The 54,999-nt window shown below is 61.0% G+C and carries 61 protein-coding genes and 3 tRNA genes (2 of these 64 running past the window's edge); 48 read left to right on the forward strand and 16 right to left on the reverse strand.

Features of this window, described 5'->3' with window-relative positions:
- A protein-coding gene (locus ACQRBR_RS10655) for a lipoprotein-releasing ABC transporter permease subunit (RefSeq protein ID WP_040369957.1) crosses the window boundary here: on the reverse strand, positions 1-62 show its 5' end (the start). Its footprint begins 1,165 nt before the window's first position; 62 of the gene's 1,227 nt are visible here — the first part of the coding sequence; it begins with the start codon at positions 60-62; its stop codon lies beyond the left edge, outside the window.
- Between the two features lie 12 nt (positions 63-74).
- The gene (lysS, locus tag ACQRBR_RS10660; RefSeq protein WP_370684895.1) at positions 75-1,586 is read right to left on the reverse strand and encodes a lysine--tRNA ligase; all 1,512 of its coding nucleotides are present in this window, start codon (positions 1,584-1,586) and stop codon (positions 75-77) included.
- Between the two features lie 293 nt (positions 1,587-1,879).
- Here lysS and ACQRBR_RS10665 point away from each other — a divergent pair, with 293 nt between their 5' ends.
- The 3 genes from ACQRBR_RS10665 to ACQRBR_RS10675 all read left to right on the forward strand — a co-directional run bounded on the left by ACQRBR_RS10665 (position 1,880) and on the right by ACQRBR_RS10675 (position 4,880).
- The gene (locus ACQRBR_RS10665) at positions 1,880-2,443 is read left to right on the forward strand and encodes a glycine cleavage system protein R (RefSeq protein WP_006008363.1); all 564 of its coding nucleotides are present in this window, start codon (positions 1,880-1,882) and stop codon (positions 2,441-2,443) included.
- Between the two features lie 59 nt (positions 2,444-2,502).
- Entirely contained in the window at positions 2,503-3,885 is a 1,383-nt protein-coding gene (locus ACQRBR_RS10670; protein ID WP_006008366.1) for a PFL family protein, read from the forward strand.
- Between the two features lie 296 nt (positions 3,886-4,181).
- Positions 4,182-4,880: a DNA-3-methyladenine glycosylase 2 family protein gene (locus ACQRBR_RS10675; protein ID WP_321030890.1), complete on the forward strand. Its 699-nt coding sequence runs from the start codon at positions 4,182-4,184 to the stop codon at positions 4,878-4,880.
- Positions 4,881-5,090: 210 nt separating this feature from the next.
- Here ACQRBR_RS10675 and ACQRBR_RS10680 read toward each other — a convergent pair whose 3' ends face one another.
- From ACQRBR_RS10680 to ACQRBR_RS10715, 8 genes are all read right to left on the reverse strand, one after another.
- Entirely contained in the window at positions 5,091-5,582 is a 492-nt protein-coding gene (locus ACQRBR_RS10680) for a GlcG/HbpS family heme-binding protein (protein WP_427812960.1), read from the reverse strand.
- Between the two features lie 213 nt (positions 5,583-5,795).
- Positions 5,796-6,575, reverse strand: a complete 780-nt coding sequence (locus ACQRBR_RS10685) for a sulfite exporter TauE/SafE family protein (protein ID WP_427812961.1) — start codon at positions 6,573-6,575, stop codon at positions 5,796-5,798.
- Position 6,576: 1 nt separating this feature from the next.
- Positions 6,577-6,924 carry a DMT family protein gene (locus ACQRBR_RS10690; protein WP_006008375.1) on the reverse strand — a complete coding sequence of 116 codons (348 nt, stop codon included), beginning with the start codon at positions 6,922-6,924 and terminating at the stop codon, positions 6,577-6,579.
- A gap of 61 nt (positions 6,925-6,985) precedes the next feature.
- A tRNA-Thr gene (locus ACQRBR_RS10695) sits at positions 6,986-7,061 on the reverse strand.
- A 64-nt stretch (positions 7,062-7,125) separates the two neighbouring features.
- Positions 7,126-7,201: transfer RNA gene (locus ACQRBR_RS10700), tRNA-Thr, on the reverse strand.
- Positions 7,202-7,836: 635 nt separating this feature from the next.
- Positions 7,837-8,385 carry a ribosome biogenesis factor YjgA gene (gene yjgA, locus ACQRBR_RS10705; RefSeq protein ID WP_204673915.1) on the reverse strand — a complete coding sequence of 183 codons (549 nt, stop codon included), beginning with the start codon at positions 8,383-8,385 and terminating at the stop codon, positions 7,837-7,839.
- A gap of 1 nt (position 8,386) precedes the next feature.
- On the reverse strand, positions 8,387-9,211 hold the full coding sequence (locus tag ACQRBR_RS10710; RefSeq protein WP_427812978.1) for a 4-hydroxybenzoate octaprenyltransferase: 825 nt from the start codon (positions 9,209-9,211) through the stop codon (positions 8,387-8,389).
- 111 nt (positions 9,212-9,322) lie between these two features.
- Positions 9,323-10,105: a MogA/MoaB family molybdenum cofactor biosynthesis protein gene (locus ACQRBR_RS10715; protein ID WP_321030834.1), complete on the reverse strand. Its 783-nt coding sequence runs from the start codon at positions 10,103-10,105 to the stop codon at positions 9,323-9,325.
- Between the two features lie 125 nt (positions 10,106-10,230).
- Between ACQRBR_RS10715 and queF the strand changes: the two genes are divergently transcribed.
- The 40 genes from queF (at position 10,231) to lon (ending at position 42,195) form a co-directional block, all read left to right on the forward strand.
- Entirely contained in the window at positions 10,231-10,734 is a 504-nt protein-coding gene (gene queF / locus ACQRBR_RS10720; RefSeq protein ID WP_427812962.1) for a preQ(1) synthase, read from the forward strand.
- Positions 10,735-10,789: 55 nt separating this feature from the next.
- On the forward strand, positions 10,790-12,055 hold the full coding sequence (locus ACQRBR_RS10725; RefSeq protein WP_427812963.1) for a hypothetical protein: 1,266 nt from the start codon (positions 10,790-10,792) through the stop codon (positions 12,053-12,055).
- Positions 12,056-12,215: 160 nt separating this feature from the next.
- A complete protein-coding gene (gene murJ, locus ACQRBR_RS10730) occupies positions 12,216-13,832 on the forward strand; it encodes a murein biosynthesis integral membrane protein MurJ (protein ID WP_427812964.1) in 1,617 nt (538 codons plus the stop codon).
- Positions 13,829-14,833, forward strand: coding sequence for a hypothetical protein (locus tag ACQRBR_RS10735; RefSeq protein WP_303878698.1), 1,005 nt, complete (start codon positions 13,829-13,831; stop codon positions 14,831-14,833). The genes murJ and ACQRBR_RS10735 overlap by 4 nt, the downstream gene beginning before the upstream one ends.
- A 1,110-nt stretch (positions 14,834-15,943) precedes the next feature.
- Positions 15,944-17,506, forward strand: a complete 1,563-nt coding sequence (ftsY, locus tag ACQRBR_RS10740; RefSeq protein ID WP_427812979.1) for a signal recognition particle-docking protein FtsY — start codon at positions 15,944-15,946, stop codon at positions 17,504-17,506.
- A gap of 1,005 nt (positions 17,507-18,511) precedes the next feature.
- Positions 18,512-18,829, forward strand: a complete 318-nt coding sequence (gene rpsJ / locus ACQRBR_RS10745; protein ID WP_006008400.1) for a 30S ribosomal protein S10 — start codon at positions 18,512-18,514, stop codon at positions 18,827-18,829.
- A gap of 12 nt (positions 18,830-18,841) precedes the next feature.
- Positions 18,842-19,471 (forward strand): 50S ribosomal protein L3, encoded by a 630-nt coding sequence (rplC, locus tag ACQRBR_RS10750; RefSeq protein WP_168935248.1) that lies wholly within the window; start codon positions 18,842-18,844, stop codon positions 19,469-19,471.
- 13 nt (positions 19,472-19,484) lie between these two features.
- Positions 19,485-20,108 (forward strand): 50S ribosomal protein L4, encoded by a 624-nt coding sequence (rplD, locus tag ACQRBR_RS10755; protein ID WP_006008404.1) that lies wholly within the window; start codon positions 19,485-19,487, stop codon positions 20,106-20,108.
- A 12-nt stretch (positions 20,109-20,120) separates the two neighbouring features.
- On the forward strand, positions 20,121-20,411 hold the full coding sequence (rplW, locus tag ACQRBR_RS10760; protein WP_006008406.1) for a 50S ribosomal protein L23: 291 nt from the start codon (positions 20,121-20,123) through the stop codon (positions 20,409-20,411).
- Between the two features lies 1 nt (position 20,412).
- Complete coding sequence (rplB, locus tag ACQRBR_RS10765; protein WP_006008408.1) at positions 20,413-21,243, forward strand: 50S ribosomal protein L2; 831 nt, start codon at positions 20,413-20,415, stop codon at positions 21,241-21,243.
- Positions 21,244-21,252: 9 nt separating this feature from the next.
- Positions 21,253-21,537: a 30S ribosomal protein S19 gene (rpsS, locus tag ACQRBR_RS10770; RefSeq protein ID WP_006008410.1), complete on the forward strand. Its 285-nt coding sequence runs from the start codon at positions 21,253-21,255 to the stop codon at positions 21,535-21,537.
- A 9-nt stretch (positions 21,538-21,546) separates the two neighbouring features.
- On the forward strand, positions 21,547-21,885 hold the full coding sequence (gene rplV / locus ACQRBR_RS10775) for a 50S ribosomal protein L22 (RefSeq protein ID WP_006008412.1): 339 nt from the start codon (positions 21,547-21,549) through the stop codon (positions 21,883-21,885).
- A gap of 3 nt (positions 21,886-21,888) precedes the next feature.
- On the forward strand, positions 21,889-22,530 hold the full coding sequence (gene rpsC, locus ACQRBR_RS10780; protein ID WP_006008414.1) for a 30S ribosomal protein S3: 642 nt from the start codon (positions 21,889-21,891) through the stop codon (positions 22,528-22,530).
- Positions 22,530-22,943: a 50S ribosomal protein L16 gene (gene rplP, locus ACQRBR_RS10785; RefSeq protein WP_006008417.1), complete on the forward strand. Its 414-nt coding sequence runs from the start codon at positions 22,530-22,532 to the stop codon at positions 22,941-22,943. The genes rpsC and rplP overlap by 1 nt, the downstream gene beginning before the upstream one ends.
- Positions 22,944-22,974: 31 nt before the next feature.
- On the forward strand, positions 22,975-23,163 hold the full coding sequence (gene rpmC / locus ACQRBR_RS10790) for a 50S ribosomal protein L29 (RefSeq protein WP_040369967.1): 189 nt from the start codon (positions 22,975-22,977) through the stop codon (positions 23,161-23,163).
- 12 nt (positions 23,164-23,175) lie between these two features.
- A complete protein-coding gene (rpsQ, locus tag ACQRBR_RS10795; RefSeq protein ID WP_006008421.1) occupies positions 23,176-23,439 on the forward strand; it encodes a 30S ribosomal protein S17 in 264 nt (87 codons plus the stop codon).
- Positions 23,440-23,448: 9 nt separating this feature from the next.
- A complete protein-coding gene (gene rplN, locus ACQRBR_RS10800) occupies positions 23,449-23,817 on the forward strand; it encodes a 50S ribosomal protein L14 (RefSeq protein ID WP_006008423.1) in 369 nt (122 codons plus the stop codon).
- Between the two features lie 9 nt (positions 23,818-23,826).
- Positions 23,827-24,159 carry a 50S ribosomal protein L24 gene (gene rplX / locus ACQRBR_RS10805; protein ID WP_040369827.1) on the forward strand — a complete coding sequence of 111 codons (333 nt, stop codon included), beginning with the start codon at positions 23,827-23,829 and terminating at the stop codon, positions 24,157-24,159.
- 9 nt (positions 24,160-24,168) lie between these two features.
- Entirely contained in the window at positions 24,169-24,708 is a 540-nt protein-coding gene (rplE, locus tag ACQRBR_RS10810) for a 50S ribosomal protein L5 (protein WP_006008426.1), read from the forward strand.
- Positions 24,709-24,718: 10 nt separating this feature from the next.
- The gene (locus tag ACQRBR_RS10815; RefSeq protein WP_006008429.1) at positions 24,719-24,904 is read left to right on the forward strand and encodes a type Z 30S ribosomal protein S14; all 186 of its coding nucleotides are present in this window, start codon (positions 24,719-24,721) and stop codon (positions 24,902-24,904) included.
- A 622-nt stretch (positions 24,905-25,526) separates the two neighbouring features.
- Positions 25,527-25,907, forward strand: coding sequence for a 30S ribosomal protein S8 (rpsH, locus tag ACQRBR_RS10820; protein WP_006008433.1), 381 nt, complete (start codon positions 25,527-25,529; stop codon positions 25,905-25,907).
- A gap of 9 nt (positions 25,908-25,916) precedes the next feature.
- Complete coding sequence (gene rplF / locus ACQRBR_RS10825) at positions 25,917-26,456, forward strand: 50S ribosomal protein L6 (RefSeq protein ID WP_303878697.1); 540 nt, start codon at positions 25,917-25,919, stop codon at positions 26,454-26,456.
- A 14-nt stretch (positions 26,457-26,470) separates the two neighbouring features.
- A complete protein-coding gene (gene rplR / locus ACQRBR_RS10830) occupies positions 26,471-26,830 on the forward strand; it encodes a 50S ribosomal protein L18 (protein WP_006008437.1) in 360 nt (119 codons plus the stop codon).
- A gap of 1 nt (position 26,831) precedes the next feature.
- Positions 26,832-27,344, forward strand: coding sequence for a 30S ribosomal protein S5 (gene rpsE / locus ACQRBR_RS10835; RefSeq protein WP_006008439.1), 513 nt, complete (start codon positions 26,832-26,834; stop codon positions 27,342-27,344).
- 3 nt (positions 27,345-27,347) lie between these two features.
- Positions 27,348-27,524 carry a 50S ribosomal protein L30 gene (gene rpmD / locus ACQRBR_RS10840; protein ID WP_072337311.1) on the forward strand — a complete coding sequence of 59 codons (177 nt, stop codon included), beginning with the start codon at positions 27,348-27,350 and terminating at the stop codon, positions 27,522-27,524.
- 27 nt (positions 27,525-27,551) lie between these two features.
- Positions 27,552-28,016: a 50S ribosomal protein L15 gene (gene rplO, locus ACQRBR_RS10845; RefSeq protein ID WP_303878696.1), complete on the forward strand. Its 465-nt coding sequence runs from the start codon at positions 27,552-27,554 to the stop codon at positions 28,014-28,016.
- Between the two features lie 119 nt (positions 28,017-28,135).
- A complete protein-coding gene (gene secY, locus ACQRBR_RS10850) occupies positions 28,136-29,449 on the forward strand; it encodes a preprotein translocase subunit SecY (protein WP_168935246.1) in 1,314 nt (437 codons plus the stop codon).
- 25 nt (positions 29,450-29,474) lie between these two features.
- Positions 29,475-30,269 (forward strand): type I methionyl aminopeptidase, encoded by a 795-nt coding sequence (gene map / locus ACQRBR_RS10855; RefSeq protein WP_006008446.1) that lies wholly within the window; start codon positions 29,475-29,477, stop codon positions 30,267-30,269.
- A 149-nt stretch (positions 30,270-30,418) separates the two neighbouring features.
- Entirely contained in the window at positions 30,419-30,532 is a 114-nt protein-coding gene (gene rpmJ, locus ACQRBR_RS10860) for a 50S ribosomal protein L36 (protein ID WP_005027799.1), read from the forward strand.
- 15 nt (positions 30,533-30,547) lie between these two features.
- Entirely contained in the window at positions 30,548-30,916 is a 369-nt protein-coding gene (rpsM, locus tag ACQRBR_RS10865) for a 30S ribosomal protein S13 (protein ID WP_040369828.1), read from the forward strand.
- 45 nt (positions 30,917-30,961) lie between these two features.
- Positions 30,962-31,351, forward strand: coding sequence for a 30S ribosomal protein S11 (rpsK, locus tag ACQRBR_RS10870; protein ID WP_006008449.1), 390 nt, complete (start codon positions 30,962-30,964; stop codon positions 31,349-31,351).
- 47 nt (positions 31,352-31,398) lie between these two features.
- Positions 31,399-32,025, forward strand: a complete 627-nt coding sequence (gene rpsD / locus ACQRBR_RS10875; RefSeq protein WP_006008451.1) for a 30S ribosomal protein S4 — start codon at positions 31,399-31,401, stop codon at positions 32,023-32,025.
- An 11-nt stretch (positions 32,026-32,036) separates the two neighbouring features.
- Complete coding sequence (locus ACQRBR_RS10880) at positions 32,037-33,080, forward strand: DNA-directed RNA polymerase subunit alpha (RefSeq protein WP_006008453.1); 1,044 nt, start codon at positions 32,037-32,039, stop codon at positions 33,078-33,080.
- Positions 33,070-33,474 (forward strand): 50S ribosomal protein L17, encoded by a 405-nt coding sequence (rplQ, locus tag ACQRBR_RS10885; protein ID WP_006008455.1) that lies wholly within the window; start codon positions 33,070-33,072, stop codon positions 33,472-33,474. Before ACQRBR_RS10880 ends, rplQ begins: the two co-directional genes overlap by 11 nt.
- 717 nt (positions 33,475-34,191) lie before the next feature.
- Positions 34,192-35,250, forward strand: a complete 1,059-nt coding sequence (gene selD / locus ACQRBR_RS10890; RefSeq protein ID WP_427812965.1) for a selenide, water dikinase SelD — start codon at positions 34,192-34,194, stop codon at positions 35,248-35,250.
- Positions 35,251-35,516: 266 nt separating this feature from the next.
- Positions 35,517-35,600: transfer RNA gene (locus tag ACQRBR_RS10895), tRNA-Leu, on the forward strand.
- A 571-nt stretch (positions 35,601-36,171) separates the two neighbouring features.
- Positions 36,172-37,494, forward strand: a complete 1,323-nt coding sequence (tig, locus tag ACQRBR_RS10900; protein ID WP_427812966.1) for a trigger factor — start codon at positions 36,172-36,174, stop codon at positions 37,492-37,494.
- Between the two features lie 143 nt (positions 37,495-37,637).
- The gene (clpP, locus tag ACQRBR_RS10905) at positions 37,638-38,240 is read left to right on the forward strand and encodes an ATP-dependent Clp endopeptidase proteolytic subunit ClpP (RefSeq protein ID WP_006008466.1); all 603 of its coding nucleotides are present in this window, start codon (positions 37,638-37,640) and stop codon (positions 38,238-38,240) included.
- A gap of 3 nt (positions 38,241-38,243) precedes the next feature.
- Entirely contained in the window at positions 38,244-39,521 is a 1,278-nt protein-coding gene (clpX, locus tag ACQRBR_RS10910) for an ATP-dependent Clp protease ATP-binding subunit ClpX (RefSeq protein WP_168935242.1), read from the forward strand.
- Between the two features lie 232 nt (positions 39,522-39,753).
- On the forward strand, positions 39,754-42,195 hold the full coding sequence (gene lon / locus ACQRBR_RS10915) for an endopeptidase La (RefSeq protein ID WP_427812967.1): 2,442 nt from the start codon (positions 39,754-39,756) through the stop codon (positions 42,193-42,195).
- A gap of 519 nt (positions 42,196-42,714) precedes the next feature.
- Here the strand turns inward: lon and ACQRBR_RS10920 are convergent.
- The 4 genes from ACQRBR_RS10920 to ACQRBR_RS10935 form a co-directional block, all read right to left on the reverse strand.
- On the reverse strand, positions 42,715-43,260 hold the full coding sequence (locus tag ACQRBR_RS10920; RefSeq protein WP_427812968.1) for a dTMP kinase: 546 nt from the start codon (positions 43,258-43,260) through the stop codon (positions 42,715-42,717).
- Between the two features lie 18 nt (positions 43,261-43,278).
- The gene (locus ACQRBR_RS10925) at positions 43,279-43,779 is read right to left on the reverse strand and encodes a GreA/GreB family elongation factor (protein ID WP_427812969.1); all 501 of its coding nucleotides are present in this window, start codon (positions 43,777-43,779) and stop codon (positions 43,279-43,281) included.
- A gap of 7 nt (positions 43,780-43,786) precedes the next feature.
- Positions 43,787-44,752 carry a radical SAM protein gene (locus ACQRBR_RS10930; RefSeq protein ID WP_427812970.1) on the reverse strand — a complete coding sequence of 322 codons (966 nt, stop codon included), beginning with the start codon at positions 44,750-44,752 and terminating at the stop codon, positions 43,787-43,789.
- A gap of 777 nt (positions 44,753-45,529) precedes the next feature.
- Positions 45,530-46,384 (reverse strand): menaquinone biosynthetic enzyme MqnA/MqnD family protein, encoded by an 855-nt coding sequence (locus tag ACQRBR_RS10935; protein WP_427812971.1) that lies wholly within the window; start codon positions 46,382-46,384, stop codon positions 45,530-45,532.
- Positions 46,385-46,632: 248 nt separating this feature from the next.
- Between ACQRBR_RS10935 and ACQRBR_RS10940 the strand changes: the two genes are divergently transcribed.
- Positions 46,633-47,082, forward strand: a complete 450-nt coding sequence (locus tag ACQRBR_RS10940) for a GlcG/HbpS family heme-binding protein (RefSeq protein WP_427812972.1) — start codon at positions 46,633-46,635, stop codon at positions 47,080-47,082.
- Between the two features lie 224 nt (positions 47,083-47,306).
- Complete coding sequence (locus ACQRBR_RS10945; RefSeq protein ID WP_204625410.1) at positions 47,307-48,764, forward strand: catalase; 1,458 nt, start codon at positions 47,307-47,309, stop codon at positions 48,762-48,764.
- 603 nt (positions 48,765-49,367) lie between these two features.
- Here the strand turns inward: ACQRBR_RS10945 and mqnC are convergent.
- Positions 49,368-50,495, reverse strand: a complete 1,128-nt coding sequence (mqnC, locus tag ACQRBR_RS10950) for a cyclic dehypoxanthinyl futalosine synthase (protein WP_279136220.1) — start codon at positions 50,493-50,495, stop codon at positions 49,368-49,370.
- On the reverse strand, positions 50,492-51,625 hold the full coding sequence (mqnE, locus tag ACQRBR_RS10955; protein WP_427812973.1) for an aminofutalosine synthase MqnE: 1,134 nt from the start codon (positions 51,623-51,625) through the stop codon (positions 50,492-50,494). Before mqnE ends, mqnC begins: the two co-directional genes overlap by 4 nt.
- A 110-nt stretch (positions 51,626-51,735) precedes the next feature.
- Here mqnE and ACQRBR_RS10960 point away from each other — a divergent pair, with 110 nt between their 5' ends.
- The 3 genes from ACQRBR_RS10960 to ACQRBR_RS10970 all read left to right on the forward strand — a co-directional run.
- The gene (locus ACQRBR_RS10960) at positions 51,736-52,566 is read left to right on the forward strand and encodes a 1,4-dihydroxy-6-naphthoate synthase (RefSeq protein WP_303878671.1); all 831 of its coding nucleotides are present in this window, start codon (positions 51,736-51,738) and stop codon (positions 52,564-52,566) included.
- Between the two features lie 117 nt (positions 52,567-52,683).
- On the forward strand, positions 52,684-54,108 hold the full coding sequence (locus tag ACQRBR_RS10965) for an MATE family efflux transporter (RefSeq protein WP_427812974.1): 1,425 nt from the start codon (positions 52,684-52,686) through the stop codon (positions 54,106-54,108).
- Between the two features lie 358 nt (positions 54,109-54,466).
- Positions 54,467-54,999, forward strand: the 5' portion of a protein-coding gene (locus ACQRBR_RS10970; RefSeq protein ID WP_427812975.1) for an MATE family efflux transporter. The gene runs 946 nt beyond the window's last position; 533 of the gene's 1,479 nt are visible here — the first part of the coding sequence; its start codon is at positions 54,467-54,469; the stop codon falls past the right edge of the window.

Raw genomic sequence — 54,999 nt, forward strand, 5'->3', positions numbered from 1 at the left:
ATGAAGGTCTGTTTGCGGCGCGAGAACAGATATCTCAGCGCCACAAACAGCTCAAAGGGCATGCGCATGCTTGTTTAGAACTCCGGACGCAGCAGCGGGAAGAGGATGACTTCGCGGATGGAGGCGGAGTCCGTCAGCAGCATGACGAGGCGGTCGATGCCGATGCCTTCGCCGGCCGCCGGGGGCATGCCGTATTCCAGGGCGCGCAGGAAGTCCTCGTCCATGGCGTGGGCTTCGTCGTCACCGGCCTCCTTCTCGCGCACCTGCTCTTCGAAGCGCAGACGCTGGTCCACGGGGTCGTTGAGCTCGGAGAAGGCGTTGGCCAGTTCACGACCGGTGATGAACAGTTCAAAACGGTCCGTCAGGTCGGGGTGCTCGTTGTTGCGGCGCGACAGGGGCGAGATCTCGGTGGGGTAGTGGTAGATGAAGTGGGGCTGGATCAGCTTCTCTTCCACATCCAGATCGAAGAGCTTGGCGTGCAGCTTGGGCAGGCTCTCGCTGTCGGTGGCCTTTTCGCCGCGGCTGCGGATGTAGTCACGCACCTTGTTGTAGTCGTTGTAGAATTCGGGGCTGTGGCCGCCGATCTTGGTCAGCGATTCGTAGAAGGACATGCGGGTCCACTTGCCGGGGGTGAGGTCGATCTCCTGGCCCTGGTAGGTGATGACCGTGCCGCCGCAGACCTTGTTGGCCAGACGGGCGAAGAGCTCTTCGGTCAGGTCCATGAGGTCGTGGAAGTTGGCGTAGGCCCAGTAGAATTCACAGGAAGTGAATTCCGGGTTGTGGCGGGTGTCGATGCCTTCGTTACGGAAGTTGCGGTTGAGCTCGAAGACCTTTTCGAAACCGCCCACCAGCAGACGCTTGAGGTACAGCTCGGGCGCGATGCGCATGTAGAGCTTGAGATCCAGGGCGTTGTGGTAGGTCTCGAAGGGGCGGGCGGCGGCGCCACCGGCCACGGCCTGCATCATGGGAGTTTCCACTTCCATAAAGCCGCGCTCTTCGAGGAAGCGGCGGAACTCGCTCACGATCATGCTGCGCTTGCGGAAGATCTCGCGGGCGCGCTCGGTGACGATAAGGTCCACATAGCGCTGGCGGTAGCGGGTCTCCATGTCCTTGAGGCCGTGATACTTTTCCGGCAGGGGACGCATGGAGCGCGTGATGAGCTTGAGGTTGCGACAGGAGATGGTCAGTTCGCCCGTCTTGGTATGGAAAAGATGGCCGGACACGCCGACGATGTCGCCCACGTCCAGCTTCTTCACTACATTATAAACCTCTTCGGGCAGCTCCTCGCGGCTGGCGTAGCACTGGATGCGGCCGCTCTCGTCCATGATGTGGAAGAAGGCCACCTTGCCGAAGGAACGCAGCGAGACGATGCGGCCGGCGATGGCGAACACGTCCCCCTTGGCTTCCAGCTCTTCGGCGCTCAGGCTGCCGAAATTGTCCAGCACCCAGCTGACGGCATGTTCCTTGCGGAAATCATTGGGGAACAGCGGCACACCGGCGTCCAGCAGGTCACAGGCTTTGACGACGCGGTTTTTGATGACTTCGTTGAGCATGTCGCGCTCGGCAAAGCCCTCAAGCATGGGCATGAAATAGGCGGCGTGCTGCGACTTGGTATTCAGCTTGATCTTTTGCTTCTTAGGACTCTTTTCCCGGTTTTCCACTGCAAACTCCTGCTTCGGGCATGGCCCGGCCCTCTTTCGGGCTCAACGGTTGAATGGCTAGAGGTATGCCATTCAGGGCCCGTCGTCAAGGTTCAGGGCCGGGGGACCTCTGCGGCCCAAGGGTGCCTTTCGGCCGGGAAAATGATAAAGTAGTCATACTTGAATTTCATTGAAGCATAGTTTACCGTTTTCAAAACGTAACCCCGCAAGGACCAAACATGAAAAAATTGACCATCTCCTTTCTCGGCCGGGACTGTCCCGGCATCGTTTCCGCGGTAAGCCAGATCCTCGGGCAGACCGGCTGCAATATTATCGAGGTCACCCAGACCATCCTTTGCGGTGAGTTCGCGGCCATATTTATTGTCCAGGCCCCTGAAAACGTGACGGAAGAATCCCTGCACACCCAGCTGGCCCTGGGCCTGGTGGATGCCAAGCTCGACCTTTCCGTGCTGGTGCGCCCGGCCGTGGAAGGCCGCTGGGAAGATTCCGTGGTCAGCCAGCCCTTCGTGGTCACGGTGGACGGCCCCGACCGCCCCGGCCTCATCGCTGCCATGAGCCGCGTCTTTGCCCGTCACGGCGTCAATATCGACAGCCTCAAGGCCGTTCTGGGCCAGGATCACAGCAATCACGCCCTGTTCGTGTTCGAGGTCAAGGTCCCCGAAAATGCGGACCTCGGCCGCCTGCGCCGTGAGCTGGCCAGCGAAGGCCAGGCCCAGGGCCTGCGCGTCAGTGTGCAGCACCGCGACATCTTCGAAGCCGTCCATCGTATCGGCTCCTTCTAGGATCCCGTCCGTCCCGGAGCACGGCAGGACCGTCTCCGCAAGTATCATAAGGAATATCCATGCTTTCTGAACGCGAAGTTATCAATACGCTCAACATGCTCCGCAACGAGCATCTGGACGTGCGCACCGTGACCCTGGGCGTGAGCCTGTTCGACTGTGTCAGCCACGACATCGATCTCTTCACCGGCAACGTCAAAGCCAAGCTGCACCGCTATGCCTCCCAGCTGGTCAACGTCTGCAACGAAGTGGGCGACAAGTACGGCATCCCGGTGGTCAACAAACGTATCAGCGTCAGCCCCATCGCCGTGGTAGGGGCCCCCTTCGGCCCCGACGGCATGGTGCGTGTCTGTCAGGCCCTGGACGAAGCGGCCAAGGAAGCCGGCGTCGACTTCCTGGGCGGTTTCTCCGCCCTGGTGGAAAAAGGTTTCGCCAACGGTGACCGCGCCCTCATCGAGGCCCTGCCCGAAGCCCTGGCCACCACGGACCGCATCTGCTCCTCCATCAACGTGGCCTCTTCCCGCTCCGGCATCAATATGGATGCCGTGGCCCTGATGGGCGAACAGATCCTCAAGGTGGCCCAGGCCACGGCCGACCGCGGCGGCCTTGGCTGCGCCAAGCTGGTGGTCTTCGCCAACATCCCGCAGGACGTGCCCTTCATGGCCGGTGCCTACCTGGGCGTGGGCGAGCCCGACGTGGTCATCAACGTGGGCGTCTCCGGCCCCGGCGTGGTCAAGAAGGCCATCGACCGCGCCCTGGAGCACAGCCGCAACGGCGGCAAGCCCATGACCCTGCTGGACGTGGCCGAAGTCATCAAGCGCACGGCCTACAAGGTGACCCGTGTGGGCGAGATGATCGGTAACGAAGTGGCCCAGCGTCTGGGCCTGCCCTTCGGCGTGGCCGACCTTTCCCTGGCCCCCACCCCGGCCGTGGGCGACAGCGTGGGCGAGATCTTCCAGAGCGTGGGCCTGTCCAGCATCGGTGCGCCCGGCACCACGGCCGTGCTGGCCATGCTCAACGATGCCGTGAAAAAGGGCGGCGCCTTCGCCTCCTCTTCCGTGGGCGGCCTGTCCGGCGCCTTCATCCCTGTTTCTGAAGACTCCAGCATCGAGGCGGCCGCCACCTCCGGCCTGCTGAGCCTGGAAAAGCTGGAAGCCATGACCAGCGTCTGCTCCGTGGGCCTGGACATGATCGCCATTCCCGGCGATACCCCGGCCAGCACCATTTCCGGCCTCATCGCCGACGAAATGGCCATCGGCATGATCAACCACAAGACCACGGCCGTGCGCGTCATCCCCGTGCCCGGCAAGGGCGTGGGCGAGGAAGTGAGCTTCGGCGGTCTGTTGGGCAAGGCGGCCATCATCCCCGTGCCCAAGGGCGACGCCAGTGCCTTTATCGGTCTGGGCGGCCGCATCCCGGCTCCCATCCACAGCCTGAAGAACTAGCCGGCAACTAACGACACTAAGAAAAGGACGGGATTTTTCCCGTCCTTTTTGTTTTGGGGAAGAAAGTGTCCGCCTTTCCCCAACGTTCGAGCCATCGGCACGGACAGATGGGGGCGAGTAGGCAAAGCGTCCGGGGGCCTCTCCTTTTTTATGGGGGCGGCACCTGGATGCCTGAAGACGTACAAGATGATAGCCGCCTGTTCGCATGCAGGTGGTTTTGCTTTTTGTTGAGCTGTGGCATCAGAAGAGCAGAGATGATGGCCGGAAGCGGCCGGACAGACAGGAGAGGCGCATCAATGCCGGAAGGAAATTTTTTCCACTACGATCAGGCGGCTGTGGATCATCTGGCCCGCAAGGACAAAAAACTGGCAGCGGCCATGCTGGCCATCGGCCCCATACGGCGGGAGGTTATGCCGGATCTTTTCCAGGCCCTGATGCATGCCATCACGGGCCAGCAGATCAGCATGGCGGCCCAGCGCACGGTCTGGGGACGCTTGTGCGGCCTGCTGGGCGAGGTCACGCCGCAAGCCCTGCTGGCCCAGCCGCAGACGGCCTTGCAAGCGCTGGGGCTTTCCGCGCGCAAGGTTGACTACATGCGCGGCATCGCCCGGCAGGTGGTGGAGGGGGAACTGGATCTGCCGGGCATGGCCGCTCTGGAAGACGCCGAAGTCTGCCGCCGTCTTGCCGCCCTGCGCGGCATCGGCGTCTGGACGGCCGAGATGCTGCTGCTTTTTTCCCTGCAGCGGCCCGACATCCTGAGCTATGACGATCTGGCCATCCGTCGCGGCCTGCGCATGCTCTACCGGCACAAAGAGATGCCGCGAGAGCGCTTCGAGCGATATCGTCGACGCTTCTCGCCCTATGGCTCAGTTGCTTCGCTCTATCTGTGGGCCATCGCCGGTGGGGCATTGCCGGGGCTGGACGATCCGGCGGAATGTAAAAAGGGGAGGAGTCGCCCTGCCGTGTGCCTCAAAAGAACGGTGACGAAAGACTGAGTTGTTCCTTTCCATGACAAGCCCCCGCCTACATCGCTTCTTTCCCACGATGCGCGACCGGCCTGCTCCTGCCGGTCCATGAAGATAGGTGCCATGAAGAGCGCCGTATGGTGGGGCGCATCCTGCCATGCCTGCCGGTTCTCCGGAATTTTGGACAAAAAAAGGCCCTGCGGTGTGTGTTCCGCAGGGCCTTTGCCGTACGAAAAAAGCCTACTTGAGGGCAGCGGCACCGGCCTTGGCCACGTTGGTGTCTTCGGCCACCGTACCACCGCTGACGCCGATGGCGCCCACGATGACGTTGTCGCGGATCAGCAGCTCACCGCCGCCAAAGATCACCAGACCGCCGTTGGTGGCTTCGATGCCGAACAGTTCCTGACCGGGCTGGGAAGCGGCGCCCAGCGTGGAGGTGGGCATGTTGAAGTAGCGGGCCGTGACGGCCTTCTTGGTGGAAACGTCGATGCTGCCGATGAAGGCGCCGTCCTGACGCACGAAGGCCTTCAGGTTGCCGCCCGCATCCACGATGGCGATATTCATGGGCACGCCCTGGGCTTTGGCCTTGACCAGAGCCGCATCGAGCACCTTCTGGGCTTCGCCCAGGGTCAGGTCGCCGGGGAGCTGGGTCGCGGGGGCCTTGGTCTTGGCCTGGGCCAGACCGGCGCAGAGAACGAGAGCCAGAACAAGAGGAACGATACGCTTCAGCATACAGGACTCCTTTTGCCCGCAAGGGCTGTTTTCTCCTGCTCTAGCACTCCGTCGGGGCATGGGCAAGCAGTAAATATTTTTTTCACATGATGGTTGGGCAACCAATCATCGCCGTGCCGCAGCGCGCGTCCGATCTCTGTCCGCATCAGGGCCAAAATAAAAAAAGCCGGCAGTGCATGGCTGCCGGCCTGGTATCGAAACGGAACGGGAGGATCAGGCCCCAGGCAGATAGGGAGAGATAAAAAAGCGCCAGATCAGGGTAGCCAGCAGCAGGGAGAGCGAGACCCAGAGGAAGCGACGCACGGCTTCGGTACCGACCTTGATGGCCAGACGGCTGCCAAGCCAGTTGCCCGCGATGTTGGCGGCCATCATGGGCAGACCGACGCTCCAGATGACGGCGCCGTTCCAGATGAAAAGGATCATGGCGCCAAGGTTGGAGGCAAAATTCATGACCTTGGACGTGGCCGAGGCTTCGAGGAGGCTGATGCGCAGGACCCAGTGCAGGGCCAGGATCAGGAAGCTGCCGGTGCCGGGGCCGAAAAAGCCGTCATAGATGCCCACGATGAGGAAACAGAGCGGCGCCAGGATCCAGTAACGGCGACCGGAGGTGAGCGGCGGTTTTTTCTGCTCCTTCTTGGGCATGAGGGTGGCCAGCATGGCGAAGGGCAACAGAAGCACCAGCACCTTGCCCAGCAGGTCGGGCGAGATGTAGAGGGCCAGCTCGGTGCCGATACCTGCCCCTACCAGCGAAAAGCCCACGCCCAGCAGGGCCAGCCGCCAGAGGATGAGGTTGCTGCGGGCGAAGTTGAGCATGGCCACACCGGTGCCCAGGCAGCAGCCCACCTTGTTGGTGCCCAGGGCCAGCTGGGGCGGCAGGCCGGAAAGCAGCAGGGCGGGAATGGTGATGAGGCCGCCGCCGCCCGCGATGGAATCGATGAAGCCCGCTACGAAGGCGGCGCAGGTACAGAAAAGGATGATAGCCGTGCTGACCATGCTACCATTCCTTGAAGATGACGTAGGCGGCCAGCACGATGAGGGCGAAACCCAGGATATGGTTCCAGCGCAGGGTCTCGTGCAGATAGAAGACGGAGAAGAGCGAGAAGACCGTCAGGGAGATGACCTCCTGGATGGTCTTCAGCTCCGCCGCGTTGAAGTAGCCGTAACCGATGCGGTTGGCCGGGACCTGCAGCACGTACTCGAAAAAGGCGATGCACCAGCTGATGAAGATGACCATGGGCAGGGCCATGCTCTTGTGCTTCAGGTGACCGTACCAGGCAAAGGTCATGAAGACATTGGAGAGCACCAGCAGGCCGACTGTGGCGACCGGGACGGGGATCTGCATGACAGGCTCCTTGGAGCAGATAAAGAAAAAACGCCTATGTTTCCACAGGCGTTGAAATTTCTGGAGCCCTTGACCAGGATTGAACTGGTGACCTCATCCTTACCAAGGATGCACTCTACCGACTGAGCTACAAGGGCGGTCCTATATGTCCGGGTTTCCCCAAAAAAACGCCCATGTTTCCACAGGCGTTGTGTTGTCTGCTGGAGCCCTTGACCAGGATTGAACTGGTGACCTCATCCTTACCAAGGATGCACTCTACCGACTGAGCTACAAGGGCGTGCTCAACGAAGAAGACTTCTACGGAAAAACTCCCTCGGGGTCAAGCGATTTTTTCATTTTTTGCCGAGAAAATATTTTCAAGCCAATAACATGTTGGAATATAATGATTAAATTATCGAATTTTGAGCGGGTAAGCCGGGCATAGGGGCTTGCAACGTCCGGCCAGCAGCGCGGGCGGCAGCGTGGGGAGAAAATCTCGGCGCCTGCATGACAAGCGATGGCGGCAGAGGTGCACGGACGTGGCCTCTGGTGGCCGCGCCATCTGCCGCAGGCGGCCGGGCGGCATCGGCACCGGCGCAGGCGGACACACGGGAGCCATACAGGGAAAGGAGCATGAGATCCCCTGACCACTCATGGCAAGAGGGCTTTTACGCAGGATGAGGGGAGGCAGACAGCCTTTGCGTGAACGGCCTTTTAAGGACTGTCAGCGCACTGCCCGTGGCGGGGCAAAGCGAAGGGCCGGGGAAGAAGGAGGGGAGACGCCCACAAAAGAGCGAATCAAGACTGGGGCCCGCAGGTCGCATCTTTCGGGCAGACCACGGACCCGGATAAAAGTTTTAGGGGGGATGGGGGGGCAGGGGGAAGGGAGCCCCTTTTTCAAATGGGGCCCCTTCCCCCTGCCAAAAGAACTCCCTAACGCTGTTCCAGCAGACGCATGATGCCCCGGAAGAGGGCGCGACGGGCGTGGGGCGGACGCCGGTCATCTTCCTTGCGGGCTTCGGCCAGCAGTTTTTCCAGCTCCGGGCGTCCTGCGGCTTCGGCATCGGGCCAGGGGAAGGCGGCCAGAAGATCCTCCACGTCCGCCTCGGCGGCGGAGAGGAGCTTTTCCCGCCACTGTTCGGCCAGATGCAGACGGGCGGCGTCGGCCTGCTGCCCGTTCTTGCGGGCCTCGATGGCTTCGGCCAGCGGCCCGGCGTCCACCTCGCGCATGAGGCGGCCTATGAACTGCAGCTGGCGGCGCTTGCCTTCACGGTTGCTGATGCGGGCATACAGACGCAGGGCCTCCAGCAGATCGGGCGTCAGGGGCAGCCTGTCCAGTTCGTTGACGGGCAGCTTGGTCAGCTCGGCGCCCAGATCCTGCAAGGCCGAGCTCTGGCGTTTCTTGGCCGAGCGGCTGAGCTGTTCGGGGGCTTCCTGCCCGTTGGTCTCCACATCCCATTGATACTGTTTCTTGCGCGGCATCTTAGAGCACCACTCCCAGGATGACGCCCACCAGCACCAGCGGCGAGATGATGCCGTTGAGGGTGAAGAAGACCATGTTCACGCGGCTGAGGTCCTGCGGACGCATCAGATGATGTTCCCAGAACAGGATGGCGGACACACCGGCCCAGAGCACATACCAGGGCCAGGCCAGTCCGGCGGCGATACCGGTCAGGAACAGGAAGATGGACGTGACGGCATGGGAGAAACCGGCGATGGCCAGCGCGGTGTCCGGGCCGTAGACCGAGGGCACGGAGCAGAGACGGAAGGCCACATCGAAATCATAGTCCTGGAAGGAATAGTAGATGTCGAAGGCGCCCACCCAGAAGGTCACGGCAAAGAAGAGCATGATGGGGCCCATGGCCAGGCCCTCGGGATTCACGGCCAGGGCACCGGCCAGCGGCGCCAGGCCGAGGGTGGCCCCCAGCCAGAAGTGGCAGACGGCCGAGAAACGCTTGGTCAGGCTGTAGACGGCGGCAAAGAGCAGGGCAGGTACCGAGAGGATGAGGCAGATCGTGTTGATGGCCGCACAGGCCAGCACGAAGATGGCCGCCATGACCAGGGAGAATATCCAGGCCTGGCGCACGCTGATCTCGCCGGTGACCAGATGGCGGTTGGCGGTGCGGGGGTTCTCGCGGTCAAAGGGCAGGTCGAAGATACGGTTGATGCCCATGGCGAAGGAGCGCACGCCCACCATGGCGATGGTCAGCAGGACGATCTTGTCCCACGGCGGCATGCCGCCCGCAGCCATGACCGAGCCCGCCCAGGCATAGGGCAGGGCGAAGATGGAGTGCTCGATGCGGATCATGCGGCAAAAGGAGACGAAGCCGCGGACGGAGAAACGTCCGCACAGCGCCCCCGGCCGGCAGGAAGGCAGGGAAAAACGGGGAAGAGTGAATTTGGGCAGTTTCATCAGGGATTAACCTCCACAGTCGGCGGGATCGCCGTGCAACTTGTCCAGCGCATGGGGCAGGGCGGGCAGGACAGCTTCCAGATTCTCCACGACAGCCTTGCGGCTGCCGGGCAGGTTGATGATGATGCTCTGTCCCAGCACGCCGGCCACAGCGCGGGAGATGGCCGCATGGGGCGTCTTGGCCAGGCTGGCCTGCATCATGGCCATGCTGAAGCCGGGCAGGGGATAGTCCAGCACCGCGGACGTGACCTGCGGCGAGATGTCGCGCGGGCCCACGCCCGTACCGCCGCTGGTGCAGATGACGTCATAGCCCTGGTTCAGGGCCAGATCCACCAGCAGGGCGCGCAGCTGCACCGCATCATCGGGCAGCAGAAAGCCCTGGCTGTGGCACAGGGGCAGGGTATCGGCCACCAGGGCGGCCATGGCCGGACCGCTGGTATCGTCACGCATGCCCTGGGAGCCCTTGTCCGAAAGGGTCACCCAGGCCAGGGCACGGCCCGTGCGCCGCGTCTCGAGGTCAATCTCGCCCACGGGCAGGTCCACCAGGGCGCGGGTCATCAGGCATTGCAGGGCGTGGCCGCCGTCATCGGCGGGCAGCCAGCAGCGGCCCGTGACGCGCAGCAGTTCCACATCGTTCGCATCATACAGGCCGGTGCCCACAGGGATGAAGGGGCACTGGCGCACCAGCGGGGACGCCAGACGATGGCTGGGCATCCCTGCGACCCGGGCCACGGACAGGGGCATGAGGCCCCCGGCGGAACAGGCTCGCAAGGCAACAGAAAGTTTCATGCATCCTCCACAAACTGCCGGGACGGCAGATAACGGCCGCTATTGTAGCGGCAAGCACAATAAGTTACAAGGACGGCAGCCGTGGCCCGTTCCCGGTGCCCGGCAAGATCAGAAAAGGAGTTTTCATGTCCACCACCCGCAGCCAGGACCAGACGCAGCACCTGCATGTGCTGGGGACCGGCAAGATGCCCGAATTGCAGGGCGGCCCCAGTACGGCGCTGCTGGAATCCTTCCCCAACCGTTACCCCCAGCGTCCCTACGTCATCAGCATCGCCTTCCCCGAGTTCACGTCCCTGTGCCCGGTGACGGGACAGCCGGACATGGGCACCATCACCGTGGAGTACATCCCGGACCAGCTGTGCGTGGAATCCAAGAGCTTCAAGCTGTACATGTTCGCCTTCCGCAACCATCAGTCCTTCATGGAGACCATCACCAACACGGTGCTGGAAGACCTGTGGACCGTGCTCGAACCCTGCTGGTGCCGCGTCAAGGGCCTGTTCGTGCCCCGTGGCGGTACGCGCATCCATGTCTTTGCCGAGCAGTTCAAGGACATGCCCGAGGAAAAGGACGCCGCCGTCCTGGCCGCTGTCCAGGCCTGGCGTACGGAAAGCGATCCGCACAGACCGTAACAAACTGAAATTATTGGGGGGAGGCTGATTCAGCCTCCCTTTTTCAGGAGTTATCATGGTGCCTTGCAGAGAAAAGAGCTTTTTTCTTTTTCTTTTTTTGATCCTTATCTACTTTTTTTGTTTGGTCCATCCATCGATCCCTTATAATGGGGATGATTGGCGCTATCTTTCCTATGCACGGCATGCTTGGCCAGAGGCAGCGGAATGGAATCCTGCACGCATATTACCAGAGGTGTTACTGCCAGCTATAGGCTGTATGAGTGCTTTTTTATATAAAATGGGGATAGATTATATTTCTTCTGTTTCCATAATATATGGAATTTTTCTTTCATTTTTACTTACTGTGTTGGCATATAATTTTTATCGGTTATTTTGTGATATTTTGGCGGGAGATAGCCTTGGAGCATTGCTCCTTGTTTCTTTCTTCATGCTTTCCTCATTTTTTATGTTTGAAAAATATCAAAATAATAATATTTTTTTATTTTATGCAACATATTTTTGTACTGGAATATATTATGTTGCTTCAAATATAATAAATTCAATTCTTACCATAATTTTATTTAGATATTCTTTGGATGATAGAATTATTGATGATAAGGGATATTCAATTCCTTTTTTGTTTTTGTTGATGTATATTTCACAATTTTCAATGACCTTTTCTGCGTTGATTAGTGTGTTATCCGCATTCTTTATATTTATTATTAAATGTAAAAAAGGCCTTATTCGCAAAGATTACATTCTTTTAGTACCAATGGTTTTCTTTGTCAGTGCTGCTTTATTTGATATATCGGGAAACAGATTCGATGCTCTACAAAAGAACGGAATTTCATTATCAACTGTATTTTTTTCATTCCATGAATTTTTACTTAACCTTAGAAATGATTTTATAGTATTTTGCGTATTGATAGTATTCATATATTTTATGACTCTCTTCATAAAAAAAGAACAGAATGATGTATTACATATCGTGATAATATGTATACTATCTATGCTTTTAATATTTATTTTTGATTTTATATTAAGCATAAAGACAATGAATTTTATGAAACGGATAGAGGCTACATATGGGATTTTTTTCTTTTTATTATTATCTGTAACGTGTTGTTTAGGCTATCTTTTAAAGCGATTTTCGCTTATAAAAATACTCTTGCCAATATGTATATTATTTTTAATGGTTGATGTGCTTCATGTGAACAAAATCTATGCTGATACATATGGTGCTGATAAACGTTCTATTGTCGAAAGCTGGCTTTCTGATATTAAAAAAGCTGAAAATAAGGGATTATCGTCCGTAGTCATACGTGTCCCCCAAATTGGCTGACCCCATCCAGGGGAATGGTTTGGAGATGTTGTATCTCAAACCCTCTATGTGCACCGTGTAACAAAAACTAAAATGAATATTATCCTTTCTGATGGGAAAAGTACCTCGCAGTAACTTTATTTCAGATATTCGCGCTTGCTGTGAGCAAAGCGGTGCCCGTATGGCCCGCACGGCAGGGATGCTGGCCTTGTTCACCCTGCTTTCCCGCCTGCTGGGACTGGTGCGCGACATGGGCATGGCCTGGCTGGTGGGCTGCGGGCCGGTGGCCGATGCCCTGGTGGCGGCCCTGCGTCTGCCGCATCTGCTGCGCCGTCTGCTGGGCGAAGGATCTTTGTCCATGACGCTCACGGCCTGGCTGGTGCGGCACGATGTCGCGCACGGCCAGGGGGATCCGCTGCCCGCTCTGGCCTCCGGTCTGTTCCGGCGCCTCGTGCTGGTGCTGGGCGGCCTTGTCCTGCTGGGCATGCTGGCAGCGCCGCAATTGCTGGCCTTTCTGGCGCCCGCGCTTTCTCCTGAAGCTTTGGCGGAGGGCAGCAGCCTGCTCCGTCTCTGCCTGCCCTATGTTTTGCTGGCAGGGATGGCGGCTCTGGGCATGGCGGTGTTGCACTGCCGCGAAGTTTTCTGGCTGCCCGCGCTTTCGCCCGTCATCTTCAATGTGGTGGTCATCAGTGCCATGCTGGCGGGCTGGCTGGCGGGAGGCACAGGGGCTGTCCCGGCGGCACTGGCTGCGGGCATGAGTGCCGGAGGCCTGGCCCAGTGGCTGGCCCAATGGGGCTATGTCCGTCATGTATTTCCGGCGACCGCCATGAAGCATTCGGCCGCCGCGCCCTCCGGCCGTGAGCTGTGGGGCTGCCTGGGGCGCTTGCCCCTGGGCCTGCTGGGCGCCGCCGCACCGCAGCTGGTGATGCTGGCGGCCATGGGGCTGGCGGTAGGCAGCCAGATTGCGGGCCTGTACTATGCCGAACGCCTGCTGGAGCTGCCGCTGGGCCTGATCGGGGCCTGCCTCGGTATGGCCAGCTTGCCGCGTTTGAGCCGTCTGGCCGGAGAAAAAGATTTTGCCGCCTTCCAGCGGGACATGGCCCTGGCCTTGCGCTGGGCCACGCTCTTGTCCCTGCCCGCGGCGGCGGGCCTGTGGGCCGTGGGCCCCTGCCTTGTGGACGTTCTGCTGCATCACGGGGAATTCGATACCACGGGGGTGCGGCAGGTGACTCTGGCCCTTTGGGCGTACCTGCCCTGCCTGCCCGCCTGCGCGGTGAGCCGCTGCCTGCTGGCGGGCTGCAATGCCTTGGGCGACGTACGCCTGACGGCCTTGTCCTCGCTGCTTGCCGTTGTTTTTACGCTTGCAGGCGGGGCGTGGCTGTTACATAGTATGGCAAGGGACATATATTTTTGTTTGCCGGCTGCGGCGGCCAGTGCGGCCCTGTGGGGACAGACCGTCTGGCTGTGGCGGGGGCTGCGTCGACGTTTGCGGCCTTTGCTGCCCGCGCCGGCGCTTCTGGACGGCATGGCCTGTCTGCGGCATGTGCTGGCCGCGGGCGCGGCAGCCGCAGGTGCCCTGGTGGTCCTGCGCCTGTGCGGCATGGTCTGCCCGTTGCAGGAGCTGCTGTCCGTCGTGCCGGTCCTGTTGCCCGGGCTGCCCGCCATGGTGGGGCTGGCCCTGTCCATAGGGGCCGGATGTTGTGCCTGGGGGGGCGCCCTCGTTCTGTTTGGGGACGCCGATACGCGTATGCTGGCACATAAGCTGCGCACAAAATTGCAAGGAGATTCCCGCTCGTGAAGCGGTCAGTTCTTATTTTCCTGACCAGATACCGCCGCTGGGTGGCCTTGGCCTGCTGGCTTTTGGCCGTATTGCTCTTTCTGGCGCAGGCAGCGTGGAACATCATGGCTGAACGCGATGCCGCACAGAACCGTCTGCAGAACGAGGCAGGCCGGGTGGCCAGTCGTTTCACCCATCTGCTGGGGCTGCACGGGGAACTTACCGCCGTTTCCACGGACGCTCTGGTCACGGGGCTCATGGAGGATCAGCGCCTGTACGCCGTGACGGTGCAGGTGGGGGACAGTCTTTTTTCCGGCCAGCGCCGCAATGCGCACTGGGAGGCTGTGCCCTGGGACGGCGAGATCACGGAGAATACCGTGCAGGGCATGAGCCCGCTGCGCCGGGAAGGGCAGCCCGTGGGCACGGTGGAGGTCTATCTTGCCCGCCGCCTGGTGCAGGAAGGTTCGGACAAGGTCATGCAGCGCGAGACCTGGCGTTTTATCATCAATACTTTGCTGCTCAGCGTCTTTTTGGCGGCGCTGTACTGGCATTGGGGCGATCTGAGGCGCCTGCATTCTTTGGGGCTGCAACTTTTGCGCAAGCAGGGCGATCCGGAGCCGGAAAAATCCGAGGATCGGAGGTGGCGGCCCGTCTCCGGTGAGGATGTCGCTGACCGCGAGGACGCCCTGCCGGTGGATGCTATCCGCGGCAGGCATTTCCAGCAGGGGAACCCCGCAAGCTGGCATATGACCGCGGCCCTGTTCCGCCAGACCTTTGCCCATGCGCCCATGCTCATGATGCGCCTGTATGCGGAAGATGAGCTGGAAGGGCTGTGCCATCTGGGGCGGATGCTGCTTGCCGCAGCGCCCTGCCTGGGGGCTGTGCGCCTTGAGGACAGCGCCCGCGAGATGCTCGATGCGCTGGAGGATCCCGGCTGTGAGGCGCGTGCGCTGGCCGTGGAGACCTGTGCGGCTGATCTTGAAGAAGTTTTGCAGGCCCTGAGCGGGGCCGCAGTGAAATAAGGAGAGACTATGGGCTTTTTTTCCGCAGTAAAAAAGTTTTTTGGTGGGGGCTCCGAGGAAACAAAAGAAACGCAGGCCGCGGCAGTCGAGAAGGAAGCGGCCGCAACGTCTGTTGCCCCGGAGGAGCCTGTCGCTGATACCGGGAGCGTCGTAGCGGAACCGGAAAGCACGCCGGAACCGGAGAGCGTCCCGGCGGCTGAAGAAGTCGTTGCCCCTGCTGAAGACGCATCTGCGGACGAGGCCCCGGAAGACGAGGCCGCCCCCGTTGCCGGGGATGTCGAACAGGGGGCGCCTGAAGCTGAAGCCGTGGTCGCGGATGAGCCCGCGGTGGAAGTGACCGCCGCTGAAAGCGATGGTCCTGCCGCTGAGGCCGCAGAGGAGGGCGGGAGCGTCGAGGCTGCCGTGACGGCAGAGCCTGCCGACCAGCCTGCGGCGTCCGGAGCTCCGGCAGAAGCCGAGAGCACCGTGGCGGAAGAGGAGCCTGTGGTGGAAGCTGAGGGGGCGGCGCTTTTAGACGAGCCCTCCGTGGAGGCCGAAAGAGAACCGCTCGCCGGAGCGGAAGAAGCCCCGGCTGCTGTGGCCGAAGATGAATTGCCTTCGGTCGAGGAGCCCGTGACGGAAGCGGCTGCCGAGGCTGCGGCGCCGGAAGAAACTTCCGGTGAGGCCGCTGCAGAAGTGGGTGCTCCCGAACAGGATGACACCACGACAGAAACGACTTCCCCTGAAGCTGAGGCTGCGGAAGCCGAAGTTGTCGAAATTTGTGAAGAGCCGGTCAGTACCGATGCCGCTTCCGTGGACGCTGAGGAAGAAGTCCCTGCCGAAGTGGAAGCTGTGCTTGTCGAGGCTGAGACCGTTGTGGAGACTGCCCAGGAAGCGGAAGAAGGATCGCTGCCTGAGAACGTGACCGAGGCCGGTGCCGTCGAGATGGCTGATGCGGCCGGTGACGATACGACCACTATATCCCCTGTTGAAGCTGACGAAGCTGCGGCTGAAAAAGCTGCCGAAGCCGGAACGGATGTCGTGGAAGAGGAAGCTGCCCGCGACGAGGTCCGCGAAGAAGCGGAAGAAAAGTCCGAAGCGGCTGCGCCCCGTCGCAGCTGGTGGCAGCGCATCTTCGGCGGTGATGAAGATACGGCTCGCCCGGAAGCGGCTGCCCCTGCCGGCGAGGCTGGGGAAACGCCTGTTGCGGTGGAGCAGGAGGCGGACGAAGTCGCCCATTCTGAAGCTGCCGTAGTGGAAGCAGACACGGATGAACGTGTCGCGGCTGCCGCTGAAAGCACGGAACAGGAACCTCCGGTCGAGGTGGAAGAAGACACGGAGAGCGCTGCTACGCCGGACCAGGACGAGCCCGTCGCTGAGGCCGTGGCCGATGCGGCCCTTGCCGCCACTGCCGTTGCCGCGGCGGCTGCCACGGCCGAGCGTCCCACCGCGCCCGCGCTGGAGACCTGCGGTCTTGATCCCGCGCTGGCCCAGTCCATGATCCTGCGTCTGCGCGAGGCCGAGCCGCGCCTTTCCGTCTGGCTGGGCATCGTGCTGGAAGGTGTGGAAGAAGCCGGGGACGAACTCTGGAAGCGTCTGCGCTTCCTGCTGCGTTCGCTGGATGCGCCCGCCGCCGAAGTGGACGCCTTCGTGGATGATTTCCGTGGCTGGCTGGAGCGCATGGAATACGTGCAGCTGGACGAATTCCGCTCCGAATTGCAGTATCGCCTGACCTTGGCTCTGGACATGGAGGACGAGGAAGACGAGCGCAGCCGCTTGTTCCTCAAGATCAGCGAAGGCCTGAGCCGCACCCGTGAGCAGTTCTCCCGCCGTCTGGACAGCCTGTTCAGCAGCCACGGCGAACTCAATGAAAGTTTCTGGGAAGAGCTGGAAGAGCTCTTCATCATGGCTGACCTGGGCTACGAACCTTCGCTGGAGCTGGTGGAGCGCCTGCGTGAGCGGGCCCGCAAGGAAAACGTGACCCGCGTGGAAGACGTGCGCGGCCTGCTCATGGCCGAAGTGGACGAGATCTTCCGTCTGCCGCGTCGTATCAGCGCCGTGAACCCGCCCGAAGTGGTGCTCTTCATCGGTGTCAACGGCGTGGGCAAGACCACCACCATCGCCAAGCTGGCCCACCGCGCCCGCATGCAGGGCAAAAAGGTCATGATCGCCGCGGCCGACACCTTCCGTGCGGCGGCCATCGAGCAGCTGCAGGTCTGGGCCGAGCGCGTGGGCGCGCTCTTCCATGCCCGCCCCGCCGGTTCCGATCCGGCCTCCGTGGCCTACGAAGCCATGGACCGCGCCCTGGCCGAAAAGGTGGACATCCTCTTTGTGGATACCGCCGGCCGTCTGCAGACCAAGGTCAACCTTATGGAAGAGCTGACCAAGATCCGTCAGGTGCTGGGCAAGAAGCATGAAGGCGCGCCGCACCGCTGCATCCTGGTCATCGACGCCACCACTGGTCAGAACGCCCTTTCGCAGGCCAAGCTCTTTAAGGAAGCCGCCGGTGTGGACGAGCTCATCCTCACCAAGCTGGACGGTACGGCCAAGGGGGGCGTGGCCATCGCCGTGGCCATGCAGGAAAAGCTGCCTATCACCTATGTGGGTCTGGGCGAAAAGCTCGAAGACCTGCGGCCTTTCAATGGTGCCGACTACGCCCGCGCCCTGCTGGGCGATCTGGATCAGGGCAAATAGCGCTGGCTCTCGTATAATGTAGATGAGAGGGGAGGGGACTTTTCCTGCTGGGAAAAGTCCCCTCCCGCTTTTTCGTTTGGGAAAAACGCTGTGCCGATCTGGGGATCTCGCCCGCTATTCTGGCCTGCCATCACATCCGCTCCCGGATCTTGCGGAAGGAAGGCCGCTCACAATCGAAGCAACAATTTTTCGTCTTGCTGTTTGCCTCTTCGGCTGACGACGTTTGGGGGACAGCCCAATCCGTAATGTGCCGGAGGGATTTTTTTCTTTTTGCTTCCTGTCACACAGGTCATGTTTTTTATCTTCAACCTGTGAAGAATTCTCCACGCCGACGGATGGTAAAATACATTTTATGACATATCCCTTTCCTCCTCGTCTGAGCTCCGTTTTTTTCTTGCCGGAACGGGAAAATCAGCAATAGCGCGAAAAAAAATCCCTCTCGTAGTGAAAAAAACTTGACGCATCGTCCCATTCCCGATAGAAGGAACCTCGCCTTGAGCAACAAGGCTGTTCCCTGGACGGCAGGGAAGGGCAGATTGAGTCTGTCCTGATGCACCCAAAGCGGTCGCTCCGCGGCGGGTTTTGACATGTGCAGGCGTTACCAGATGCCGAGACAATGTCGAGCCGTTCCAGCCCACACAGCGGATCCCACCTGGCGATCAGGTGACCCCGGGCTGTAAAGGTAAGGGGGGGATGTTCCCCCATTTGGTGACCCTGCGGGACCACCCTCGTCACTGCTTCAGTCAGTGACAGGCCTGGGCTACGCCGGGAAGCATCACACGGATGATGCAGGCACGCTCAGGCGTCCGTACCTTCCGATATATCTGATTCCTTCAGATTCTGTGATGTGCGCTGCTTCAAGCGCTTCTCTTCCCCAAGTTGTTGCCCAGTCTCCCCAACGGGTGAGGCCGACCTTCGGGCCCGTGGTTTTTGGCCCGCGCAAAGCTGTTAAGAAACCTGCGCCGAACCCAACCGGCCAGGATTTTTCAAACGGAGTAGGCAACAATGACGACAGTTAGCAGTGATCGCATTCGGATCAAGCTCAAAGCCTACGATTACCGCATCCTGGACAAGGCTGTTGCGGAAATCGTGGATACGGCGCGCAATACCGGTGCCGGTGTGGCCGGGCCCATCCCGCTGCCCACCAATATTCATAAGTACACCATTCAGCGTTCCGTGCATGTGGACAAGAAGTCCCGTGAGCAATTCGAAATGCGCATCCACAAGCGGCTTATGGACATCCTTGAACCCACGCAGCAGACCGTTGACGCCCTCGGCAAGCTTTCCCTGCCCGCTGGCGTGGACGTTGAAATCAAGCTCTAGTGAGAGGCAGTCATGGCTGAGAAAATGGGAATTTTGGGTCGTAAACTTGGTATGACCCGCATTTTTGCCGGTGACGGCGCCGCTGTGCCCGTCACGGTGATTCAGGCCGGGCCCTGCCCCGTCACCCAGGTGAAGACCGTTGAAACCGACGGTTACAACGCTCTGCAGATCGCGCTGACCGAAGACAAGGAAAAGCACGTCAGCAAGGCCATGAAGGGCCACTTCGCCAAGGCCGGCACCGGCCTGTACCGCGAACTGCGTGAAATCCGCCTGGAAAACGCCCCTGAAATGGAACCCGGTCAGGAACTGACCGTGGAAATGTTTGCTACCGGCGACAAGGTCAAAGTGACCGCCAAGAGCATCGGTAAGGGCTACCAGGGCCGTATGCGCCGTTGGAACTTCGCCGGTTCCAAGGATACGCACGGTTGCGAAAAAGTGCACCGTAACAACGGCTCCATCGGTAACAACACCTTCCCCGGCCACGTGTTCAAGGGCCGTAAGATGGCTGGCCATTGGGGCAACGAAACCGTGACGGAAATGGGCCTTGTGATCGTTGACGTTCGTCCCGCCGACAACGTCATCCTGGTCAAGGGTTCCGTGCCCGGCCCCAAGAACGGGCTGGTGCTGATCCGCAAGCAGTAGAGGAAGCACAACAATGGCTACCGTGAAAGTTTATGACCAGAACAAGCAGGAATGCGGCGAACTGACGCTTTCCGCCGACGTGTTTGAAGTTGAGGCTCGTCCCGAGATCCTCAACCTCGTGGTGCGTGCCCAGATGGCCGCCAAGCGCGCCGGTACCCACATGGCCAAGACCCGCGCCTTCGTTTCCGGCGGCGGCGTGAAGCCCTGGAAGCAGAAGGGCACCGGTCGCGCCCGTTCCGGCTCCAATCGTTCGCCCGTGTGGCGTGGCGGCGCCATCGTGTTTGGCCCCCAGCCCCGCGATTACAGCTTCAAGGTCAACAGCAAGGTGCGCGCCCTGGCCATGAAGATGGCTCTGTCGAGCCGTCTGGCCGCCGAAAACCTGCTGGTGGTCAAGGGCATCGAACTGCCCGAAGCCAAGACCAAGCATTTTGCCAAAGTGGCCGGTACTCTGGGCCTGAACAAGGCTCTCATCGTGACCGCCGAGGAAAGCGAAGCCCTGACCCGCTCCGCCCGCAACATCCCCGGCATCACGCTGACCACGCCTGATCGTCTGAGCGTGCTGGAGATCCTCCGCCACAAGCAGCTGGTCCTGCTGGAAGGCGCCGTGGCGCCCGTGCAGGCCCGCTTTGAAAAATAAGAGGGGCAACTCATGGAATTCACCCAGGTTCTTATCAAGCCCCTGCTGACGGAAAAGACCACCCTGCTGAAGGATGAGTCCCGTCAGGTGGCTTTCTATGTTCATCCCGGCGCCAACAAGCTTGAAATCAAGCAGGCCGTGGAAAAGGCTTTTGATGTGAAAGTTGAAGCGGTCAACGTGGTTCGCAAGGCTCCCTCCAATCGGGAACGCCAGGGTCGCGTGGTGGGCCGTAAGCCCGGCTGGAAGAAGGCCTATGTGACCTTGCGCCAGGGCGATAAAATCGAGTTCTTCGAGGGAGTGTAAAATGGCTGTCCGTAAGCTGAAACCGACCTCCGCCGGGCGTCGTTTCCAGACGGTTTCCGACTTTGCGGAAATCACCCGGACGACCCCTGAGAAGTCGCTCACCGTGGGCCTGACCAAGAAGGCCGGCCGCAACAACCGTGGCCGCGTGACCAGCCGTCGTCGTGGCGGCGGTGTGAAGCGCCTGTACCGCATCATCGACTTCAAGCGTAACAAGTTCGGCATCGCCGCCAAGGTTGCGCACATCGAATACGACCCCAACCGTACCGCCCGTATCGCCCTGCTCCACTACGTGGACGGCGAAAAGCGCTACATCATCGCTCCTGTGGGTCTGAAGCAGGGCGACGTGGTGCTGGCCGGTGAAGGTGCCGACATCAAGCCCGGCAACGCCATGCAGATGTCCCGCATCCCGGTGGGTACCGTGATCCACAACGTCGAGCTGTACCCCGGCAAGGGTGGCCAGCTCTGCCGCGCCGCTGGCACCTACGCCCAGCTCGTGGCCAAGGAAGGCAAGTACGCCCTGCTGCGTCTGCCCTCCGGCGAAGTGCGCAAGGTGCTGGCTTCCTGCGTGGCCACTGTGGGCCAGGTGGGCAACATCCAGCACGAAAACATCTCCCTGGGCAAGGCCGGCCGCAACCGCTGGCTGGGTCGCCGTCCTCAGGTCCGCGGTGTGGCCATGAACCCCATCGACCATCCCCTGGGCGGTGGCGAAGGCCGCAGCTCCGGTGGTCGTCATCCCGTGTCGCCCTGGGGTATGCCTGCCAAGGGCTTCAAGACCCGCGACAAGAACAAGGCTTCTTCGCGCCTTATCATTAAGCGCCGCGGCCAGAAGTAGGAGTAGCAGATGCCCAGATCTTTGAAGAAAGGGCCGTTCATTGACGGCCACCTGATGAAGAAGGTTGACGCTGCGGTGGCCTCCAATGACCATCGCGTGGTGAAGACCTGGTCGCGCCGCTCGACCATCCTGCCTGAAATGGTGGGTCTGACCTTTGCGGTGCACAATGGCAAAAAGTTTGTGCCGGTGTTCGTGACCGAAAACATGGTGGGTCACAAGCTGGGCGAATTCTCGCCCACCCGTACCTTCCACGGCCACGCCGCTGACAAGAAGGCCAAGGCCGGCAAGAAGTAGGGTAGAGATATGGAATCCAAAGCTATCGCGAAATTCCAGCGCGTGTCGCCCCGCAAGACCCGCCTTGTGGCCAAGAACGTGCAGGGCAAGGGTGTGGAAGAAGCCATGAACATTCTGCGCTTCACCCCCAACAAGCCCGCCGGCGTGCTGCTGAATGTGCTCAAGAGCGCCGTGGCCAATGCCTCCCAGCTGGGTGGCGTGAACGTGGACGCCATGGTCATCAAGGAAGTCATCGTGAACGAAGGCCCCACCTGGAAGCGCTTCATGCCCCGCGCCCAGGGCCGTGCCACCAAGATTCACAAGCGTACCAGCCACGTTACCGTTATACTCGCAGAAGGGCAGGAATAGGCTATGGGTCAGAAAGTTCATCCGTTTGGCTTCCGGCTGGGGTACAACAAGAACTGGCAGTCCCGCTGGTTCAGCAAGAAGGACTACCCTGCCTTTGTGTTTGAAGACAGCAAGATTCGCGCCTATGTGAAGAAGCTCCTGTATCATGCGGGGCTGGCCAAGATCGAAATCGAACGCGCCGGTGGCAAGATCCGTCTGATCCTGTCCACTGCCCGTCCCGGTATCGTCATCGGTCGCAAGGGCGTGGAAATCGAAAAGCTGCGCGGCGACCTCCGCCAGAAGTTTGGCCGTGAGTTCTCGCTGGAAGTGAATGAAATCCGTCGTCCCGAAGTGGAAGCCCAGCTCGTGGCTGAAAATATCGCCCAGCAGCTGGAACGCCGCGTGGCCTTCCGTCGCGCCATGAAGCGCACGGTGTCCATGGCCCGCAAGTTCGGTGGCGAAGGCATCAAGGTGACCTGCTCCGGTCGTCTGGCGGGCGCTGAAATCGCCCGTACCGAATGGTACCGTGACGGTCGCGTGCCGTTGCAGACCCTGCGCGCCGACATCGACTACGGTTTTGCCGAAGCGCACACCACCTACGGCATCATCGGTGTCAAGGTGTGGATCTACAAGGGTGAAATCCTTGACAAAGAGGTTGATCAGTAATGCTCGCGCCTAAGAAAGTTAAATTCCGTAAATGGCAGAAGGGCCGCCTGCGTGGCCTGGCTAGCCGCGGCGCCTCCATCGCTTTTGGCGATATTGGCCTGAAGGCCGTGCAGCACGGTCAGTTGTCCAGCCAGCAGATTGAAGCCGCCCGTATCGCCATGATGCGTCACATCAAGCGTGGTGGTAAGGTCTGGATCCGCGTGTTCCCCGACCGCCCCGTGACCGCCAAGCCTCTTGAAACCCGTCAGGGTTCCGGTAAGGGTGCTCCGGTGGGCTGGTGCGCTCCGGTCAAGCCCGGCCGCGTGCTGTACGAAATCAAGGGCGTCAGCCTTGACCTGGCTCGCGAGGCTCTGACCCGCGCCGCCCACAAGCTGCCCGTGAAGACCATCATCGTGGTGAGGGAGGGCCTGTAGTATGGCTGCCAAGAAGAACGAAAAAGCCGCCATGGCCACTGCCGCCGAGCTGCGCGACATGAGCGTCGAAGAGCTGCGTGCCAAGCTGGCCGAACAGCGCGAAGAACTCATGACGGCCCGTTTCAAGCATGCCACCGCGCAGCTTGAAAAGACTTCCGAGCTCAAGGCCATGCGCCGTCAGGTGGCTCGCATTTCCACCGTTTTGACTGAAAAGGAATAGAGGGGCTGAACCATGCAAGCTCTGGAAAATCGCAAGGGCAGAACCCTCACCGGTATCGTTGTCAGCGACAAGAACGACAAGACCATCGTCGTGCGCGTTGAAACGCTGGTGAAGCATCCTCTGCTCAAGAAGTATGTGAGGCGCCGCAAAAAGTTCACGGCTCATGATCCCATGAACGAATGCGGCATGGGCGATAAGGTTAAAATCGTGGAGTTCCGCCCCATGTCGCGCAACAAGCGCTGGCATCTGGTCTCCATCATCGAAAAGGCTGTGTAGGGTAGAACCATGATCCAGGTAGAATCGACTCTTCAGGTGGCCGACAACAGCGGCGCCAAAAAGGTGGCCTGCATCAAGGTGCTCGGTGGTTCCCACCGCCGTTACGCTTCCGTGGGCGACATCATCGTCGTGTCCGTCAAGGAAGCCATGCCCCACAGCAAGGTCAAGAAAGGCGACGTCATGAAGGCCGTTATCGTGCGCACTGCCAAGGAAGTGCGTCGCATGGACGGCTCCTACATCAAGTTCGACGGCAACGCCGCTGTCCTGCTCTCCAACCAGGGCGAACCCGTGGGTACCCGTATCTTCGGACCCGTCGCTCGTGAGCTGCGCGCCGCCAACTTCATGAAGATCATTTCTCTTGCCCCCGAAGTGCTGTAGGAGATGACTATGAAAACGTATCGTATCCGCAAGGACGACAAGGTGATGGTCATCACCGGCAAGGACGCGGGCAAGATCGGCAAGGTGCTCAAGGTTCTCCCCAAGAAGGACCGCGTGCTGGTGGAAAAGGTCAACGTGGCCAAGCGCCACATGCGCCCCAACCCCTATGCCCAGCAGCCCGGTGGCATCGTGGAAAAGGAAATGCCCATCCACGTGTCCAACGTGATGGTGGTGTGCTCCGCTTGCGCCAAGCCGACCAAGGTGGGCTACAAGTACATTGAGTCCGAAGGCAAGCAGAAAAAAGTGCGCTTCTGCAAGAAGTGCAACGAAGTTATGGAATAAGGTGATACGATGACACGCCTTGAAAAGATTTATAGAGAGAAAGTGGTTCCGGTACTGCAGAAGGAGTTCAACTACTCCTCCTCCATGCAACTGCCCGGCATCGAAAAGATCTCTCTGAACATCGGTCTCGGCGCCGCCAGCCAGAACAACAAGCTGATGGAAGAAGCCGTGGCGGAACTGACCGCCATCGCCGGACAGAAGGCCGTGGTTACCCGCGCCAAGAAGTCCATCGCTTCCTTCAAGCTGCGTGAAGGCATGCCCATCGGGGCTCGCGTCACCCTGCGCAAGGATCGTATGTGGGACTTCCTGGACAAGCTGATGAACTTTGCCCTGCCCCGCGTGCGTGACTTCCGCGGTATCCCGGACCGTGGTTTTGATGGTCGCGGCAACTTTACCCTGGGCATCAAGGAACACACCATCTTCCCCGAAATGGAAGCTGACCGTGTGGAAAACCCCAAGGGCATGAACATCACCATTGTCACCTCGGCGACCACGGACAAGGAAGGCAAGTTCCTTCTGGACCAGCTGGGCATGCCGTTCCGCAAGTAGGAGTAGAGCTATGTCCCGTACCGCTCTTGAAGTGAAGGCTTCCCGTAAGCCCAAGTTCAGCTCCCGCGCCTACAATCGCTGCCCCATCTGCGGGCGTCCTCGGGCCTTCATGCGCCAGTTCGGCATCTGCCGTATCTGCTTCCGCAACATGGCCCTGCGCGGCGAACTGCCCGGTGTGCGTAAATCCAGCTGGTAATCCGCATCCCGGACTGATCTGAAAGATGGAGGGACTCCGAAAGGGGTCCCTCTTTCCGTTTTTGGAGAAGGGCAGGGGAGAGGGGACTGTGCCCCGGCGCTTCCTGCATCCGGCGGGCAGCCCCGGGCAGAATGGTTCCTTGCCCGAATCCGACAGCATAGCCTTATATGGTTTCCGGCCTCGGGGGATAGGCGTATCCCTTTTCGAGATACGTTCTTCACCCGGCCGGTCTCCTTCCTTTTGCAAATTTTGCTTGCTTCCCGATGACAGATGGGCTATCTGCCCCTGCGCACCGTACGCCGTGCCATGCCGGAATGTCCGGTGGAGCCGGCCATGCGGCGCGGGTCGCACCGGAGACAGCTGCTCTCCTGCAGTGGAGCAACTCTGTTTTCATTTATGGTGCGGCGATCCGGTGCATGGTCTCGCGCATGCAGGCCGGGATGCCCCGGCAGGACCGGCGCCGGCATGACTCGGGAACGCCCTGGAAAGAGCGGATTTTCAGGCCGTGAGCAAAAAAAACATTGCCTTTTGCTCCGGCTTGGGATATGGACTTTCGATTGTGTGCGGGAAGTGGCGGCATGGGGCCGCTAACCCCTCACGAAACCAACCTTAGGAGCTATCGATGTTGACAGATCCTATTGCGGATATGCTGACCCGTATCCGCAACGCACATTTGGCCCTGCACAAGGAAGTGAATGTGCCGCGCTCGAAGATGAAAGAAGCCTTAGCCGCCATCCTCAAGCAGGAAGGTTACGTCGAAGACGTGGCTATCGACGACCGCAACATTACCATCACGCTGAAGTACCAGAAGGGCAAGGCCGTCATCTCCGGCCTGAAGCGCGTCAGCACCCCCGGTCGCCGCGTGTATGTGGGCGCTCACCAGATCCCCAAGGTGCAGAACGGCCTCGGCATTTGCATTCTGTCCACGTCCAGCGGTGTGCTGGACGGCATGACCGCCCATGAAAAGAAGGTGGGCGGCGAACTTCTGTGTGAAATCTGGTAGGGGTGCACCATGTCTCGTATTGGCAAACAGCCCATTACCGTTCCCGCTGGCGTTGAAGTCAAGATCGGAACGGATGTTGTGGAAGTGAAGGGCCCCAAGGGTACGCTGCATACCCCTGTGTGCAGCCTGCTGAATTATGACCTCACCGACGGTGTGCTGACCCTGACCCGCGTGGAAGACAACCGTCACAGCCGTGCCCAGCACGGTCTGCGCCGCACCCTGCTCGCCAACTGCATCGAAGGCGTGACCAAGGGCTTCTCCAAGTCCCTGGAAGTGATCGGCGTGGGCTACCGCGTTGCCGTCAAGGGCAACCTGGTGGAACTGTCCGTGGGCTTCTCCCACCCCGTGCTGGTGGAACTGCCCGAAGGCATCCAGGCCAAGGCCGAAGGTCAGATCCTGACCATCAGCGGCGCCGACAAGGAACTGGTGGGCGAAATGGCCGCCAAGATCCGTCGCATCCGCAAGCCCGAACCTTACAAGGGCAAGGGTATCAAGTATACCACCGAGACCATCCGCCGCAAGGTCGGTAAGTCCGGCGGCAAGAAGTAGGTAGGGATTGCGTCATGAAGCTTACCAAGAATGAATCCCGTCAGCGCCGCAAGGTCCGCATTCGTAAAAAGGTGCAGGGTACTGCCGAACGTCCCCGTCTGGTGGTGTACCGCTCCAACATGCACATCTACGCCCAGATCGTGAACGATCAGGAAGGCGCCACCCTGGTCGCCGCCTCCACCCTCAGCCTGGCCAAGACCGAAGCCGGTATGCATTGCAACCTGGCCGGCGCCGAGAAGGTGGGCATGGAAATCGCCCGTCTTGCCAAGGAAAAGAACATCACCCAGGTGGTGTTCGATCGCAACGGGTACCTTTATCACGGTCGCGTGAAAGCCGTGGCCGACGGCGCCCGCGAAGGCGGCCTGGAGTTCTAATATGCGTCAGGAAAATACCGAAACCAAACAGAACGAATTGGGCGAAATCGAAAAGATCGTCTCCCTGAACCGCGTGGCCAAGGTGGTCAAGGGCGGTCGCCGTTTCAGCTTCAGCGCCCTCGTGGTGGTGGGCGACGGCAAGGGTGGCGTGGGCTATGGCCTGGGCAAGGCCCAGGAAGTGCCCGAAGCCCTGCGCAAGGCCACTGAACGCGCTCGCAAGAACCGCGTGCAGATTCCTCTGGTGGAAGGCACCCTGCCTTACGAAGTGCTGGGCCGCTTCGGCGCTGGTCGCGTCATGCTGAAGCCCGCCTCCGAAGGTACCGGCATCATCGCCGGCGGTGCCGTGCGTGCCGTCATGGAAGCCGTGGGCGTGCATGACGTCCTGGCCAAGGCCATCGGCACCAACAACCCCCATAACGTGCTGCGTGCCACCATGCAGGGCCTGATCTCCCTGCGCAGCGCTGACGAAGTGTCCGAGCTGCGTGGCAAGAAGCTCGAAGCCCCGAGGAAGTAAGTCATGGCTGAAATTACGGTCAAACTCGTGCGTTCTCGCATCGGCACCACGCCGGCCCAGCGCAAGCTGCTGGACTCCCTTGGCCTCAAGCGTCGCGAACAGGTCAAGTCGTTCAAGGACACCCCGGCCATCCGGGGCATCATCGCCAAAGTTTCGCACCTTGTGGCCCTGGTGGACTAGTCCACGGCCGCAGGAGGAGTATATATCATGCAACTGCACAATCTCTTTCCCTTCCCGGAAGAGCGCAAAACCCGCCGTCGTGTGGGCCGTGGTTCCGGTTCCGGCCTGGGCTGCACCTCTGGCAAGGGTAACAAGGGTCAGAACGCCCGTGCCGGCGGCGGTGTGCGTCCCGGTTTCGAAGGCGGCCAGATGCCCCTGCAGCGTCGTCTTCCCAAGCACGGCTTCAAGAACTTCCCCTTCAAGGTGACCTACGACGTGATCAACCTGGATCGTCTGCAGGAAGCCTTTGAAGGCAAGAGCGAGATCACCCTGGACGACATCTACGCCCGCGGCCTGGCCCGTCTGGGCGCGCCCGTGAAAGTGCTTTCCCGCGGCGAAGTGAAGTCGGCCATCAAGGTGGAAGCTCACAAGTTCAGCCAGGCCGCTGCGGAAAAGATCCGCAACGCCGGCGGCGAAGCCACCGAACTTGAAGCTGCGCAAGCGGCTGAGTAATTATGCGCCATGCCGGTAACGGCAGGCGGATGTCTTTGACCCCGCGCCGGAATGGGCGCGGGGTAAAGACGCTCCCGCGCATATGCGTCCCTTACAGCGTAAAAGGTAACGAGTGATTCATGGCATCAGCATCGGTTAATCCCCTCGGACAATCTTCTCTGGCCAAGCGCCTGGGCTGGACCTTCCTCCTTCTGTGCTGCTACAGAATCGGTGTGCATGTGCCCATCCCCGGTGTGGATGCCGCGGCCCTGGCTGCGTACTTCAAAAGCCTGTCGGGAACGTTGTTCGACATGTTCGACATGTTCTCCGGTGGCGGCCTGTCCAACGTGTCCGTCTTCGCTCTGGGTGTCATGCCCTACATCTCGGCGTCCATCATCATGCAGCTTTTGCAGGTGGTGAGCCCCGACATCAAGCGCATGGCCAAGGAAGAAGGCCAGGCCGGACGCCGCAAGATAACCCAGTACACCCGTTACCTGACCGTGCTGATCACCCTGGTGCAGGGCCTGTTCATCTCCATCGGGCTCGAATCCATGACCAGCCCCGACGGCACGCCCATCGTGCTCAATGCGGGCTGGCATTTCCGCATGGTGACCATGGCCACCTTTACGGCCGGTTCCATGCTCGTCATGTGGCTGGGTGAGCAGATCACTGAACGCGGTATCGGCAACGGCATCTCCCTGATCATCTTCTGCGGTATCGTGGTGGGTATCCCGCGCGGCATCATGCAGTCCATGGACCTCATCAAGTCCGGCAGCATGAGCATCTTCCTCGCGGTCATCATCGTGCTGCTCATGGCCGCCGTGCTGACGGCCATCGTGTTCGTGGAGCGTGCCCAGCGCCGTATCCCCATCAGCTACGCCAAGCGCCAGATCGGACGCAAGATGTTTGGCGGCCAGAACACGCACCTGCCCCTGCGCGTCAATACGGCGGGCGTCATCCCGCCCATTTTCGCCTCGTCGCTGCTGCTGTTCCCGGCCACGGTGGGCCAGTTCTCCACCAATGAATACGTCAGGATGGTCACGGACTTCTTTGCTCCGCACGGCGTCCTGTACAATGTGCTCTATGTTGTCCTGATCTTCTTCTTCTGCTACTTCTACACGGCCATCATCATCGACCCGAAGGATATGGCCGAGAACCTGAAGAAGAACGGCGGCTTCGTCCCCGGTATCCGTCCCGGCGAACGCACCCAGGAATACATCGACACCGTACTCTCGCGTCTGACCCTGAGCGGCGCGGTGTACATCTCGGCCATTTCCCTGCTGCCCATGCTCATGATCGCCAAGTTCAACGTGCCGTTCTACTTCGGTGGTACCAGCCTGCTGATCCTTGTCGGCGTGGCCATGGACTTCATGAATCAGGTCGAGTCCCACATGATCTCAACCCAGTACCAGGGGTTGATGAACAAGGCGGCCCGCAAGGGCGGCCGCATGTAATTCTGGCAAAGAGAGCTGGAAAGTCATGAAGAAGTATCAAGGCGCATTCATCAAAAATGAGCGGGAGATCGCCTGCCTGCGCGAGGCCAACCGTATGGTGGCCAACATCCTGGATGCCATCGGCGACATCGTGAAGCCGGGCGAAACGACCATGCGCTTTGAAGAACTGGCGCGCGACATGTGCGCCGATTATAAAGTGAAACCGGCCTTTTTGGGCTATTACGGCTACCCCTACGCCACATGCTGCTCGGTCAACGAGCAGGTGGTCCACGGTTTCCCCTCCCCGCGGCTGCTTGAGGAAGGGGACATCGTCAGCGTCGACATGGGCGTGGTCTTTGAAGGTTTTGTGGGCGACGCTGCGCGCACCTTTCCTGTGGGCAAGGTGAGCGAGGAAGCCTGCAAGCTCATGCGCGTCACGGAGGAGAGCCTCTATGTCGGCATCGAGCAGGCGCGTGCCGGTAACGATGTCTATGCCATCGGTATGGCCGTGCAGAACTATGTGGAAGCCGCCGGTTTCAATGTCGTGCGTCAGTATGTGGGCCACGGAGTTGGCGCCAAGATGCACGAAAAGCCGGAAGTCCCCAACTATCACCCCGGTGGCCGCGGGCTGACCCTGCGTAACGGCATGGTCATCGCCATTGAGCCCATGGTCACCGCCGGCAGCTATGAGGTGGACGTTCTGGAAGACAAATGGACTGCTGTGACACGCGACCGCCGACTGGCTGCGCATTTTGAACACAGTGTAGCCATTACGCCGGACGGGCCCCGGATCCTGAGCATTTCGGACCGCGGTCTGAACCGGACGACAATTGGTTGTTGACAGAGCAGGTAAAGATGGATAAAGGTTTCTGTTCCCGCTGCTAATGAGCGGTGAGCAGCCGTATTGACCGGGTTTGTGTTGTGCTTCCGGCAGCGGCAAACCTTGGTCACGCAAAGCCGGATGGCTTTGCCACTCATTGGAGACGAATCATGAAAGTCAGACCTTCCGTCAAAAAAATATGCCCCAAGTGCAAGGTGATCCGGCGCAAGGGTGTTCTTCGAGTTATCTGCGAAAACCCCCGGCACAAGCAGCGCCAGGGCTAGGGCAGGAGACGTACTGTGGCGAGAATTGCAGGTGTTGATTTGCCTCGTGGCAAACGTGTGGACATTGCGCTCACCTATATCTATGGCATCGGCCGTGCTACGGCCCTGCAGATCCTGAGCACCACCGGTGTGAACTGGGAGCGCAACATTGATGATCTTTCCGCCGACGAAGTGAACGAGATCCGTAAGGAACTCGAACAGAACTACAAGGTGGAAGGCGACCTCCGTCGCGAGATCTCTACCAATATCAAGCGCCTCATGGACATCGGCTGCTTCCGTGGCCTGCGTCACCGTCGCGGCCTGCCCGTGCACGGTCAGCGCACCCACACCAATGCGCGTACCCGCAAGGGTCCCCGTCGCGGTGTGGTGGGCAAGAAGAAGTAGGGCGCATTCCTTTTCACGCGAATTTAGCCAGATTGAGGTAATATCATGGCCAGACCCAAGAAAGTGGTCAAGAAAAGAGAAAAGAAGAACGTGCCCGTGGGCATTGCCCACATCCAGGCTTCGTTCAACAATACCATCATCACCTTTACGGACACTCGCGGCAACGCCATCAGCTGGGCCTCTTCCGGCCAGAGCGGTTTCAAGGGTTCCCGCAAGTCCACCCCCTTCGCTGCCCAGGTTGCTGCCGAAACTGCCGCCCGCAAGGCCCAGGACAACGGCATGCGCACCGTGGGTGTGTATGTGAAGGGCCCCGGCTCCGGTCGTGAAGCCGCCATGCGCGCCATTGCCGCTGTTGGCTTCCGGGTTGCTTTCATCCGCGACGTTACGCCCATCCCCCACAATGGTTGCCGGCCGCCTAAGCGCCGTCGCGTGTAGTTGGCTGCCCGAGAGGCAGTGGTAATCAACGCAAGAGGATTCTTCAAATGGCCAAATATACTGAAGCCAAATGCCGCATTTGCCGTCGCGAGGGCTGCAAGCTCTTCCTGAAGGGCGACCGCTGCTTTACCGACAAGTGCGCTTATGATCGCCGTCCCTACGCTCCTGGCCAGCACGGCCGTGCGCGTAAGAAAGTCAGCGAATACGCTGTCCAGCTGCGCGAGAAGCAGAAGACCCGCCGCAGCTACGGTATCCTGGAAAAGCAGTTCCGTGGATACTTCGAAAAGGCTGAAATGCAGAAGGGCGTCACCGGTACCAACCTGCTGGTGATCTTGGAACGCCGCCTGGACAACGTGGTGTACCGTCTCGGTTTCGCCAACTCCCGTAACCAGGCCCGTCAGCTGGTGCGTCACGGCATCTTCACCCTCAATGGCCACAAGGTGACCATCCCCTCGCTGCAGGTGCGCGTGGGCGATACCATCGAAGTGCCCGAAAAGAACCGCAAGATCCCCGTTCTGGCCGAAGCCCAGGAAGTCATCGCCCGCCGCGGTTGCCCCGCCTGGCTGGAAGCCGACGGCGCCGCTTTCAAAGGCACCGTGAAGGCTCTGCCGCAGCGTGACGACATCCAGTTCCCGGTCAATGAACAGCTGATCGTTGAACTTTACTCGAAATAAGCGGGGGCTTCATGCTTATCAAACAGGGCGAACGCCTTATCAATGCGCGCAACTGGAACGAGCTCGTCAAGCCCGACCAGATCCTGCGCGACGAAGACACGGCCAGCAGCACGCACGGCAAGTTTGTTTGCGAACCGCTGGAGAGAGGTTACGGCACCACCATCGGCAATGCCATGCGTCGTGTGCTGCTTGCCTCCCTGCAGGGTGCTGCCTTTGTGTCTGTGAAGATTACCGGCGTGCAGCATGAGTTCACCACCATCCACGGCGTCCTCGAAGACGTGACCGACGTGGTGCTGAACATCAAGCAGGTGCGTCTGCGCATGGACACGGACGAACCGCAGCGCCTGACGCTTCGCGTTGACAGCAAAGGGCCTGTTACGGCCGCCCAGATTCAGGCCAATCAGCATGTGACCGTGCTCAATCCTGAACAGCACATCGCCACCCTCACCGAGGACGTGGTGCTGGAGATGGAATTTGAAGTGCGCATGGGCAAGGGCTATGTGCCTGCCGACATGCACGAAGGTCTGGCCGATGAAATCGGTTTGATTAAGCTGGACTCCTCCTTCTCGCCGGTTCGCAAGGTCGCCTACGCTGTGGAACAGGCTCGTGTGGGTCAGATGACCAACTACGACCGCCTGATCCTCGAAGTGTGGACCGACGGCTCGCTGACCCCTGAAGATGCCATCGCGTACAGCGCCAAGATCATCAAGGATCAGATCTCGGTGTTCATCAACTTCGATGAGCGTGTGTCCGGTGACATGCGTCACGGCAGCAGCGACAGCGGCGAGACCAACGAGCATCTCTTCAAGAGCATCGACGATCTCGAGCTTTCGGTGCGCGCCACCAACTGCCTGCGCAGTGCCAACATCGCGCTGGTGGGCGAACTGGTGCAGCGTTCCGAGGCTGAAATGCTCAAAACCAAGAACTTCGGCCGTAAATCTCTGGACGAGATCAAGGAAGTCCTGCATGACATGGGCCTTGATTTCGGCATGAAGGTTGACGGTTTCGAAAAGAAATATCAGGACTGGAAAAGGAAGCAGCAAAATGAGGCATAGCAATTCCGGCAAAAAACTTTCGCGGACGCCTGCGCACCGTAAGGCCCTGTTGCACAATCTCGCCAAGGCGCTGCTTATCCACGGCCGCATCCGCACCACCGAAGTGAAAGCCAAGGAACTCCGCGGCGTTGTCGAGCCGCTGATCTCCCTGGCCAAGCGCAACGACCTGCACGCCCGCCGTCTGGCTTACCGCGTGCTGTGCGACTACGCTCTGGTTAAGCGCCTGTTTGACGAAATTGGTCCCCAGTTCGCCGGTGTGCCTGGTGGTTACACCCGCGTGATGAAGCTGGCCATGCCCCGCAAGGGCGATAACGCTCCCATGGCCATCATCGAACTGACCCGCCTGCCCGAAGCCAAGACGGAAGCTCCCGCCAAGGCCGAAAGCGCCGAGTAGTTCCGATGACCGTGTCCGGTTCCGGCCGGACGAGGGAAAAGGATACAAGGGCCCCCGCAAGGGGGCCTTTTTGCGTTTTTGGGAGTAGCCCGGCAGGGAGGAGGGCGTCCTCCTGCAGGGCGGCTTGCTGTCCTTCGGGGTCCTGCCTTTCCGTATGGATGCCGGCAGCCCGGCGGATATGCGGCAAGCCGAGGGAGATATCCCCATCCCTTTCGGCGTCTCCGCACGGCCGTGCAGCAGCCCGGAGTCTGCATTCTCTACGTGTTGACCGGTCAGTTTGGCGTTCCACAGCAACGCAGCCTGTACAACTACATGCCTGTACTGACCGACAGTCCTTATCCCTTTTTTACATGCGCTGGCGGAGTTCCCGCTCCCCTGTTCCCTTTTGATTTTTACGCCGGGGACAGTCGGCAGATGCTAGAGCAGGGAAGCCTGCTGAAATACCTCTCCCTCTGTTTTGTCAGCTGCGGGCCGTCCAGAACTTTTCTGCGCTTTTTATGAGCGCGTTTTGAGGGGAGTGGGGGAGTTTGAGGGGGCGAGGGGAAGCTTTTTGGCGCAAGGAAAAGTTCCCCTCGCCCCCTCAAAAACATAACGCATCCATCCACGGACCATTACAGCTCCTTTCCCGTCATGACTTGCCAGCAGGGGGGCTTTCATGGCATGGACGGCCTGTGCCTGTGCGGCATCCTTTCATTTTTCAACAAAGCGAGGTTCATCATGAAGTTGCTGGAAAAGGCCCGGGCCGCCGGCTGAGCGGCAAAAATGGCTCCAGGGGCCCTGGAGCAGCTTTTGCGGGGCCTCGCACCCCGTGGATCGTCCGATCTGGAGCAGCGTGTCATTGCCGGGCGTGCCCGTAACGAGGATGCCGTGGTCGTGCGCATGCCGGCTGGCAAGGCCATCGTGCAGACCGTGGACATCCTGGCGCCCATCGTCAACGATGCCTTCTGGTTCGGCCGCATCGCGGCCTGCAATGCCTTGTCGGATGTCTACGCACTGGGCGGGCAGCCCTGGTGTGCCATGAACGTGGCTTTTTTCCCCACCTGCCTGACCGAGAACGATCCTGAGAACATCCTGGCCAATATCCTGCGCGGCGGCATGGATGCCCTGGAAGAAGCCGGGGCCGTGCTGGCCGGCGGGCATACGGTGCAGGACGATGAACTCAAGTACGGCATGGCCGTGACCGGCATCATCGATCCCGATCATGTGGCCGCCAATGACAAATTGCGGCCCGGCCTGCGTCTGCTGCTGACCAAGCCGTTGGGCACGGGCATCCTGGCCACAGGCGTCAAGGCGCGCTGGGACGATCATGAGGAAAGCGAAGCCCTGCTGCAGCGCTGGTGCGGACGTCTCAACCGTATCCCCGGGGAAGCCATCGCCCACTTCCGCATCCCGGCCGCCACGGACATCACCGGGTTTGGCCTGGGCGGGCATCTGCTGGAGATGGCGCAGGCCTCGGGCGTCTGCGTGTCATTGCAGACGGAAGCCCTGCCGCTGCTGCCCCACGCTCTGGATTATGCCCGCATGGGCCTTATCCCGGCGGGCAGCCATCTCAACCGCACTCACTGCGCTCCTGCCGTGGACGTGGCGTCTTCGGTGGATGAGGCGGTGGAAAGCATCGTGTTCGATGCCCAGACCTCGGGCGGTATCGTACTGGCCGTGCCGGGGGAAGAGCTGGCCACGGTGCGTGACTGGCTGGAGGCCAGGGGCGAGATGGCCGTGGAGATCGGCGAAGTGCTGGAGGCGCGTCCCGACGGCAAGCGGTTGCTGCTGCATTAGCGGGGGAGGGGGACCCGGGGAGAAGACTCTCTCTTTTCTCATTTCCGGGGCTCTCCCTTGCCTCCAAACTTCCCTTCCTCTCCATATGCATTGCAGCGGGAAGGCAACGTCTCGGAAGAGAGGTCTCCCGTCAGCTCTCCATGTGACATGGCCGGGCTTCTTCTGTATGCCAGTGCCGGTCCTTGTTTTCCCTGCTATCCGGTACTGAGGAGAGGGCTGGCCGAGGCTTGCGGGAAAGTGGTGTCTGTGGTATAAAAGTCATCTTTGCGAGAGTGGCGGAATTGGTAGACGCACTGGACTTAGAATCCAGCGGTTTATCCATACGGGTTCAAGTCCCGTCTCTCGCACCAGAATTTGCAAGGACGTCCCCGGCATGGCTGTGGGACGTCTTTGTTTTGGGGGCTGCTGTGCAGGAAGCCTCTTACCTTGTCCGGCGCAGAGGAAGGAGCAGCTCCATTCCGTCACGGTAGCGCGCAGGTAGCTGTCCTCCCTGTCCGGCTTGCGGCCCGCCTGGCCTCAGGGTATCATCCGGCCATCCCTTCTTGCCGTGGCATCACGGGCCATACCGCATCAGATCGCGGCCCTGTTCCTTCACCTTCTCCTGTTTGCCTGTGAGCCTCCTGCTGCCTTCTCCACCGTTTCGCCAAAGGAACGCTTTCCATCTTGACCGGCACGCTTCCGTGCTTATCTTTGACGGCAGAGAGCTGCCGGGAGACCGGCGCCCAGCCGCTTGAAATCCGCCCTTCTTTGGGCTATGAGAAGCGATTGTCGTGGCTGGCGAGTCGCTCGCCATGCCGGATGATGCGTGTCCTGCACCGCATCATCATTCATAGAACTGCCGTGCGGCCCAGGTCGCGGTCGTCTTCGGGGCATCCCCGGGGCGCGGCGGAAAAAAGAGACTTTTCGTTAAAGGAGCGCCTCGTGGAATATACTGTTGAAGATTTGTCCCCGGTCAAGAAAAAGGTTGCCATCACCACTGATCCCAAGGAAGTGGAAGCCGCCATCATGGGCGCTGTCGCCCTGTACAAGACGTCTGTGCAGATTGACGGTTTCCGCAAGGGCAAGGTGCCCGCTTCCGTCATCGAACAGCGTTTCCGCGACCGCATCTATGAAGAGGCCCGTCAGGACCTCGTCAACGTGCACATCAATGAAGTGATGTCCAAGCTGAACGTGACCCCCGTCTCCGGTATCAACATGGTGGACGGCGAGCCTGTCATGGAACGCGGCAAGGGCATGAACTACAGCATCGAGTTCGAAGTGCTGCCCACCTTCGATCTGCCCCCCTACGAAGGCATGGAAGTGGAGCAGGAAAAGACCATCGTGGACGACGCTGAAGTGGAAGAAGTGGTGGAACGCATCCGCCGCGACCGCGCCAAGCTGGTGCCCGTGGACGGCGACGGCCCGGCCGTGGACGGCCAGGTGGCCAACATCGACTTCTGCGCCTACGAAAACGGTCAGCCCCTGGAAGGCATCAAGGCTGACGGCTTCGATCTGGCCCTGGGCGAAAAGCAGGCCCTGGAAGACTTCGAAAACCTGGTCAAGACCATCAAGCTGGGTTGCGAAGCCGAAGGCGACATCACCTTCCCCGAAGATTTCCTGGCCAAGGACCTGGCCGGCAAGACCGTGACCATGAAGGTCAAGGTGCATGCCATCAAGGAACGTCAGCTGCCCGCCGTGGATGACGAACTGGCCAAGGCCGTGGGCGTGGAAAACGTGGAAAAGCTCAAGGCCGGCATCCGCGAAAGCTACCGCTCCAGCCGCTACAACCTGAACAAGGGTTCCGCCCAGAAGTCCATGCTGGACAAGCTGGTGAAGATGGTGGAATTCGAACTGCCGCCCAGCATGGTGGACGTGCAGGCCCGCACCCTGCTGGCCGACATGCGCGCCCGCATGGAACGCCAGGGCAAGAGCCTGGATTCCCTGGGCAAGACCGAAGAAGAACTGCTGAAGGAAGTCCAGCCCCAGGCCGAAGAGATCACCCGCATGCAGGTGCTGCTGCTGGCCATCGCCAAGAAGGAAGGCCTGGACGTGAACGAGCAGGAAGTCAATGCCCAGCTCTACCAGCTGTGCATGCGCAGCGGCGAAGACTTCAAGCAGGTGCGCGAAGCCTATGAAAAGAGCGGCATGATCTTCACCCTGCGTGACCGCATCCTGGCCGACAAGGCCATGGACGCCATCTACGCCAAGGCCCAGGTGAAGGAAGTGGAGCCCAAGGCTACTGAAAAGACTGAAGAAAACAACTAAAGCGAGCGATATCTGCACCGTGGTGCAGACGTTTCCCGCACCTTTCCGGCGACGCTTCGTCGTCCGCTTTTGACGTACGCCGCGGCGGTTCTCCCGTCGCGGCGGCGTCGAATTTATACGGTTTAACTCACAGAGAGGTTTTCATGTCCCTCGTCCCCATGGTCATCGAAACCACGGGCCGTTCCGAACGTGCCTACGATATTTATTCCCGTCTGCTTAAGGATCGCATCATCCTGCTGAGCAGCGAAGTGAACGACACTGTGGCCTCCCTTGTCTGCGCCCAGCTCCTGTTTCTGGAATCCCAGGATCCGGAGAAGGAGATCAACCTGTACATCAATTCTCCCGGCGGCTCCGTGACCGCCGGTCTGGCCATCTACGACACCATGCGTTACATCACCGCGCCCGTCAGCACGGTGTGCATGGGCCGGGCCGCCAGCATGGGGGCATTTTTGCTGGCTGCCGGGCAGAAGGGCATGCGCTACGCGCTGCCCAACAGCCAGATCATGATCCACCAGCCGCTGGGCGGCTTCCAGGGCCAGGCCACGGATGTGGACATCCACGCCCGCGAGATGCTGCGCATCAAGGAACGCCTGAACACCATGCTGGCCGAGAACACCGGCAAGAGCTATGACGAGGTGGTCCGGGCCACGGAACGCGACAATTTCCTCACCCCCGAACAGGCCCTCGAATTCGGCATCATCGACCGGGTACTGGTATCGCGCAGCGATATGACGGAGAAAAACTAGTCTATGTCCAACAGCAAGAATTCCGGACAGGAACCGCTGCGCTGCTCCTTCTGCGGACGCAGCGAGCTGGAGGTGAACAACCTTATCGTGCAGGACAACGCCTGCATCTGCGACAACTGCGTACGCGCCTGCGGCGACATCATCGCCCGCGACAAGGTCCAGCAGCAAGTGGAGGAGGCCGACGAGCGCCTGCTCTCGCCGCAGGAGATCAAGGCCCGCCTGGATGAATACGTCATCGGCCAGACCGAGGCCAAGAAGATCCTCTCCGTGGCCGTGCACAACCACTACAAGCGCGTTTTCTTCGCCGATGCCCTGGGCGATGACGTGGAACTGGAAAAGAGCAACATCCTGCTGGTGGGGCCCTCCGGCAGCGGCAAGACCCTGCTGGCCAAGACCCTGGCCAAGGTGCTGCGCGTACCCTTTGCCATCGCCGACGCCACGACCCTGACCGAAGCCGGTTACGTGGGTGAGGATGTGGAAAACATCCTGGTGCAGCTGCTGCAGAATGCCGACTACGACATCGAAGCCGCCAGCAAGGGCATCATCTACATCGACGAGATCGACAAGATCTCCCGCAAGAGCGACGGCCCCTCCATCACCCGCGACGTGTCCGGTGAAGGCGTGCAGCAGGCCCTGCTCAAGATCATCGAAGGTACCGAGGCCAACATCCCGCCCAAGGGCGGCCGCAAGCATCCCCAGCAGGAATTCATCCGCATGGATACCAGCAATATCCTGTTCATCGTGGGCGGTGCCTTCGTGGGCCTGGACAAGATCGTGGGCTCCCGCATGAGCGGCAGCTCCATGGGCTTCGGCGCCCAGGTCTGCTCCAAGAAGGAGATGCCCCTGGGCGAGCTGCTGGAAAAGATCCAGCCCCAGGACCTGGTCAAGTTCGGCCTGATCCCCGAATTCGTGGGCCGTATCCCGATCATCACCCATGTGGACGATCTGGACGAGGCCGATCTGGTGCGTATCCTGACCGAGCCCAAGAACGCCCTGGTGCGCCAGTACCAGAAGCTGTTCGAACTGGACCACGTGCAGCTGCGCTTCACGCCCAATGCCCTCAAGGCCATCGCGGCCCGGGCCATCGAGCGCAAGACCGGCGCGCGCGGCCTGCGCAACGTCATGGAGCGCACCATGCTGGACATCATGTTCCGCCTGCCCTCCATGCCCGGTGTCAAGGAATGCCTCATCAACCGGGCCGTCATCGAAAAGGGCAAGGAGCCGGTGCTGCTGTATGACGAAAGCGCGGAAGGCGCTGCCGCCGACACCAGCCTGAACTAGCCCGGCTTCCGGCATGGGCGCATGGCGTGGAGACGCTCCCGCCTGCCGCTGCCGGACGTATCTTGCCGGGGCCTGCCCCCGGGCAGGCTGTCACAAGATTGAAAAGGGGGAAGCATCCGCTTTTGCCGCAGGCAGAAGGGATCCTTCCCCTTTCAACGATATACGGGCCATCCGGCCCGGCCGTCCCGACGGCTGAGCGGGCCGCCCGCGCGGCCCTTTTACGAGGTACACTATGTCCGAATTCCAGCGCGAAGCGCGCTTTTTTGCCGAACTGCCGGTCATGCCCCTGCGCGAAGTGGTCATGCTGCCGCGTACCATCATGCCGCTTTTCGTGGGGCGCGAAGCCTCCATCAAGGCCATCGAACTGGCCCAGTCCGGCTACAACAAGCAGATGTTCCTGGTGGCCCAGCGCGAGCCCGATGTGGAGAAGCCCGGCGCCGATGATCTGAGCCCCGTGGGGGTCGTCTGCAAGGTCCTGCAGATGCTGCGCCTGCCCGACGGCACCATCAAGGTGCTGTTCGAAGGCCTGCACCGTGCCCGCTGGACGGAGCTGCGCGAAGAGGACAACTGCCTGATGGCCATGCTCTGCACCGTGCCGGAAAGCGAGAGCCGCCCCGGAGAGCGCGAGGCCCTGGTGCGTACCGTGCAGGAAGCGCTGGAAGAGTACGCCAAGAACAACAAGAAGCTGACCCAGGAAGCGCTCATGTCCATCATGGCCCTGCGCGATGCCGGGCCGCTGGCCGACGCCGTGGTGCCCCACCTCAAGGTGGATTACCGCAAGAAGCAGGAAGTGCTGGAGATCGCCGACGTCACCGAGCGCCTGGAGCGCGTGTACGAGCTTTTGCAGGGCGAAGTGGCCCTGGCCTCGGTGGAAAAGCGCATCAAGAACCGCGTCAAGGTGCAGATGGAGCGCAACCAGCGCGAGTACTACCTCAGCGAGCAGCTCAAGGCCATCAATAAGGAGATGGGCCGCGAGGACGATCCCCAGGCGGAAGTGGACGAGCTGGAAAAGAAGCTCGAAGGCCGCAATATGCCGCAGGAAGCCCGCGAGCGTTGCCAGTCCGAATTGCGCAAGCTGCGCAGCATGCCGCCCTCGGCCGCGGAATACACCGTGGTACGCAATTATGTGGACTGGCTGCTGGATCTGCCCTGGAACGACCTCAAAGAGATCGATATCGACATCGAAAAGGCCCGTGCCATTCTCGAGGGCGATCACTTCGGTCTGGAAAAGCCCAAGGACCGCATTCTGGAATATCTGGCCGTGCAGAAGCTCTCCAACGGTCTGCGCGGTCCCATCCTCTGCTTCGTGGGCCCGCCAGGCGTGGGCAAGACCTCGCTGGCCAAGAGCGTGGCCCGGGCCACGGGACGCGAATACGTGCGCCTTTCCCTGGGCGGCGTGCGTGACGAGGCCGAGATCCGCGGGCATCGCCGTACCTATGTGGGCGCCCTGCCCGGCAAGATCATCCAGTCCCTGAAACGGGTCAAGAGCAGCAACCCCCTGTTCTGCCTGGACGAGATCGACAAGATGACCTCGGACTTCCGGGGCGATCCGGCTTCGGCCCTGCTGGAAGTGCTGGACCCGGAACAGAACAACACCTTCATGGACCACTATCTGGATCTGGAATACGACCTCTCCAAGGTGTTCTTCATCACCACGGCCAACTCGCTGGATACCATCCCGGCACCGCTGCTGGACCGTATGGAGATCATCGAGCTCAACAGCTATCTGGAGACGGAAAAGCGCCAGATCGCCCGCAACTTCCTGCTGCCGCGCCAGGTGAAGGAACACGGCCTGAAGCCGGAGAACATCGCGCTGTCCGACGGCGCCATCCTGGAGATCATCCGATCCTATACCCGCGAAGCGGGCGTGCGCAATCTGGAGCGCGAGATCGCCGCCCTGTGCCGCAAGACCGCCATCCGTCTGGTGGAGGACAACGATCTGGACAAGTGCGTGAGCATCTCCCGCCAGAACCTGTCTTCCTTCCTCGGCGTCAAGAAGTATCGCCACGAGGAGCGCGAGAGCGAGGCCCAGGTGGGCGTCTGCGCCGGTCTGGCCTACAACCAGCGCGGCGGCGAGATCCTGATGGTGGAGACCAGCCTCATGTCCGGTTCCGGGCAGGTGGTCATCACCGGTCAGCTGGGCGACGTGATGACCGAGTCCGCCCGTGCGGCCCTGACCTATGTGCGTTCCCGCGCCGAGATCCTGGGGCTTGACCCGCGTTTCCACCGCAAGGTGGACATCCATGTGCATGTGCCCGACGGCGCCACGCCCAAGGACGGCCCCTCGGCCGGCATCACTCTGGCCACGTCCATCACCTCGGCCCTGCTGGGCATCCCGGTGCGCAACGATGTGGCCATGACCGGCGAGATCTCCCTGCGCGGCCGCGTGCTGCCCATCGGCGGCCTGCGGGAAAAGCTGCTGGCTGCCCGCCGCAGCGGCATCAAGAAGGTCCTCATGCCGCATGACAACGAAAAGGACCTCAAGGAAGTGCCCGCCGAGGTGCTGGAAGATCTGGAGATCGTCTTCGTGGACCATGTGGACGAAGTCCTGCCCCATGCCCTGGCCGCTTCCGTGGAAGAGATCTTCTCCGGTCGCGCCACGGCCCAGCCGCTGTATCTCAGTCTGCGCGCCGGCAAGAGCGACAAGGACAGCAGCGCCGCTGCGCCGCAATAGTATGTGAGGAGGGGAGAGATGCGGGGGAAACCTTTTGTGGACAAAAGGTTCTCCCCCGCACCCCCTTCCAAAAAACTTTTTTCAGGTGGGGCCGCTGCTCCCCGCCGCTGGACGGTGGGGAGCGGACAAGGGCCCGTGGACCGGGAAAACAGGAAGAGGAAGGCATTGTGCCTTCCTCTTCCTGTTTTTGGTGCGTATGGCGAGCCTTGCGTACGCAGCGTACCTTTGAACGGATGTCCGGTGCAAAACAAAAACGCGGAGGGCAGAGTGCCTTCCGCGTGTTTGTTTTGGGCTACAGCTTTTTTCGTCAGAGAAGGGAATCGACAACAGAGGGACTGTCCGGTGTTCTACCGGACAGTCCATCCTCCTGAATGAAGCGGGTTTGGGGGAGGAAGGGGGCCTGTGGCTCTCCCGCTAGCAACGACTAGATGGTACCTGCAGAGCCGTGCCCGTTAGCGACGAAGGAGCCTTACGGCTAGCGACAGTAGAGAGGGCCCCTTCCTCTTTATCCAAGCGGGCCTAGGCCAGACCTTCCCGGGCTAGGATGGTGACTACCTTGTCCAGAACGCCGTCCTTGTCCAACCCCGTGGTATCAATGACGGTCAGGTCTTTAAAACCGCTCATGATGGCCAGGGCCTTGTCCTGGGCCTCGAAAGCGAGGTCCAGGGCAGTGAGCTGTCCGCCCTTTTTCTGGCGTTCGAGCATGCGGGCCAGGCGTACTTCCCTGCTGGCCACCAGCAGGAAGCTTTTGTCAGGACGCCGGAGCTGCGGGAAAGGGGAGAGGGCATCCTGCGGCCTGTCGTGGGTAAAGGGCCAGTTGTAGGCCAGGGTGGAGTGGATGTACCTGTCGCAGACGATATCCTGCTCTACCGCCAGTGCGGAGACCGCGTAGCAGCTTGGCACATAGTAATGGAAGGCAGTGAACACATCCCGGGTCGCAGCATCGCGGATAGGAGCATAGTCTGCGCCGGGCGTCGCGGCAAACCTACAGCCTAGATACTCGGCCAGCATATGGGTGAGCGTGCTCTTGCCGCTGCCATCTATCCCCTCGAACGTGATGAACATATCTCCTCCAGAGGCTGGTTACAGGATGTGCAGGATCTCCGCCTGGATGGTCCGTTGCGGGAGCGCGATCTCCACTTCGTCGCCTTCGGCAAGGCCCATAATGGAGGCAGCGATGGGCGAGACCACGCTGATGATGGTCGTCATCTTTCCGTTGCAGCGGATCTTTTGGGCCGTGCCGTAGAACAGAAGCAGGAAGCTCATCTCTGTGTCGTCCTCATCGACCAGCGTCACCAAGGAACCGACGCTCACATGTTCGCAAGGAAGCGGATTTTTTCTGAGGTCATCATACAGGAGCTTCGTCTTCTGCCACAGCTCGCGGAGTTCTCCCATGCGGATGCGCTGGGCGGCGGACATGTACTGGGCTTCTTCCTTGAAGGTGTCGTACCGGGATTCCATAGCGCCGATATGCCCGTTGGCATCCTTCTGGGCTTCCTGCGCCGCCTGTTCGGCATTCTGGATCTGGCGTTCGAGTTCTTCCAGGTTGCCTTTGATGATATCCAGTTTCGTCATCTCGTTCATGGTCATCTCACAGATTTCTGAAGCGCTTGCCCAGGCAGAAGATGGCTTCGCCGTGAGGCAGAGAGCAGTTGTAGTTGCAGTGGGTGGTCAGGATGAGGCGGAGAGACCTCTTCTTTACCCAAGTGTCAAACTCAAGGCCAGCGGTCTTTTCCAGCTGCCGTGCCAGGCCGGGGAAGTCGGGGGCATCGCCTTTGAACAGCGGCAGGTCGAAGTCGTTCCGCAGGTAGCAGAAGGCCGCTTTTCCGTTGGGCAGCACGCGAAAGTATTCGCCGAACCCCTCGGTACAGTCTTTGTTGTAGGGGCAGCTCGCGCAGACCGGCAGCTTTTTGCAGGTCTCCGCCACCTTGAACTCCACACGCCCGCCGTTGGGCGTCCGCCAGACGTAGCGGGATCGCGTGGCATAACCGGGGGTGAAGTCCTCCTCGCGGCGGATGCCGGGGTAACTCTCGACGATCTTCAGGAACTCGTCGATCCTGGTATGGTAACTACCGAAGTGCAGCTTGTTTTGTTCGGTGATGTAGAGCTCGAGGAACTTGATCCTGCTCCGCTGCCGGTCCACGATGTCGAGGTGCTGGTGGATGTCGTCCGTCAGGCCGTGGAACAGGATTCGGTTGTAACAGAGGGGGAGCCCGTACTTCTCAGCCTGCCGCACGCCCAGCAAGAAGGTTCTGTAGTCCCCTCTGGTGATGTTTTCGTAGACCTTTCTGTCGAGGCTGTGCCACGAGATACGCAGCTTGTTGACGGGAGACTGCGCCAGCGCGGCCGCATACTGCGTGAGCGTACTGCCGTTGGTCGTCAGGTTGACCTGATAGCCGGCCCCGGCAAAGAGTTGGATGACATCCAGAATGGAGCGGCCGCTGTCCTGCCAGAGGGTCGGCTCCATGGCCGCCAGCTCGACCGTGGGCTGACCGCCCGCCTCAAGCCAGGTCCGCGTCAGAGAAGAAAGACGGGCAAAGGAAATCTCTTTCGTCATGTTATATTCTCCTTGCATACGACATTCGTTCGATATCAATACGGATCACCAAATACATTTGAGGAATACGCTGACGTTTCCCCCCTTCCGGGGGGTACATCCTTGCGTTGTGAACTGGGGATCACTTCCCCCTCGGTTAAATATTCGGCGCCCAAAGAGCTCTTTTCACGCCGTAGACGAAAAAAAATGATATCCGCGGCGTTGAAGGTGATGAGGGACGTGGGAGATGCGGAGGAGGAGAAGGAAAATGTGGAGGAGGACCTTTGGTAGACAAAAGGTCCTCCCCCGCACCCCCTTCCAAAAAACTTTTTTCAGGTGGGGCCGCTGGTCCCCGCCGCTGGACGGCGGGGAGCGGACAACGGCCCGTGGACCGGGAAAACAAAAAGAGGAAGGCATTGTTGCCTTCCTCTTCCTGTTTTTGGTGTGTATGGCGTGCCTTGCGTACGCAGCGTACCTTTACGGCTGTCCGGTACAAAACAAAAACGCGGAGGGCAGAGTGCCTTCCGCGTTTTATGTCATGAGCGCAGTCCTCTTTGTCAGAGATCCGTATTTGTCTTGGCCTCTTTTGCCGGGGGACCGGCAATGGGGGCTATCCGGCGTCGTACCGGGGAGTCCATCCTCCTGCATAAAGCGCGTTGGGAGGAGGATAGGGGGAAGGAGGGACCTTTGCGCGCGAGCCGGCGACCGAAGGCGGCCGCAGGCCGTGCCCGTTGCGACGAAGGGAGCTACGGGTATCGACAGCAGGGCAAGGTCTCTCCTTCCCCCAAAAAAACTTGCTTACATGTGGAAGAAGCGCAGGGGAGGCACGCCGGGGATCATGCGGGCTTCGGCCAGCTTGCGGTAGAAGAGGCTGAGGCCCTGCAATTCGCGTTCGCCCAGGCTGAAGGTCAGGCCTTCGTTGTAATAGACGGTCAGTTCCTCGCGGGACAGGGGGCAGCCGTGGCCGGTGAGGTCGAGGATGACATCCATGTGGGAGAGGCCCCAGTCACGGCCCTGACGCATGAGGGCGCCGGGGTCGCTGTGGAAAAGTTTTTTCTGCACGGCGTCGTGGCTGACCACCCAGACCCCGAAGATGAAGGGCAGGCCGGTCCATTCCACCCAGGCATCGGCCAGGTCGAGACGGTAGGGATAGTCAGGATGGTTGCGCAGGCGCAGGGCTTCGTCCCCGATGGCCAGGAAGGCTTCGGGGGCCCTGTCCGTGCCCAGGGTGGGCGTGACGGCGCCGGTGACGTAGTTCACGTCGCAGTGGTAGTGGTCCTTCATGAGCAGGCGCAGCAGGGCCACGGAGGTGTGGGTCTCGCCGCTGATGAGGATGGTCTGGCCGCCCAGCTGTTCCACAGGGCGGCGGGACATGAGCAGCACGCTCATGACATTGCCGTGGGAGCCGATGGAAAGATCCTCCACCAGATGGTAGCGCTCGGGGCGCATGGCGTATTCGAAACAGGAATTGGAGGATATGTGCAGCTCGCCCCGGGCCATCATGTTGTTGAGGACGGCGGGCGGCCCGGAGATGATCTCGAAATCGTGGGGGATGATGCCCGCTTCCAGGGGATGATAGATGGGCAGGACGTTGAGGTAGCCGATGCGGCCCATGCGCAGGGCATCAGCGGGCAGACCGGGTTCACTGGACATGGCATTCCTCCTGGCCGCAGAGCGGCCGTTTCTTGGTGGGCTGTCCGGGGGCAGCGGAAAGGGAAGCACCCGTGCGGACGCATTCCGGAATGCTGCATAACAGGCCGCCGCCAAAAAGGAAAGGGCGGGAGCAGGCGTTTTGACGTCCCTCGGCCTTCCTGTATATGATGGAAAAAAGCAGGTGAGTCATGTTCAAACGTTTTTTTCTTGTATTGCTGGCAGGTACGCTGCTTGGGGGGATTCCGGTCATGGCTGCAGCACTGGACAACGAGACCGCGGGCGCCATCGTGCGTGAGCCTGTCCTGACAGGCGAACAGGCCCAGGCCATGGTCGAGGTGGTCATGCATGAGGCCCGCGAGAGCGGGCATGCCGTCACCGTGACCGTGGTGGACCGCTCCGGCCAGATACTGGCGGTGCTGCGCGACCATCACGCCGGTGTGCATACGCTCAACGCCAGTTACAAAAAAGCCTATACGGCGGCCTCCCAGAAGCGCGAGACGGTGGCCATAGCCCGTGGCATACGGGACGGCTCCATCCCTTCGGACATCCGCTATCTCGACCCCAATTTCTCCCTTATGGAAGGCGGTATCCCCATCACCCTGGAAAATGTGGTGGTGGGCGGTATCGGGGTCGGCGGTGCCCACGGCAGTGAAGACGGACGTCTGGCCCGCATCGGCCTGCTGGTGTTGCAGCACTAGGCCTGCGCGTGGGGCACTGGCCCGCATGGCATGGCGTGCGGCGTGGCATGCGGGCGGCTGCCCGCTGCCTGCAAGGATATCCGGCGGGAAAGTGAGAAAAATATGTAAATAGGAATAATTCCTATTTACAAAAGTTGTCGGTCATGGCATTTCTTTCCTTGCGATACCTCCTGGGGGGAGGCTGTCACTGCACCAACCAGGTGCGCAAACCAGGGAGAAAGCACATGACTGATAAAAATGACCGCCTGACCACCAGTGCCGGTGCGCCGGTAGCCAATAACAATCATGCCCTGACTGCCGGTCCGCGCGGCCCCATGCTGATGCAGGATGTCTGGTTCCAGGAAAAACTGGCCCATTTCGACCGTGAGGTCATCCCGGAGCGGCGCATGCACGCCAAGGGCTCCGGTGCTTACGGGACGTTCACGGTGACGCATGACGTCACCCGGTATACCAAGGCCTCGCTTTTTGCCGAGGTCGGCAAGCAGACCGAAGTCTTCGTCCGTTTCTCCACTGTGGCCGGCGAGCGCGGCGCAGCGGACGCGGAACGCGACATCCGCGGCTTTGCCGTCAAATTCTACACGGACCAGGGCAACTGGGACATGGTGGGCAACAACACACCGGTCTTTTTCCTGCGTGACCCGCTCAAGTTCCCTGACCTGAATCATGTGGTCAAGCGCAACCCGCGCACCAACATGCACAGCGCCACGGACAACTGGGACTTCTGGACCCTGCTGCCCGAAGCCCTGCACCAGATCACCGTGGTCATGAGCGATCGCGGCATCCCGGCGTCGTACCGTCACATGCACGGTTTCGGCAGCCACACCTACAGCCTTATCAATGCGGAAAACAAGCGCTTCTGGGTCAAGTTCCATTTCAAGACCCAGCAGGGCATCAAGAACCTCACCGATGCCGAGGCGCAGGAACTCATCGGCCGTGACCGGGACAGCCACCAGCGTGACCTGTACGAGCATATCGAAAAGGGCGACTTCCCCCGCTGGACCCTGTATTTCCAGATCATGCCCGAGGAAGACGCCGAAAAGCTGCCCTATCATCCCTTTGACCTGACCAAGGTCTGGTATCACAAGGATTATCCCCTCATCGAAGTGGGCGTGCTGGAACTGAATCGCAACCCCGAGAACTACTTTGCCGAGGTGGAGCAGGCGGCCTTCAATCCCGCCAATCTGGTGCCCGGTATCGGCGTTTCGCCCGACAAGATGCTGCAGGGCCGTCTGTTCTCTTACGGTGATGCCCAGCGCTATCGTCTGGGGGTCAATCACAACATGATCCCGGTGAACCGTCCTCGCTGTCCCTATCACAGCTTCCATCGTGATGGCGCCATGCGGGTTGACGGCAACTACGGCAGCTATACCAGCTATGAGCCCAACAGCACGGGCGCCTGGCAGGAACAGCCCGACTTCAGCGAGCCGCCCCTGAAGATCAGCGGCGACGCGGACCGCTGGGATTATCCCTGCGATGATGCCGACTACTTCGAGCAGCCCGGCAAGCTGTTCCGCGTGATGACGCCGGAACAGCAGGAAGAGCTGTTCGGCAATACGGCCCGCGCTCTGGGCGATGCGCCCCGCGAGATCAAGCTGCGCCATATCCGTCATTGCGCCAAGGCCGACCCCGCCTACGGTGCGGGTGTGGCCCGGGCCTGCGGTATCCCGGAAAGCGAGATCTAAAGAAACAATGTGAGACAGGGGGCCATTGTCCCTGCTGCCGGTGCCGGAGTCTCCTGCGTAGCGACGGATCCTCCTCCCCGTCGCGGCATACGTCCTGAGGGCCGGTATCCGGTGGCACCCTGCGGGCCGATGGCTCTCCCTGGTCTCCTTTTCCCCAAAAGGCCCATGCAAGGATGGGCTCCGGCTGAAAGCGGCAGCATGTCCTTTCAGCCGGTCCGGAAAAGGAGTCCTTCCCAGTGCCCCGGCAGCGCTTCGTCGTTGCAGGCGCGGAAGACACGCCGTATCGCGGCAGAGCTTCCGCTGACGGAATGCTGCCAGCAAAAAAGCGGACATGACCATCACGGCCATGTCCGCTTTTCTATATCTTTTTGTCTGCGGGGATCTCCCGGTATCTGAGGGCATATCCTACGCCCGCCGCACCGGTGGACCGACAGAACCTGCTGGGCTTTTTTCCCGTTTTCCACACCAATACACGATGTCCGAACCTGCGGGAAAGGGACAGATCCGGGCAAAGTTTTTTGGCGTGGAGGGGGAGTGCGAGGGGGAGGCCGCACCTTTTGTTCACAAAAGGGGGGCCTCCCCCTCGCATCATCCCTTCATAGTCTAGTCTTCGGGCTGAGGATCCACGGGGGTGTAGTTCATGGTGCGCTGCACGGGGGTGAAGCCGGCGGCACGGATGATCTTGTGGATCTCGTGACGGGTCAGGTGGTAGGACACACCGGCGGCGGCCACCACGTTTTCCTCGATCATGAGCGAGCCGAAGTCGTTGGCACCGTAGAAGAGGGCCAGTTGGGCCACTTCGGGGCCCATGGTCACCCAGGAGGACTGGATGTTGGCGATATTGTCCAGCACCAGGCGCGACACGGCCAGCAGGCGCAGATAGGCGGGCGCGGGCAGGGGGGCCGTCACATTGATGCGGGTATGAGCGGGCTGGAAGGTCCAGGGGATGAAGGCCGTGAAGCCGTGGGTCCTGTCCTGCACCTCGCGCACGGCAAAGAGGTGGTCCAGACGGTGGCGGGGCTCTTCCTCATGGCCGAACATCATGGTGGCGGTGGTGCGCATGCCCAGGTTGTGGGCGCGTTCCATGACGTAGAGCCACTGGTCCGCGCTGCACTTGTTGGGCGAGACCTGGGCGCGGACATCGTTCTGGAGGATCTCGGCGCCGCCGCCGGGGATGGAGTCCAGACCGGCGGCCTTGAGGCGGGAGATGACCTCGTCCACGCTCAGACCGAATTTCTGCGACCAGAAGAAGATCTCCGGCGGGGAGAAGGCATGGATGTGCAGGCTGGGCCAGGTGGCACGCATCCAGCGCAGCAGGTCTTCGTACCATTCCAGGGGCAGGTCGGGATGGTGCCCGCCCTGCAGCAGGATCTGGGTGCCGCCCAGGCGCAGGGTCTCGTCGATCTTCTGGGCCATCTCCTCGCGGGTGATGACGTAGCCTTCGCCGGATTCGGGCGCACGGAAGAAGGCGCAGAAGCGGCAGGCGCAGACGCAGACGTTGGAATAGTTGATGTTGCGGTCGCCCACATAGGTGACGATGGGCTCGGGATGCAGGCGCAGGCGCATGGCGTGGGCCAGCTGGGCCAGCGTATGCAGGGAGGCACCGTAATACAGGGCTTCGGCGGCGGCGCGGTCCAGGCGCTTCCCGGCCAGGGAAAGGGCCGCGGCCTCCTTCACTTCGGGGCTTTCGTCAAAGGCGCTGTGCGCCGGACGGAACTGCTGGTCGCTCATGCGCGGGCCTCCTCGGTCTGGACGGTATTGAAGATGGCATTGCGCCGCACGGGCGTGAAGCCCGCTTCACGGATCATGAATTCCAGTTCCTTGAGGGTCAGGCCCTGGGCGGAACCGGCACCGGCCATATGGCCGATGTGCTCTTCCACCACGGTGCCGTCCAGGTCGTCGGCGCCGTACCAGAGGGCCGTCTGGGCCAGCTTGGTGCCCATCATGATCCAGTAGGCCTTGATGTGGGGGATGTTGTCCAGCATCAGACGCGAGACGGCCACGGTGCGCAACTGGTCGATGCCGCGCACGGGGCCGAGCTTTTCTTCAGGCAGCTTGAGCTTGCTGTTCTCGGTCAGGAAGGGCAGGGGGATGAAGCAGGTGAAGCCGCCGCTCTTGTCCTGCTGTTCGCGCAGGCGGCAAAGATGATCCACGCGCATGGCGTAGGTCTCCAGATGGCCGTAGAGCATGGTGCAGTTGGTCTTGATGCCCAGGCTGTGGGCCTCGCCGGAGATGCGCAGCCATTCGGCGGAACCGGCCTTGTGGGGGCAGATCTGGGCGCGCAGGCCTTCGTCGAAGATTTCGGCGCCGCCGCCGGGCATCATGACCAGGCCGGCTTCCTTGAGGCGCTGCAGCACTTCGAGGGTGGAACAGCCTTCCATCTTGGCAAAGTGGGCGATCTCCACCGGGGTGAAGGCCTTGATGAGCAGGTCGGGATTGAGTTCGCGCGCGGCGCGCAGGGTGTCCAGGAACCACTGGAAAGGACGGGTGGGGTGGCAACCGCCCACGATGTGCAGCTCGTCCAGATGCAGGGGCGTGGCGTCAGCGGCGCGCAGACGCTCCAGCACTTCCTCGGTGCTCAGGCAGAAGGCCCCCTGGTCTTCTTCGCGGTCGCGGCGGAATGCGCAGAACACGCAGCCGTTGACGCAAACATTGGTATAATTTATTTGGCGGTTGACCACATACGAGGTCTTGTCCCCGTGCATGCGGCAACGCGCGTGGTGGGCCAGAGCGCCCACGGCGGTGATGTCGGGGCAGGCGAAAAGCGCCATGCCGTCTTCGGCGCTCAGGCGCTGGCCTGCAAGGACCTTGTCCAGAACGTCGGCAAGCCCGAGGCTTGCGTAATAGGAAGCATCCAGCATAATGGTTATCCTCAAATGATGATTGGCCGAAGGCCGGAACAGCGCAGTATATGTTCCAGTCTCGCTGCCTGTCAAACTGTTACGCCGGATAAAACAAAGAGAGGTGTCCCGTGGCGGAGAACATGACGCTGGGCCTTTCGCCCTGTCCCAATGATACCTATATCTTCCATGCCCTGCTGCACCATCTGGTGCCGTCCCCGGCGCACTTCACGCCGCACATGGCCGACGTGGAGGAGCTCAACGCCCTTGCCCGGCAAAAGAAGCTGCCGGTGACCAAGCTTTCGCTGGGCGTGGTGCCCTACATCATGGACGATTATGCCATCATGGCCTCGGGCGCTGCCCTGGGCTGGGGCTGCGGCCCGCTGGTGGTGGCCCGCGAGGACCTGCCCGAAGAAAAATGGAAAACGGCCCGCGTGGCCGTGCCGGGCCTCATGACCACGGCCAACCTGCTGCTGACCCTGCACGGCGGCTTCCAGGGCCCGCGTGAAGAGATGCTCTTCAGCGATGTCATGGATGCGGTCCTGAGCGGCGAGGCGGACATGGGCGTCATCATCCATGAGGGCCGCTTCACCTATGCCGACCGTGGTCTGGTCAAGCTGCTGGACCTGGGGCAGTGGTGGGAAGCCACCTATCATGCGCCCCTGCCGCTGGGTGCCATCGCCGTGCGTCGCGACGTGCCCGTGGAGCTGGCCCGCGCCATCGAAGCGGCCATCACGGCCAGCGTGGACTATGCCAATGCCAACCCGCGCGCCTCGGCGGAATTCATCCGCGAACACGCGCAGGAGCTGGCCGAGAGCGTGACCTCGGCCCACATCAAGACCTTCGTCACCGAGTACAGCCGCGACCTGGGCGATACGGGCCGTCAGGCCATCGCCCGTCTGGTGGAGACCGCGGCGAAGATGCAGGGGCTGCGTCTGCCCGAGGCGGGGCTCTTCCTGTAAAACAGGCCGCATCAGGCCTATTCGTATGTATCCGGGGGCCTCGTGCGGTCATGCCGCCGGGGCCTTTTCAGGGCCGTTCCGCAGGGAGCGGCCCTGTTTTTGCCTCCATCACAGAACATGATGACCAAGAACAGATTCTTTTCCCTCAATGAGGCCCGCCGCTTCCTGGCGCTGGGCCTGCCCGTGCTGGTGACGCAGATCGCCCAGATGGGCATGAATTTCGTGGACACGGCCATGACCGGCCAGGCCAGTACGGCGGACATGGCCGCCGTGGCCGTCTCGGGCTCCATCTGGGTGCCCGTTTCCCTGCTGGGCATGGGTTGCCTTTTGTCCCTGCCCGCCATGATGGCCCATCTGGTGGGCGGCGGCGAACAGCAGCGCACCCCGCATCTGCTGCGTCAGGGCCTCTGGCTTTCGAGCCTGCTGTCGCTGGTGCTGATGGGCGTGTTCGCCTTTCTTTCCCTCCATCTGGAGCTGTTTGGCCTGGATGCCGAGCTGGCGCCGCTGGCGGCCGGGTATCTGCGGGCCATGCTTTTCGGCCTGCCGGGCATGATGCTGTTCGTGAACGTGCGCGGCTTTCTGGAAGGCTACGCCCGTACGCGTCCGGCCATGCTCGTGGGCCTGCTGGGGCTGGCGCTCAACGTGCCCTGCAACTATGTGCTCATCTACGGCAAGCTGGGCCTGCCCCAGCTGGGGGCCGTGGGCTGCGGCGTGGCCACGGCCCTGTGCTACTGGTTCATGGGCCTGACCCTGGCCCTGTATGCCCGGCGCGAGGCGCGCTGCCGCAAGCTGGGACCGTTGTTCCTGCCCCTGCTGCTGCCGCGTACGGCCGGGGAGGGCGGCGAGCTCCGGCGGGTGGACTGGCCGCTGGTCTGGCGCATCTTCCGCATTGGTTTGCCCGGTGCGCTGGCCGCCTGTTTTGAGGCGTCGCTCTTCGCGGTCACGGCCCTGCTGCTGGCGCCGCTGGGCAAGGTGGTGGTGGCCGGGCACCAGATCGCCATGAACTTTTCCAGCATCGTCTACATGCTGCCCCTGTCGCTGAACATCACCGTGGCCATCCGGGTGGGGCAGAACCTGGGGGCCGGGCGTCTGGAACGGGCCCGCCTTTCGGCCCGCACGGCCCTGTGCCTGGGGCTGGGCCTGGCTCTGATGACCATGACGACCACCCTGTGCCTGCGGCCGCAGATCGCCCAGATCTACAACTCGGACCCCGCCGTGCTGGGGCTGGCCGTGGGTCTGCTGGTTTTCGCCGCCGTCAACCAGATACCGGAATCGTTGCAGACGGTGAGCATCGGTGTGCTGCGCGCCTACAACGATACCCGCTACATCCTGGGGGTCTGCCTGTTCTCCTACTGGATCGTGGGGCTGGGCACGGGCTGGACCCTGGCCCGCACGGACTGGCTGGTGCCCGCCATGGGCGCCACCGGTTTCTGGATAGGTTACGGCCTGGCTCTGTGGGTGAGCTTCAGTCTGTACCGTTTGCGCATGGGTCGCTTGCACCGGCTGGATGCGGAGGCCGTGCGCCAGCGCATCCGCCGCTGACCGGGAGCGATGGGATTTTGTGCCGGATACGCACACGAGGAAGGGGAGGCATGGCAAGGCCTCCCCTTTTTGTGTGGCTGAAGGCCCCATCTTCACGGACATGCCTGCCATGGCGGAACATGTGCCGCTACGGCAGCACAGGGGCATTGCGGGCCGTGCCGGCAAAGAAAAAGCGGTCGGTTTTTCGGGAAGGTATTTCCCGGTATGGCGCGGACTTGTCATTCAGGGGGGGAGCAGGTATAGGAGGGGCGCGGACCGTACCCTGCCACGGCTGTGCCGGCAGGATGCCCCGCCTGCCTCCGGCCCGGCATAAGGGCTTATCTTGTAACCGGATATTTCCGGCTGCGGATGGGAGACCATGCAGAATCAGTTCTTTTCGTTGTCCGAGGCCCGGCGCTTTGTTGCTCTGGGCCTCCCTGTATTTGTGGCCCAAATGTCACAGATGGGCATGAACTTCGTAGACACGGCCATGACCGGTCAGGCCAGCACGGCGGACATGGCTGCCGTGGCGGTGGCCGGTTCCATCTGGAACCCTCTTTCCCTGCTGGGCATCGGCTGCCTGCTTTCCCTGCCGGCCATGAGCGCCCATCTGGTGGGCGGCGGCCAGCGTTCGCGCACCCCGCACCTGCTGCGGCAGGGCATCTGGCTCACGCTGGTCATCAGCGTCGTCCTGATGAGCGTCTTTTACGTCATCTCTTGGCATTTGCAGTCCTTCGGGCTGGATGAGGAACTTTCCCGCCTGGGCGGCGGTTACTTGCGCGCCATGCTCTGGGGCCTGCCGGGCTTCATGCTGTTCGTCAATGTGCGCAGCTTTCTGGAAGGCTATGCCCGCACCCGCCCGGCCATGATCATCGGCATCCTGGGGCTGGCGCTCAACGTACCCTGCAACTA

Origin of the sequence: Desulfovibrio sp. SGI.133, assembly GCF_050313955.1 — a bacterium.
Lineage (GTDB): Bacteria > Desulfobacterota > Desulfovibrionia > Desulfovibrionales > Desulfovibrionaceae > Desulfovibrio.

Bases quoted from the DNA above. Each gene is read 5' to 3' on its own strand.
- lysS (WP_370684895.1), bottom strand. From the start codon at position 1,586: ATGCCCATGCTTGAGGGCTTTGCCGAGCGCGACATGCTCAACGAAGTC.
- ACQRBR_RS10665 (WP_006008363.1), top strand. From the start codon at position 1,880: ATGAAAAAATTGACCATCTCCTTTCTCGGCCGGGACTGTCCCGGCATC.
- ACQRBR_RS10670 (WP_006008366.1), top strand. From the start codon at position 2,503: ATGCTTTCTGAACGCGAAGTTATCAATACGCTCAACATGCTCCGCAAC.
- ACQRBR_RS10675 (WP_321030890.1), top strand. From the start codon at position 4,182: ATGCCGGAAGGAAATTTTTTCCACTACGATCAGGCGGCTGTGGATCAT.
- ACQRBR_RS10680 (WP_427812960.1), bottom strand. From the start codon at position 5,582: ATGCTGAAGCGTATCGTTCCTCTTGTTCTGGCTCTCGTTCTCTGCGCC.
- ACQRBR_RS10685 (WP_427812961.1), bottom strand. From the start codon at position 6,575: ATGGTCAGCACGGCTATCATCCTTTTCTGTACCTGCGCCGCCTTCGTA.
- ACQRBR_RS10690 (WP_006008375.1), bottom strand. From the start codon at position 6,924: ATGCAGATCCCCGTCCCGGTCGCCACAGTCGGCCTGCTGGTGCTCTCC.
- yjgA (WP_204673915.1), bottom strand. From the start codon at position 8,385: ATGCCGCGCAAGAAACAGTATCAATGGGATGTGGAGACCAACGGGCAG.
- ACQRBR_RS10710 (WP_427812978.1), bottom strand. From the start codon at position 9,211: ATGATCCGCATCGAGCACTCCATCTTCGCCCTGCCCTATGCCTGGGCG.
- ACQRBR_RS10715 (WP_321030834.1), bottom strand. From the start codon at position 10,105: ATGAAACTTTCTGTTGCCTTGCGAGCCTGTTCCGCCGGGGGCCTCATG.
- queF (WP_427812962.1), top strand. From the start codon at position 10,231: ATGTCCACCACCCGCAGCCAGGACCAGACGCAGCACCTGCATGTGCTG.
- ACQRBR_RS10725 (WP_427812963.1), top strand. From the start codon at position 10,790: ATGGTGCCTTGCAGAGAAAAGAGCTTTTTTCTTTTTCTTTTTTTGATC.
- murJ (WP_427812964.1), top strand. From the start codon at position 12,216: ATGGCCCGCACGGCAGGGATGCTGGCCTTGTTCACCCTGCTTTCCCGC.
- rpsJ (WP_006008400.1), top strand. From the start codon at position 18,512: ATGACGACAGTTAGCAGTGATCGCATTCGGATCAAGCTCAAAGCCTAC.
- rplC (WP_168935248.1), top strand. From the start codon at position 18,842: ATGGCTGAGAAAATGGGAATTTTGGGTCGTAAACTTGGTATGACCCGC.
- rplD (WP_006008404.1), top strand. From the start codon at position 19,485: ATGGCTACCGTGAAAGTTTATGACCAGAACAAGCAGGAATGCGGCGAA.
- rplW (WP_006008406.1), top strand. From the start codon at position 20,121: ATGGAATTCACCCAGGTTCTTATCAAGCCCCTGCTGACGGAAAAGACC.
- rplB (WP_006008408.1), top strand. From the start codon at position 20,413: ATGGCTGTCCGTAAGCTGAAACCGACCTCCGCCGGGCGTCGTTTCCAG.
- rpsS (WP_006008410.1), top strand. From the start codon at position 21,253: ATGCCCAGATCTTTGAAGAAAGGGCCGTTCATTGACGGCCACCTGATG.
- rplV (WP_006008412.1), top strand. From the start codon at position 21,547: ATGGAATCCAAAGCTATCGCGAAATTCCAGCGCGTGTCGCCCCGCAAG.
- rpsC (WP_006008414.1), top strand. From the start codon at position 21,889: ATGGGTCAGAAAGTTCATCCGTTTGGCTTCCGGCTGGGGTACAACAAG.
- rplP (WP_006008417.1), top strand. From the start codon at position 22,530: ATGCTCGCGCCTAAGAAAGTTAAATTCCGTAAATGGCAGAAGGGCCGC.
- rpmC (WP_040369967.1), top strand. From the start codon at position 22,975: ATGGCCACTGCCGCCGAGCTGCGCGACATGAGCGTCGAAGAGCTGCGT.
- rpsQ (WP_006008421.1), top strand. From the start codon at position 23,176: ATGCAAGCTCTGGAAAATCGCAAGGGCAGAACCCTCACCGGTATCGTT.
- rplN (WP_006008423.1), top strand. From the start codon at position 23,449: ATGATCCAGGTAGAATCGACTCTTCAGGTGGCCGACAACAGCGGCGCC.
- rplX (WP_040369827.1), top strand. From the start codon at position 23,827: ATGAAAACGTATCGTATCCGCAAGGACGACAAGGTGATGGTCATCACC.
- rplE (WP_006008426.1), top strand. From the start codon at position 24,169: ATGACACGCCTTGAAAAGATTTATAGAGAGAAAGTGGTTCCGGTACTG.
- ACQRBR_RS10815 (WP_006008429.1), top strand. From the start codon at position 24,719: ATGTCCCGTACCGCTCTTGAAGTGAAGGCTTCCCGTAAGCCCAAGTTC.
- rpsH (WP_006008433.1), top strand. From the start codon at position 25,527: ATGTTGACAGATCCTATTGCGGATATGCTGACCCGTATCCGCAACGCA.
- rplF (WP_303878697.1), top strand. From the start codon at position 25,917: ATGTCTCGTATTGGCAAACAGCCCATTACCGTTCCCGCTGGCGTTGAA.
- rplR (WP_006008437.1), top strand. From the start codon at position 26,471: ATGAAGCTTACCAAGAATGAATCCCGTCAGCGCCGCAAGGTCCGCATT.
- rpsE (WP_006008439.1), top strand. From the start codon at position 26,832: ATGCGTCAGGAAAATACCGAAACCAAACAGAACGAATTGGGCGAAATC.
- rpmD (WP_072337311.1), top strand. From the start codon at position 27,348: ATGGCTGAAATTACGGTCAAACTCGTGCGTTCTCGCATCGGCACCACG.
- rplO (WP_303878696.1), top strand. From the start codon at position 27,552: ATGCAACTGCACAATCTCTTTCCCTTCCCGGAAGAGCGCAAAACCCGC.
- secY (WP_168935246.1), top strand. From the start codon at position 28,136: ATGGCATCAGCATCGGTTAATCCCCTCGGACAATCTTCTCTGGCCAAG.
- map (WP_006008446.1), top strand. From the start codon at position 29,475: ATGAAGAAGTATCAAGGCGCATTCATCAAAAATGAGCGGGAGATCGCC.
- rpmJ (WP_005027799.1), top strand. From the start codon at position 30,419: ATGAAAGTCAGACCTTCCGTCAAAAAAATATGCCCCAAGTGCAAGGTG.
- rpsK (WP_006008449.1), top strand. From the start codon at position 30,962: ATGGCCAGACCCAAGAAAGTGGTCAAGAAAAGAGAAAAGAAGAACGTG.
- rpsD (WP_006008451.1), top strand. From the start codon at position 31,399: ATGGCCAAATATACTGAAGCCAAATGCCGCATTTGCCGTCGCGAGGGC.
- ACQRBR_RS10880 (WP_006008453.1), top strand. From the start codon at position 32,037: ATGCTTATCAAACAGGGCGAACGCCTTATCAATGCGCGCAACTGGAAC.
- rplQ (WP_006008455.1), top strand. From the start codon at position 33,070: ATGAGGCATAGCAATTCCGGCAAAAAACTTTCGCGGACGCCTGCGCAC.
- clpP (WP_006008466.1), top strand. From the start codon at position 37,638: ATGTCCCTCGTCCCCATGGTCATCGAAACCACGGGCCGTTCCGAACGT.
- clpX (WP_168935242.1), top strand. From the start codon at position 38,244: ATGTCCAACAGCAAGAATTCCGGACAGGAACCGCTGCGCTGCTCCTTC.
- lon (WP_427812967.1), top strand. From the start codon at position 39,754: ATGTCCGAATTCCAGCGCGAAGCGCGCTTTTTTGCCGAACTGCCGGTC.
- ACQRBR_RS10920 (WP_427812968.1), bottom strand. From the start codon at position 43,260: ATGTTCATCACGTTCGAGGGGATAGATGGCAGCGGCAAGAGCACGCTC.
- ACQRBR_RS10925 (WP_427812969.1), bottom strand. From the start codon at position 43,779: ATGAACGAGATGACGAAACTGGATATCATCAAAGGCAACCTGGAAGAA.
- ACQRBR_RS10930 (WP_427812970.1), bottom strand. From the start codon at position 44,752: ATGACGAAAGAGATTTCCTTTGCCCGTCTTTCTTCTCTGACGCGGACC.
- ACQRBR_RS10935 (WP_427812971.1), bottom strand. From the start codon at position 46,384: ATGTCCAGTGAACCCGGTCTGCCCGCTGATGCCCTGCGCATGGGCCGC.
- ACQRBR_RS10940 (WP_427812972.1), top strand. From the start codon at position 46,633: ATGGCTGCAGCACTGGACAACGAGACCGCGGGCGCCATCGTGCGTGAG.
- ACQRBR_RS10945 (WP_204625410.1), top strand. From the start codon at position 47,307: ATGACTGATAAAAATGACCGCCTGACCACCAGTGCCGGTGCGCCGGTA.
- mqnC (WP_279136220.1), bottom strand. From the start codon at position 50,495: ATGAGCGACCAGCAGTTCCGTCCGGCGCACAGCGCCTTTGACGAAAGC.
- mqnE (WP_427812973.1), bottom strand. From the start codon at position 51,625: ATGCTGGATGCTTCCTATTACGCAAGCCTCGGGCTTGCCGACGTTCTG.
- ACQRBR_RS10965 (WP_427812974.1), top strand. From the start codon at position 52,684: ATGATGACCAAGAACAGATTCTTTTCCCTCAATGAGGCCCGCCGCTTC.